General features: G+C 57.7%; 55 protein-coding genes, 1 tRNA gene, 1 rRNA gene and 1 pseudogene (1 of these 58 cut by a window edge). 35 read left to right on the forward strand and 23 right to left on the reverse strand.

The features are described from left to right. The first annotated feature begins 50 nt into the window (after positions 1–50). The 16 genes from rrf (at position 51) to CORTU0001_RS09710 (ending at position 12,996) form a co-directional block, all read left to right on the forward strand. A 5S ribosomal RNA gene (gene rrf / locus CORTU0001_RS09640) occupies positions 51–168 on the forward strand. A 212-nt stretch (positions 169–380) separates the two neighbouring features. After that, positions 381–830, forward strand: coding sequence for a hypothetical protein (locus tag CORTU0001_RS09645; protein ID WP_005329472.1), 450 nt, complete (start codon positions 381–383; stop codon positions 828–830). 2 nt (positions 831–832) lie between these two features. Next, complete coding sequence (locus CORTU0001_RS09650; protein ID WP_034668708.1) at positions 833–1,192, forward strand: hypothetical protein; 360 nt, start codon at positions 833–835, stop codon at positions 1,190–1,192. Between the two features lie 79 nt (positions 1,193–1,271). Then, positions 1,272–2,081 carry a tetratricopeptide repeat protein gene (locus tag CORTU0001_RS09655; protein WP_005329475.1) on the forward strand — a complete coding sequence of 270 codons (810 nt, stop codon included), beginning with the start codon at positions 1,272–1,274 and terminating at the stop codon, positions 2,079–2,081. Further along, positions 2,081–3,064: an HAD-IIA family hydrolase gene (locus tag CORTU0001_RS09660; RefSeq protein ID WP_005329477.1), complete on the forward strand. Its 984-nt coding sequence runs from the start codon at positions 2,081–2,083 to the stop codon at positions 3,062–3,064. Before CORTU0001_RS09655 ends, CORTU0001_RS09660 begins: the two co-directional genes overlap by 1 nt. Then, the gene (locus CORTU0001_RS11830; protein WP_005329480.1) at positions 3,055–3,216 is read left to right on the forward strand and encodes a hypothetical protein; all 162 of its coding nucleotides are present in this window, start codon (positions 3,055–3,057) and stop codon (positions 3,214–3,216) included. Before CORTU0001_RS09660 ends, CORTU0001_RS11830 begins: the two co-directional genes overlap by 10 nt. Further along, positions 3,216–4,022: a TlyA family RNA methyltransferase gene (locus CORTU0001_RS09665; protein WP_005329481.1), complete on the forward strand. Its 807-nt coding sequence runs from the start codon at positions 3,216–3,218 to the stop codon at positions 4,020–4,022. Before CORTU0001_RS11830 ends, CORTU0001_RS09665 begins: the two co-directional genes overlap by 1 nt. Continuing rightward, positions 4,019–4,903: an NAD kinase gene (locus CORTU0001_RS09670; RefSeq protein ID WP_005329485.1), complete on the forward strand. Its 885-nt coding sequence runs from the start codon at positions 4,019–4,021 to the stop codon at positions 4,901–4,903. Before CORTU0001_RS09665 ends, CORTU0001_RS09670 begins: the two co-directional genes overlap by 4 nt. Further along, positions 4,903–6,573: a DNA repair protein RecN gene (gene recN / locus CORTU0001_RS09675; RefSeq protein ID WP_005329488.1), complete on the forward strand. Its 1,671-nt coding sequence runs from the start codon at positions 4,903–4,905 to the stop codon at positions 6,571–6,573. Before CORTU0001_RS09670 ends, recN begins: the two co-directional genes overlap by 1 nt. A gap of 18 nt (positions 6,574–6,591) precedes the next feature. Beyond that, positions 6,592–7,743 (forward strand): putative cytokinetic ring protein SteA, encoded by a 1,152-nt coding sequence (gene steA / locus CORTU0001_RS09680; protein ID WP_034668711.1) that lies wholly within the window; start codon positions 6,592–6,594, stop codon positions 7,741–7,743. A gap of 3 nt (positions 7,744–7,746) precedes the next feature. Beyond that, positions 7,747–8,649: a copper transporter gene (locus tag CORTU0001_RS09685; RefSeq protein ID WP_005329493.1), complete on the forward strand. Its 903-nt coding sequence runs from the start codon at positions 7,747–7,749 to the stop codon at positions 8,647–8,649. A gap of 3 nt (positions 8,650–8,652) precedes the next feature. Next, positions 8,653–9,291: an NUDIX domain-containing protein gene (locus CORTU0001_RS09690; protein ID WP_005324666.1), complete on the forward strand. Its 639-nt coding sequence runs from the start codon at positions 8,653–8,655 to the stop codon at positions 9,289–9,291. After that, positions 9,288–10,178 (forward strand): site-specific tyrosine recombinase XerD, encoded by an 891-nt coding sequence (gene xerD, locus CORTU0001_RS09695; RefSeq protein ID WP_005329494.1) that lies wholly within the window; start codon positions 9,288–9,290, stop codon positions 10,176–10,178. The genes CORTU0001_RS09690 and xerD overlap by 4 nt, the downstream gene beginning before the upstream one ends. A gap of 12 nt (positions 10,179–10,190) precedes the next feature. Beyond that, positions 10,191–11,192 (forward strand): hypothetical protein, encoded by a 1,002-nt coding sequence (locus CORTU0001_RS09700; RefSeq protein ID WP_005329495.1) that lies wholly within the window; start codon positions 10,191–10,193, stop codon positions 11,190–11,192. A gap of 127 nt (positions 11,193–11,319) precedes the next feature. Then, positions 11,320–12,192, forward strand: a complete 873-nt coding sequence (locus CORTU0001_RS09705) for a ParA family protein (protein ID WP_034668724.1) — start codon at positions 11,320–11,322, stop codon at positions 12,190–12,192. A gap of 6 nt (positions 12,193–12,198) precedes the next feature. Next, on the forward strand, positions 12,199–12,996 hold the full coding sequence (locus tag CORTU0001_RS09710) for a segregation and condensation protein A (protein WP_005329497.1): 798 nt from the start codon (positions 12,199–12,201) through the stop codon (positions 12,994–12,996). On the opposite strand, the gene CORTU0001_RS09715 is transcribed toward CORTU0001_RS09710, so the two are convergent. After that, entirely contained in the window at positions 12,993–13,559 is a 567-nt protein-coding gene (locus CORTU0001_RS09715; protein ID WP_005329498.1) for a GNAT family N-acetyltransferase, read from the reverse strand. The genes CORTU0001_RS09710 and CORTU0001_RS09715 overlap by 4 nt on opposite strands. An 88-nt stretch (positions 13,560–13,647) precedes the next feature. Here CORTU0001_RS09715 and scpB point away from each other — a divergent pair, with 88 nt between their 5' ends. The 5 genes from scpB (at position 13,648) to CORTU0001_RS09740 (ending at position 18,979) form a co-directional block, all read left to right on the forward strand. Continuing rightward, positions 13,648–14,202 carry an SMC-Scp complex subunit ScpB gene (scpB, locus tag CORTU0001_RS09720; protein ID WP_005329501.1) on the forward strand — a complete coding sequence of 185 codons (555 nt, stop codon included), beginning with the start codon at positions 13,648–13,650 and terminating at the stop codon, positions 14,200–14,202. Positions 14,203–14,257: 55 nt separating this feature from the next. Beyond that, positions 14,258–15,169: a pseudouridine synthase gene (locus CORTU0001_RS09725; RefSeq protein ID WP_005329503.1), complete on the forward strand. Its 912-nt coding sequence runs from the start codon at positions 14,258–14,260 to the stop codon at positions 15,167–15,169. Beyond that, positions 15,169–15,864, forward strand: a complete 696-nt coding sequence (gene cmk, locus CORTU0001_RS09730; protein WP_005329505.1) for a (d)CMP kinase — start codon at positions 15,169–15,171, stop codon at positions 15,862–15,864. Before CORTU0001_RS09725 ends, cmk begins: the two co-directional genes overlap by 1 nt. Then, positions 15,857–17,437 carry a ribosome biogenesis GTPase Der gene (der, locus tag CORTU0001_RS09735; RefSeq protein ID WP_005329509.1) on the forward strand — a complete coding sequence of 527 codons (1,581 nt, stop codon included), beginning with the start codon at positions 15,857–15,859 and terminating at the stop codon, positions 17,435–17,437. Before cmk ends, der begins: the two co-directional genes overlap by 8 nt. Positions 17,438–17,593: 156 nt before the next feature. Beyond that, positions 17,594–18,979 (forward strand): anaerobic C4-dicarboxylate transporter, encoded by a 1,386-nt coding sequence (locus tag CORTU0001_RS09740; RefSeq protein ID WP_005329510.1) that lies wholly within the window; start codon positions 17,594–17,596, stop codon positions 18,977–18,979. On the opposite strand, the gene CORTU0001_RS09745 is transcribed toward CORTU0001_RS09740, so the two are convergent. Further along, a complete protein-coding gene (locus tag CORTU0001_RS09745) occupies positions 18,976–19,782 on the reverse strand; it encodes a class I SAM-dependent methyltransferase (RefSeq protein ID WP_005329511.1) in 807 nt (268 codons plus the stop codon). The two genes, CORTU0001_RS09740 and CORTU0001_RS09745, sit on opposite strands and share 4 nt — an antisense overlap. A 37-nt stretch (positions 19,783–19,819) precedes the next feature. Here CORTU0001_RS09745 and CORTU0001_RS09750 point away from each other — a divergent pair, with 37 nt between their 5' ends. From CORTU0001_RS09750 to CORTU0001_RS09760, 3 genes and pseudogenes are all read left to right on the forward strand, one after another. Further along, on the forward strand, positions 19,820–21,250 hold the full coding sequence (locus CORTU0001_RS09750; protein WP_005329514.1) for an ABC transporter transmembrane domain-containing protein: 1,431 nt from the start codon (positions 19,820–19,822) through the stop codon (positions 21,248–21,250). Continuing rightward, positions 21,250–22,991, forward strand: a pseudogene (locus CORTU0001_RS09755) (ABC transporter ATP-binding protein). The gene CORTU0001_RS09750 and the pseudogene CORTU0001_RS09755 overlap by 1 nt, the downstream one beginning before the upstream one ends. After that, entirely contained in the window at positions 22,988–23,947 is a 960-nt protein-coding gene (locus CORTU0001_RS09760) for a CE1 family esterase (RefSeq protein ID WP_084771685.1), read from the forward strand. Before CORTU0001_RS09755 ends, CORTU0001_RS09760 begins: the two are co-directional and overlap by 4 nt. Here CORTU0001_RS09760 and CORTU0001_RS09765 read toward each other — a convergent pair. Next, on the reverse strand, positions 23,944–25,203 hold the full coding sequence (locus CORTU0001_RS09765) for a site-specific DNA-methyltransferase (protein ID WP_005329523.1): 1,260 nt from the start codon (positions 25,201–25,203) through the stop codon (positions 23,944–23,946). The two genes, CORTU0001_RS09760 and CORTU0001_RS09765, sit on opposite strands and share 4 nt — an antisense overlap. 358 nt (positions 25,204–25,561) lie before the next feature. On the opposite strand from CORTU0001_RS09765, the gene CORTU0001_RS11560 reads away from it, so the two are divergent. After that, positions 25,562–25,735 carry an antitoxin gene (locus CORTU0001_RS11560; RefSeq protein ID WP_005329525.1) on the forward strand — a complete coding sequence of 58 codons (174 nt, stop codon included), beginning with the start codon at positions 25,562–25,564 and terminating at the stop codon, positions 25,733–25,735. Positions 25,736–25,940: 205 nt separating this feature from the next. Next, a complete protein-coding gene (locus tag CORTU0001_RS09770) occupies positions 25,941–27,323 on the forward strand; it encodes a hypothetical protein (protein WP_005329528.1) in 1,383 nt (460 codons plus the stop codon). Between the two features lie 46 nt (positions 27,324–27,369). Here CORTU0001_RS09770 and CORTU0001_RS09775 read toward each other — a convergent pair whose 3' ends face one another. Genes CORTU0001_RS09775 through CORTU0001_RS09790 form a run of 4 tightly spaced genes read right to left on the reverse strand, consistent with a single transcriptional unit; the run spans position 27,370 to position 30,870 of the window. Further along, positions 27,370–27,978, reverse strand: a complete 609-nt coding sequence (locus CORTU0001_RS09775) for a response regulator transcription factor (protein ID WP_005329531.1) — start codon at positions 27,976–27,978, stop codon at positions 27,370–27,372. Continuing rightward, entirely contained in the window at positions 27,971–29,179 is a 1,209-nt protein-coding gene (locus CORTU0001_RS09780; protein WP_244262113.1) for a sensor histidine kinase, read from the reverse strand. The genes CORTU0001_RS09775 and CORTU0001_RS09780 overlap by 8 nt, the downstream gene beginning before the upstream one ends. Further along, positions 29,116–29,907: a hypothetical protein gene (locus CORTU0001_RS09785; RefSeq protein ID WP_005329537.1), complete on the reverse strand. Its 792-nt coding sequence runs from the start codon at positions 29,905–29,907 to the stop codon at positions 29,116–29,118. Before CORTU0001_RS09785 ends, CORTU0001_RS09780 begins: the two co-directional genes overlap by 64 nt. A gap of 39 nt (positions 29,908–29,946) precedes the next feature. Then, positions 29,947–30,870 (reverse strand): ABC transporter ATP-binding protein, encoded by a 924-nt coding sequence (locus CORTU0001_RS09790; protein WP_005329540.1) that lies wholly within the window; start codon positions 30,868–30,870, stop codon positions 29,947–29,949. Between the two features lie 91 nt (positions 30,871–30,961). Between CORTU0001_RS09790 and CORTU0001_RS09795 the strand changes: the two genes are divergently transcribed. Continuing rightward, positions 30,962–31,534 (forward strand): cadmium resistance transporter, encoded by a 573-nt coding sequence (locus CORTU0001_RS09795; RefSeq protein WP_005329542.1) that lies wholly within the window; start codon positions 30,962–30,964, stop codon positions 31,532–31,534. A 37-nt stretch (positions 31,535–31,571) separates the two neighbouring features. Here CORTU0001_RS09795 and CORTU0001_RS09800 read toward each other — a convergent pair. The 3 genes from CORTU0001_RS09800 to CORTU0001_RS09810 all read right to left on the reverse strand — a co-directional run bounded on the left by CORTU0001_RS09800 (position 31,572) and on the right by CORTU0001_RS09810 (position 33,257). Then, positions 31,572–31,645, reverse strand: a tRNA-Pro gene (locus CORTU0001_RS09800). 71 nt (positions 31,646–31,716) lie between these two features. Continuing rightward, on the reverse strand, positions 31,717–32,106 hold the full coding sequence (locus CORTU0001_RS09805) for a YchJ family protein (protein ID WP_005329544.1): 390 nt from the start codon (positions 32,104–32,106) through the stop codon (positions 31,717–31,719). After that, on the reverse strand, positions 32,106–33,257 hold the full coding sequence (locus CORTU0001_RS09810; RefSeq protein ID WP_034668714.1) for a bifunctional alpha/beta hydrolase/OsmC family protein: 1,152 nt from the start codon (positions 33,255–33,257) through the stop codon (positions 32,106–32,108). The genes CORTU0001_RS09805 and CORTU0001_RS09810 overlap by 1 nt, the downstream gene beginning before the upstream one ends. Positions 33,258–33,344: 87 nt before the next feature. Here CORTU0001_RS09810 and secA2 point away from each other — a divergent pair, with 87 nt between their 5' ends. The 5 genes from secA2 to CORTU0001_RS09835 all read left to right on the forward strand — a co-directional run bounded on the left by secA2 (position 33,345) and on the right by CORTU0001_RS09835 (position 38,343). Further along, positions 33,345–35,636 (forward strand): accessory Sec system translocase SecA2, encoded by a 2,292-nt coding sequence (secA2, locus tag CORTU0001_RS09815; RefSeq protein ID WP_005329548.1) that lies wholly within the window; start codon positions 33,345–33,347, stop codon positions 35,634–35,636. A gap of 85 nt (positions 35,637–35,721) precedes the next feature. Continuing rightward, positions 35,722–36,156: an oxoglutarate dehydrogenase inhibitor Odhl gene (gene odhI / locus CORTU0001_RS09820; protein WP_005324732.1), complete on the forward strand. Its 435-nt coding sequence runs from the start codon at positions 35,722–35,724 to the stop codon at positions 36,154–36,156. Positions 36,157–36,254: 98 nt separating this feature from the next. Beyond that, positions 36,255–37,001, forward strand: coding sequence for a transcriptional regulator FtsR (ftsR, locus tag CORTU0001_RS09825; RefSeq protein ID WP_005329550.1), 747 nt, complete (start codon positions 36,255–36,257; stop codon positions 36,999–37,001). Between the two features lie 38 nt (positions 37,002–37,039). Beyond that, positions 37,040–37,633 carry a bifunctional nuclease family protein gene (locus tag CORTU0001_RS09830; protein WP_005329551.1) on the forward strand — a complete coding sequence of 198 codons (594 nt, stop codon included), beginning with the start codon at positions 37,040–37,042 and terminating at the stop codon, positions 37,631–37,633. 146 nt (positions 37,634–37,779) lie between these two features. After that, positions 37,780–38,343, forward strand: coding sequence for a MerR family transcriptional regulator (locus CORTU0001_RS09835; RefSeq protein ID WP_005329565.1), 564 nt, complete (start codon positions 37,780–37,782; stop codon positions 38,341–38,343). A 283-nt stretch (positions 38,344–38,626) separates the two neighbouring features. Here the strand turns inward: CORTU0001_RS09835 and CORTU0001_RS09840 are convergent, their stop codons facing one another. The 4 genes from CORTU0001_RS09840 to gndA form a co-directional block, all read right to left on the reverse strand. After that, entirely contained in the window at positions 38,627–39,472 is an 846-nt protein-coding gene (locus tag CORTU0001_RS09840) for a hypothetical protein (protein WP_005329568.1), read from the reverse strand. 40 nt (positions 39,473–39,512) lie between these two features. Next, on the reverse strand, positions 39,513–40,361 hold the full coding sequence (locus CORTU0001_RS09845; protein ID WP_005329571.1) for a hypothetical protein: 849 nt from the start codon (positions 40,359–40,361) through the stop codon (positions 39,513–39,515). A gap of 19 nt (positions 40,362–40,380) precedes the next feature. Next, positions 40,381–41,679 carry a DEAD/DEAH box helicase gene (locus tag CORTU0001_RS09850; protein WP_005329572.1) on the reverse strand — a complete coding sequence of 433 codons (1,299 nt, stop codon included), beginning with the start codon at positions 41,677–41,679 and terminating at the stop codon, positions 40,381–40,383. Between the two features lie 108 nt (positions 41,680–41,787). Then, positions 41,788–43,239: an NADP-dependent phosphogluconate dehydrogenase gene (gene gndA / locus CORTU0001_RS09855; protein WP_005329574.1), complete on the reverse strand. Its 1,452-nt coding sequence runs from the start codon at positions 43,237–43,239 to the stop codon at positions 41,788–41,790. A 59-nt stretch (positions 43,240–43,298) separates the two neighbouring features. Between gndA and CORTU0001_RS09860 the strand changes: the two genes are divergently transcribed. Next, positions 43,299–43,745, forward strand: a complete 447-nt coding sequence (locus CORTU0001_RS09860; RefSeq protein WP_005329576.1) for a PaaI family thioesterase — start codon at positions 43,299–43,301, stop codon at positions 43,743–43,745. On the opposite strand, the gene CORTU0001_RS09865 is transcribed toward CORTU0001_RS09860, so the two are convergent. Continuing rightward, positions 43,742–44,908, reverse strand: a complete 1,167-nt coding sequence (locus CORTU0001_RS09865) for a saccharopine dehydrogenase family protein (protein ID WP_005329586.1) — start codon at positions 44,906–44,908, stop codon at positions 43,742–43,744. The genes CORTU0001_RS09860 and CORTU0001_RS09865 overlap by 4 nt on opposite strands. Positions 44,909–44,931: 23 nt before the next feature. Further along, positions 44,932–46,005, reverse strand: a complete 1,074-nt coding sequence (locus CORTU0001_RS09870) for a magnesium and cobalt transport protein CorA (protein ID WP_005329588.1) — start codon at positions 46,003–46,005, stop codon at positions 44,932–44,934. Between the two features lie 108 nt (positions 46,006–46,113). Here CORTU0001_RS09870 and CORTU0001_RS09875 point away from each other — a divergent pair, with 108 nt between their 5' ends. Next, entirely contained in the window at positions 46,114–46,716 is a 603-nt protein-coding gene (locus CORTU0001_RS09875; RefSeq protein WP_005329591.1) for a class I SAM-dependent methyltransferase, read from the forward strand. Here CORTU0001_RS09875 and CORTU0001_RS09880 read toward each other — a convergent pair. From CORTU0001_RS09880 to CORTU0001_RS09895, 4 genes are all read right to left on the reverse strand, one after another. Beyond that, positions 46,713–48,248, reverse strand: a complete 1,536-nt coding sequence (locus tag CORTU0001_RS09880; protein ID WP_005329592.1) for a bifunctional hydroxymethylpyrimidine kinase/phosphomethylpyrimidine kinase — start codon at positions 48,246–48,248, stop codon at positions 46,713–46,715. The genes CORTU0001_RS09875 and CORTU0001_RS09880 overlap by 4 nt on opposite strands. Further along, positions 48,241–48,870 carry a thiamine phosphate synthase gene (thiE, locus tag CORTU0001_RS09885; RefSeq protein WP_005329593.1) on the reverse strand — a complete coding sequence of 210 codons (630 nt, stop codon included), beginning with the start codon at positions 48,868–48,870 and terminating at the stop codon, positions 48,241–48,243. Before thiE ends, CORTU0001_RS09880 begins: the two co-directional genes overlap by 8 nt. Continuing rightward, complete coding sequence (gene thiM, locus CORTU0001_RS09890) at positions 48,871–49,683, reverse strand: hydroxyethylthiazole kinase (protein ID WP_005329601.1); 813 nt, start codon at positions 49,681–49,683, stop codon at positions 48,871–48,873. Positions 49,684–49,929: 246 nt separating this feature from the next. Beyond that, entirely contained in the window at positions 49,930–51,273 is a 1,344-nt protein-coding gene (locus CORTU0001_RS09895) for an NAD(P)/FAD-dependent oxidoreductase (protein ID WP_005329603.1), read from the reverse strand. A gap of 233 nt (positions 51,274–51,506) precedes the next feature. Here CORTU0001_RS09895 and CORTU0001_RS09900 point away from each other — a divergent pair, with 233 nt between their 5' ends. Next, positions 51,507–52,820, forward strand: a complete 1,314-nt coding sequence (locus tag CORTU0001_RS09900; RefSeq protein ID WP_005324757.1) for a class I SAM-dependent methyltransferase — start codon at positions 51,507–51,509, stop codon at positions 52,818–52,820. Between the two features lie 41 nt (positions 52,821–52,861). Here CORTU0001_RS09900 and CORTU0001_RS09905 read toward each other — a convergent pair whose 3' ends face one another. The 3 genes from CORTU0001_RS09905 to CORTU0001_RS09915 form a co-directional block, all read right to left on the reverse strand. Further along, complete coding sequence (locus tag CORTU0001_RS09905; protein WP_005329604.1) at positions 52,862–53,770, reverse strand: Dyp-type peroxidase; 909 nt, start codon at positions 53,768–53,770, stop codon at positions 52,862–52,864. Between the two features lie 1,083 nt (positions 53,771–54,853). Continuing rightward, positions 54,854–55,030 carry a hypothetical protein gene (locus CORTU0001_RS11835; protein WP_005329606.1) on the reverse strand — a complete coding sequence of 59 codons (177 nt, stop codon included), beginning with the start codon at positions 55,028–55,030 and terminating at the stop codon, positions 54,854–54,856. A gap of 2 nt (positions 55,031–55,032) precedes the next feature. Beyond that, positions 55,033–55,543 carry the 3' portion of a YceI family protein gene (locus CORTU0001_RS09915; RefSeq protein ID WP_005324760.1) on the reverse strand. 191 nt of this gene lie beyond the right edge of the window, so 511 of the gene's 702 nt are visible here — the last part of the coding sequence; its start codon lies off the right edge, out of view — the gene reads right to left on this strand; it ends in the stop codon at positions 55,033–55,035.

A 55,543-nucleotide genomic window follows, 5' to 3' on the forward strand; every position in this document is an offset into this window, starting at 1 on the left:
ACCCCTTAGGTGGGCACCCAAAAAAGTAAGGGTATGTGCTTCGCATGTTTGTCGGTGGTCAATAGCTGCAGGGAAACGCCCGGTCCCATTCCGAACCCGGAAGCTAAGCCTGCACACGCTGATGGTACTGCAACCGGGAGGTTGTGGGAGAGTAAGTCACCGCCGACACCAAACAACAAAAACAATTGAATACCGTAATGATGAAGCCGTAGAAGACAGCGGACCGCTAAGTGGCAAAGTCTCTTCGGCTTCATTTGTCGTTTTACCGCGATTGTCTGTGATGCCATCTTGAGGGCTATTCCGAATAATGTCCTGAAGAGCAAACTTTTCATTGCATCTTCGCTACACTTATCCACTCAATAGTTTGGGGGGGGAAACTCATGTGGTTCGACGGCTATCATCGGCAGTTTGGAAAACGCCTAGAAGAGTTTCACGCGGTTGCGATTCCTTCAATGCTCGCGGAGCTATCGCCGGAGCAGGAAGAACAAGTCACCCAGGGCTCTAAAGAGTTTCCGTTCGGCGCGGTGCTAGACGTCTTAAACTCCAAGCACAGCTACGAAGACAAGGGCTCCCGAATACTGGCTATCAGCGGTACATGGATGAATGCTGCGTCCGGTAGCCAGTGGGCTCTAGGCCCATTGAGCAGCACACCATACTCTGAACGGGTAGGCATAGGCGTTAGATGGGGAGAGATTGCATTCTCACCACTATTGAATGTCGCAGAGAACCTCATCGATGCGTATCCGACTTGGCCGGGCGTGCTCAGGGAATTCGCTGAGAATCAAGAATTTAACCGTGAATATTTTTCGCAGCGGCTTAAGGAGATTTAGGGGTGTCTGATTTCTCTTCTAAAAGACCGCTAGATGTTTCTGGGACTAGGGTCTTATTCGGTATCGGCACTGCGCTGCTGGGATCTTTGCTCTTGTCTATTTCGTGTGAAGGTGGCAGTGAGGGCTGGTGGGACGCTGCGACTGGCGCGGTCTTGATTCTGATCGCAGTGATTCTTCTCGGTTGGGCTGCATTGAGGAAGGCGGTGCGTCGTCAAGCGCTGTGGGGCCTGCTATTTGTTGTCTACGGGGCGCTAGGCGCGCTACTTGTTCTTGGTGGTAGCATCCGTTTCGTCACGGTGTGCCTCTGGGTTGGTTTGATGAGTAATGTTTGGGTAGCGCTGCGGCAGCCCGTCAGGATCTAAATTCCGGCTTTTTGTTTGCGGGTTGTAGAATAGGGCCGGTATTTCTGTGCTAGTTCCAACCAAGAAAGGGTAGGGCTGAATGTCGGAGCGCAATCCCAATGGGCGCGGCGGACGTGACCGCAAGCCACGCAATAACAAGGGCCGTGATTTTAAGGGCGATTCTCGGAAGAAGAAGTCTTTTTCGCCGCAGCGCTCCGGATACCGTGAGGAACGCATTAACCGTCGCATGAGTGACCCAGACATCCCGGCAGAGGTAGATGTCAACGACCTGGACCCGATGGTGCTGCAGGACCTGAAGTCGCTATCGAAGGAGAACTCCGAGGCCGTCGCTAAGCATATGATCATGGCCGCGACGTGGATGGAAGATGATCCTAAGCTCGCATTGCGGCATGCGCGTGCCGCCAAGGACCGCGCTGGCCGCGTCGCAATTGCTCGTGAGGTCAATGGCATTGCTGCGTATCGTGCGGGCGAGTGGAAGGAAGCCCTTGCTGAGCTGCGTGCCGCGCGACGCATTTCCGGTGGCCCCGGAATGCTTGCAGTAATGGCGGATTGCGAGCGCGGTTTGGGCCGCCCGGAGAAGGCGCTGGAGCTAGGTCGTGCGGAGGAAGCATCGGAACTTGATGAAGAGTCCAAGATTGAGCTGGCGATTGTTCTGGCCGGCGCCCGCCTAGACATGGGGCAAGCCGAGTCCGCGGTTGTCACCATTCAGCGCGCACATCCTGATCGCGATGCCCGCGGGGTAAGCGCGTGCCGTCTTGCTTATGCCTACGGTAATGCTCTGCTTGAAGCAGGCCGAAAGGACGAGGCTCGGGACTGGTTTGAGCACGCAGTTTCTATTGATGAAGGCGACTGGACTGATGCTGCCGAGCGCCTTGAGGAGTGCAAGTAGTGACGGTTCTCAGCAAGCACGACGCTCTTCTTCTTGATCTCGATGGCACTGTGTGGGAAGGCGGTCGCCCGCTTTCTAACGTGGTGGACGTCATCAACACCTGCGGAGTGCCGGCAGTGTATGTGACCAACAATGCTTCGCGCAGCCCACAGGCAGTGGCGAAGATGCTAGCGGACATCGGTCTCACCGCGGGTACGGAACAGATCGTTACCTCTGCGCAAGCGGTTCTACAACTAGCAGCCGAAGAGGTCCCAGCTGGGGCAAAGCTGCTTATCATCGGTGCCGATTCCCTCCGTGACTTGGCCCGGGAGATGGGCTTCAAGGTAGTCTCCAGCGCCGATGACAAGCCTGCTGCCGTTGTGCAAGGCTTTGACCGCTCGGTTGGCTGGGAACACTTGACTGAAGGTGCCTTGGCCATCCGCCAGGGAGCCAAGTTCTTTGCCTCTAACCTTGATACCTCTCTGCCAATTGAGAGAGGTCTTGCTGTGGGAAATGGTTCTCTGGTTGCTGCCATCCAGTCAGCCACTGGTGTAGAGCCGGTATCTGCTGGCAAGCCTGAGCCGGCCATGTTTACTTTTGCCGCAAAGCAAATCGGCGCGAAGAAGCCACTTGCTGTGGGCGACCGTCTGGATACTGATATTGCAGGTGGCAACTCTGCAGCAATGGATACCTTCCATGTGCTCACCGGCGTTTCTGGTGAGTTGGAGCTGATTGAGGCACCCGTGGAGGCACGCCCTAACTTTATCGGCGCAGGAATGCACGAGCTGGCCCTTCCTGTCTCTGTCGCTCGTCCTGGAGCACAGGGTGGATTTACGGCGCGGTGCGATGGCCATGACCTTCTGCTCGAGGGCGGCGACGAAAAGTCTACCTCCGTTCAGGCATTGCGCACCGTGTTGGAAGTTGCATGGGCCATGCCGTCGCCGCCGCGCTATATTCAGCCGCGTAGCGAGCGTGCGGAAAAGGTTGTTGCGCAATGGCGGTAAAGCCGCACGACTTTCGAGCCGTCAAGGAGCCGGCAGAGATCGATGCGGAAGTAGCGGAGATCCTTGGAGAAGATGCAGCGGATTTGGCCGCTGAAGTAGAACAGCTTGATCGCGCTCACAATGTGCTGCGCGATGCATTGCAGGAGAATTAATGCCCCCACAACGTCGTAGGTTAGATGCGGAGCTGGTGCGCCGAAAGATTGCGCGGTCACGTGAGCAGGCTCGGGAGATGATTAAATCTGGCCGTGTCACGGTTGGTGGCTTCAAGGCGCAAAAGCCGGCGTCGATTGTAGAGCCCGAGGTTTCCATCAAGGTAGAGGAAGCCGAAGAAGACAAGTGGGCTTCACGTGGCGCCCACAAGCTTTTGGGCGCCTTGGCGGCGTTCGACGTTGACATGAACGGTCGCATCCTCGATGCCGGCGCTTCTACCGGTGGCTTTACGGACGTGTGCTTGGAATATGGTGCGCAGGAAGTGCTGTCTGTCGACGTGGGCTATGGGCAGCTGCTCTGGCGCCTGCAAAACGATGACCGCGTAACCGTTTTAGACCGCACCAATATCCGGAATTTAACGCTGGAGCTTACCGACGGCCCCTGCGACGGCATGGTAGGTGACTTGTCCTTCATTTCCCTCCGCTTGGTATTGCCGGCCATTGTGGATTGCCTGAAGGACGGCGCTTGGTTGTTGCCTATGGTGAAGCCTCAGTTTGAAGTGGGCAAAGAGCGCCTTGGAAGCGGTGGCGTGGTTCGTTCACCGGAGCTGCGCAAAGAAGTAACCAAGGAAGTCGCTGAATTTGCGTTGTCGCTGGGGCTTAGTATGCATGGGGCTGTGGCATCACCGCTGCCTGGGCCAAGCGGCAATGTGGAGTACTTCCTGTGGCTGAAAAAGGACGGCCAGTCCACAGATCCGGCTAAAGTGGAAGAAATGATTGACCGCGCAGTCGAGGAAGGCCCGCAATGACACGTGAGATCCTGTTGGTGCCTCATGCCAACCGCCAGCAGAACCTGGAAGCGACCTCGCGTGCGGCAGAGCTTTTGCAAGATGCGGGAATTACCGTACGAGTGTGCGCGGACGAAAAGGTACTGCCGGGATTGAAGCATGTACCTCACACCGAAGATGCGGCCGCGGGCTGCGAATTGGTACTGGTTTTAGGCGGCGATGGAACCTTCCTCCGCGCCGCCGACATGGCGCGTGCCGTAGATATTCCGGTGCTTGGCATCAACCTAGGACACGTGGGATTCCTCGCCGAGTGGGAGGTCGAGTCCCTCGACCAGGCCTTGGTGCGCGTGATTGAAAAACGCTACCGCATTGAAGATCGCCTCACCATTGATGTGTCCATCTTTGATGAGGAGGGAACCCTTCTTAATCGCAGCTGGGCTTTGAATGAGGCTTCGGTAGAAAACCAAAACCGCTCCGGCGTGCTAGATGCAATCTTGGAAGTCGACCGCCGGCCAGTGTCGTCCTTTGGCTGCGATGGGGTGCTGATTTCCACGCCCACTGGATCGACCGCCTATGCGTTTTCCGCAGGTGGTCCGGTGTTGTGGCCCTCTCTGGATGCAATCTTGGTAGTGCCGAATAATGCGCATGCGCTGTTTACCAAGCCATTGGTTGTATCGCCCAATTCTTTAGTAGCCGTCGAATCGACGATGCGCACGACTCCCGCCACCGTGATATTAGATGGCTTCCGCGAATTTGCGATGCCAGCAGGGGCACGTGTGGAAGTAGTGCGAGGCGAGCGTCCGGTGCGGTGGGTACGCTTGGATGACCAACCTTTTACTGACCGTTTAGTCTCGAAGCTGCGCCTGCCCGTAGAAGGGTGGCGCGGGCCGAAGGAGAAGTAGTGCTCGTCGATATTTCCATCAATGATCTTGGCGTCATTAGCCAGAGCTCTGCGGAACTATCCGCGGGCCTTACCGTGCTTACCGGTGAAACCGGTGCGGGTAAGACCATGGTGGTTACTGGTTTAAGGCTCTTAGCCGGTGGTCGCGCGGACGCCTCTCGAGTGCGCGATGGCGCGAAGAAGGCTGCAGTGGAGGGGCACTTTTCTTCGTCGAAAGAATCCATCCGTGAGTTGGTGGAGTCGGTCGGCGGCGATGCTGACGAAAATGGCGAGTATATCGTTTCACGCACGGTCTCTGCCGCCGGAAGATCGCGGGCCTATTTAGGCGGCCGTGCGGTGCCGGCTGCAACTCTGGGCGATTTCGCGCGCGAGCTTATAACGGTCCACGGGCAAAATGATCAGCTGCGTTTGCTCGCGCCCGAGGAACAACTGGGTGCGGTAGACCGTGCGGATCCGAAATTGGCGCGTGTGCGAGAGCGCTATACCGAGGCCTTCAAAGAGTGGCGGAGCCTCGCCAAGGATTATAAGCGGCGTACGGAGCAGCGCCGCGAGCTGGCGCAAGAGGTTGACCGCCTGCAATTCGCCGTCGATGAGATCGATGGTATTGCCCCAGAACCCGGCGAGGACGAGGAACTGGTGCAGCTGGTTCGCAAGCTGCAAGACGTCGATGGGCTGCGCGAGTCCGCGGAAATTGCCTTGGCTTCCATCGACGGCACCGAGGAACTGGAAGAGGCCGCCTCGGCACTGCTAGGCCGGGCGGTTTCTGCCTTGGCGGGGTCCACCGATAAGGAACTGGCGGCCTTGGGCGAACGGCTCAGCGAGATCTCGACGCAGTTGGGCGATATCTCCGGCGAGCTCGGTGGGTATCTAGCCGGGCTGCCGGCGGATCCGCACCTGTTGGAAAGGTCCCTCCAGCGGCAGCAGGAATTGCGCACGTTGACCAGAAAATACGCGGGGGATATTGATGGAGTTGTAGCTTGGCGCAATGAGGCAGCGGCAAAACTGGAGTCTATGGATACCTCCACAGAAGCCCTGGAGGAGCTGAAACAGCAGGTCAAAGACGCTGAAGCGGTAATGATTGAGCGGGCAGGGGAGCTGACAAAGGGGCGTCGGAAAGCGGCGAAGGCCCTGGGCGAGCAGGTAACGCAGGAGCTCCACGGCCTAGCCATGCCAAATTCGACCTTGACGGTCGAGCTCACGCAGGCGAAATATTCTAAGTCCGGCGCAGACGCGGCCGAGCTGCAGTTGAATGGCAAGCCGATTGCCTCTGCTGCCTCGGGCGGCGAACTCTCCCGTGTCATGCTGGCCTTGGAGGTCGTGCTGGCGGACGAGGACGGCGCCACCTTGGTCTTCGATGAGGTTGATGCAGGCGTGGGTGGCCGCGCAGCGGTAGAGATCGGCCGGCGCTTGGCGCGCTTGGCGGTACACAACCAAGTGATTGTGGTGACCCACTTGCCGCAGGTGGCCGCGTATGCTGATGCTCACCTGCATGTATCGAAGGAGAAATTTACCTCTGGCGTGGCCGAGCTGTCACAGGAGGAGCGCGTGGAGGAACTGGCTCGCATGCTGGCGGGGTTGGACGATACCGAGACCGGCCGCGCGCACGCGCAGGAGCTTTTTGACCGCGCACAGGAAGAAGCTTCCGCGCGCCTCGCCCACTCGAAACCATAATCACGCCACAATAGGGCCATGGCTCTGTTTTCCCGTAACCCCGAGCAGCCTGGTGCACTGCGCGATTGCACTCCAGGCGCTAAGGGGATGAAAAAGTTTAGTGAAGGCGATGTCGCCGTAATTGATGCGGCCAATATCTCTCGCCACGAGGCTCAAACTCTCGTAGACCTTAAGCCCTCCGCCGTCATTAATGTGGCGGAGTTTTCTACCGGCACGGTCCCTAATTATGGCCCGCACATGTTGCTTGACGCCGACATTACCCTCCTTGAAGGCGTTGGCCAATCCTTTGTTTCCGAGTTCAAAGAAGGCAAGAAGGCGCGTATCGGGGAGGACGGCACCGTCTTTAGCGGCGATAAGGCGCTCGGCACCGGCCGCGTGGTAACCCGTGAGCGAGCAGAAAAGAACTTCACCGCGGCGCAGGGCGCGCTGATTGACCACATGGAATCCTTCTTTGGCAATTCCATTGACTTTATTAACTCGGAAGGCCCGCTGCTTATCGACGGCCTCGGCGTCCCCGCCTCCGGCTCCGAAATCGCCGGCCGCAAGGTTGTGCTCTTTTCACCTACCGATCGGCACCGCGAACAGCTCAAGCAGCTGCGCAACTTTATCCGTGAGTATGAGCCGCTGCTGATTGCAGTGGGAGCAGCGGCAGATTCCTTGCTGGCCCAAGGATATAAGCCGGATTTCATTATTGGGGATCCGAATAGCGTGAGCGATGAAGCTCTGCGTTGCGGCGCCCGCGTAATCGTTCCTGCGGACCCGGAGGGCGAGGTAGAAGGCCTCGACCGCATCCAGGACCTGGGCATTGGTGCGATGACCTTCCCCGCAGCAACGCATTCCGGTACCGACTTGGGCCTGCTCTTTGCTGATTACCACGGCGCCGATCTCATTGTGCAGGCCGGCGGCGGGGTGGACCTCGATGATATCTTTGCTGACCGCACCAACCCCTCTGCCGTGCTTTCCCGCCTCAAGGCCGGTACCAAGGTGGTCGACGCCGATGCGGTGATTAATCTCTACAGTGCGCCTTCCTCCAACCTTGGCTGGCTGTGGGCAGTACTGGGAATCCTGGTTGCCATTGCGGCTGTCATCCTCATCGTCGGTTTCGGCGGCAGCCAGGACTTTGCTAGCAACCTCAGCGAAACCTGGTCCAGCCTCTTTGGGGGCGCATAGGCCATGGCCAAGACTGAACTTGTAGCAGGCTTGGGCTTCGGCGCGGCCGTGGGCGTAGCCTTAGGCGCCCTGGTGATTGCGCCAAACCTGACCACCAGCATGGCAGACGACGATCCCATCCGCGAAGAGCACCGCAAGGTGGTCCAGGACAATAAGATTCTGCAGACCCAAAATGACGCCAGCGACAAGATCGTGGCCGATTCTGGGGCGGAAATGGTTGATGGAGTCTTGTCGCAGCGCCCAGTACTCATCGTCGCCACCGATGACGCCAATGGCGGCGATGTAGACGCGATCCGGAAGCTCTTGGAGTCTTCCGATGCCACGGAGGCCGGTGAGATTAAGCTGACCAAGGACTTCTTGCGCCCCGAAACTAAGGACAAGCTGCTTCCCATATTGAAAGATACTGCGCCCAAGAAGGCAGATATCAAGGACTTGGATTCGGCCGGAGCCATCAGCGGTGAGGTCCTGGGTACTGCGCTGTCTATGGATCCTGAGAGCACGAAGCCCATGGCATCGGTACAAGAGCGTGCGGATGTGCTCCATAAGCTGCGCGACGAGGGCTTTATTGATTACGAAGATGGCACCATCGTGCCTGCCCAGGCCATCATCGTGGTCTCTGGAAATGGCCTGCGAGGCTACCCGTCCACCGCGCTGGCAGAATTTGCCACCGGGTTGGATGATGTCAATGGGTCCGTGGTGTTGAGCGGGCGCACCAAGCAGACCCAGGATGATAAGGCGCTAGCTCAGGTGCGTGATCAGGACGCGGCGCTGTCTACGGTCGATGGCACCGAACGGGCAGTGGAGCGCATTGCGGTCATTCTGGCCACCCAGGAACAACTTGATGGTGGCCAGGGCGACTATGGCGCCACCGAAACTGCTGACTCCGCCTTGCCGGGAAAGGAATAGCCCATGGCGCATGATTTCAAGGTGCTTGATTCGCAGCTGCTTGTCGAAGCCCCCATTCTCGCCCTCCGCCGCGACGAGGTAGTCATGCCCGGCGGCGTTTCTGCCTCCCGGGAAGTAGTCGAGCACCTAGGTGCTGTGGCCGTCGTGGCAGTGGACTCAGACGAGCGTATTGCGATGGTGTATCAGTACCGCCACAGCGTGGGAAAGCGCCTGTGGGAACTGCCGGCGGGATTGCTCGACGTACGCGGTGAGGATGAGCTAACCGGCGCCCAGCGTGAACTGCAGGAAGAGGCCGGCCTGAGCGCACAGACGTGGTCCGTGCTGACGGACCTTGTGACCTCGCCGGGTTTCTGCGAAGAAGCGGTTCGCGTATTCCTTGCCTCGGAGCTTTCCGACGTCCCCCGGATGGAGGCTACCGGTGACGAAGAAGCCGATATGGAAGTCGCCTGGGTGGGCCTCGACGAGGCCGTCGACAAGGTGCTGCGCGGTGACATCGTCAATTCCATTGCCTGCAGCGGTATCTTGGCCGCCTACGCTGTGCTGCGCGGCGGCAAGCAGACCCGCAGCGTGGAGGAGCCGTTCGACCTTCGACCGACCTCGATGAGCTCCCGCCGCACGGGCGCGGACCTAAAGCAGCTGTGAGTGCGCTAGAAAACATAGCGCAGACGTGGCTTAATCATCTAGCAGTCGAGCGCGGCGTTTCCGCCAACACCTTGAGCAACTATCGCCGCGATGTCCGCCGCTACCTTGCATGGCTGGGGGATAACGGGGTAGAGGATCTGCGGTCGGTGACGCGACCGATGGTGGAGGCTTATCTTAAAGACCTGCGCTCACACATGGCTGTGTCCTCAGCCAACCGAGCGCTCATCGTTGCTCGCGGACTGCATAAATTTGCCGTGTCAGAAGGCGTAGTGGACGTTGATGTTGCGGTTGAGGTAACCCCTCCGTCAACCGGGCAGCATTTGCCGGAGACATTATCGGTAGATGAGGTCACCGCCCTCATTGAAGCGACTCCTACTGAGACCCCGGTAGATGTGCGCGACCGCGCCCTGCTGGAGATGCTCTATGGCACCGGCGCGCGAATCTCGGAAATTGTCTCCCTCAACGTTGATGACGTGTCCTCCGCGCAGGAAGTAATACGCTTGCGGGGCAAGGGAGACAAAGAACGGATTGTGCCAGTGGGCTCGCATGCCCGCCAGGCTCTCGATGCCTACCTGGTGCGGGCGCGACCGGCGCTGAGCAAAGGTAAGACGCCGGCGTTGTTTCTCAATACCCGTGGCGGCGCTTTATCCCGTCAAAGTGCGTGGACTGTGTTGAAGACTGCAGCGCAGCGGGCGCAATTGGGAAAATCCATTTCTCCGCACACCTTGCGGCATTCTTTTGCGACGCACCTGCTTGAAGGCGGCGCAGATGTGCGCACCGTGCAAGAATTACTGGGACATTCCTCGGTGACAACAACGCAAATATATACTCACGTCACTGCCGACTCCTTGCGCGAGGTCTGGCGCACTGCGCACCCCCGTGCCTAAGAAAGGACCTATATGTTTTCAACTCGTGTAGTTGGTGCGGCGATTTCTGCCGCATTGTTTTTCCCAGCGGTGGCACACGCCCAGCTGCCGCCGGAAGTAGAGGCTGCTATTGCCGCTCCCATTTCGGTTCCTGCCGGCCAGACCACGACTGTAAGCTTGCCCGTGCCGGCCGAAGCCAACTACTCCGGCGATGGGTGGAACGTCTCCGCCTCAGGTACCTCCGCTACCATCACCGCCCCGGCAGATGGCGGCCAAATCTCTGTTCCCGTCTCCGCCCAAGGTATGAATGCGACTCTCACGCTCGTGGCCGATGGTTCGGTGGCGCAGGAGGACGTTCAGGAAGAAATCGACGGTGCAGAGGGCGCTCCAGCTCCAGCGCCTGGCCCGGCGCCGAATAAGTCGGATGAAGGCGGCAATGCCCCGGCAGGCAAGGGAGACGAAGGTGGGGCGGACAAGCCCGCGCCGGCGAAGGGGAAGGAAAATCTCCCGGTAGTGCCAGGTAAAAAACCGGAACGTAAGCCTGCAGGGGAGGCCAATCTAGAAGGCGCGGAATACGTCAACCTTGAATCCCATATTGAAGGCAATACTATTACCGCGAAGATGGGGCTCAAGCAGGCCTATGACCTCTACCAGCAGTTTAAGGACACGGAAGAAAACGACGTTAAGCTGCGCTACCTTGATGGTGAAGGAAATATTATCCAAGGCGTAAAGCGCGACGTGGATGCTTCATCACGCACCCTCACTCTGACGTATCCAGAGGGAGAAGCGCCTGATAATCCCTTCATTATGCAGTTGCTGCGCAATGATGGCTCTGGTGCCGCCCTCATCGTCACTTTGCAGGACCCTAATTATCAATCTGAGTCGGAGAACCTCGATAAGCGGCAACAGGAAGAACCCAAAGATGAAAATGAGAGCTCGCATATGGGCTGGATTATCGGAGGGGCAGCTGCGGCGATCCTTATCGTTCTGATCGCTCTCGTGGCCGCGCTCAAACGACGTTCTAGTCAACGCTAAAAGCTTGATATAAACTAAGTCTCGGTACTTTCTTGCTGTAGCGGGTACGCTTTAATGACAACGTTGTAATCAACCCTAAGCCAAGTGTCATGGTCCGGAACTTGGCGTCAAGGAAGCAGGTGTGACTGTGAGCGAAGAGGGTCTCTTTTCTGCCTCTGATGTAGAGGTGGGGCTGACCGGTCGTCCTATCCGCGAGTTGCCAGAACCCGCACCCTTGGAAAAGCATGGGCCGGCCACCATTATCTCGATGTGTAACCAAAAGGGTGGCGTGGGTAAGACCACCTCCACCATTAATATGGGAGCCTGCCTCGCTGAGTATGGGCGTAAAGTCCTCTTGGTTGACCTTGACCCGCAGGGTGCGCTTTCGGCAGGTTTGGGGCTCACACATGACGATATCGAGGACACTATCTATGACGTCATGCTCGATAGCCATACTTCTATTCACTCCGCTATCCAGCACACTGGGGTAGCAGGCCTGGATTTGGTACCGGCTAATATTGACCTTTCTGCTGCGGAAATTCAGATGGTCAATGAAGTAGGCCGCGAACACACGCTAGCTCGGGCCCTGCGCCCAGTGCGGCGCGATTATGACTTCATCATCATCGACTGCCAGCCCTCCTTGGGGCTGCTTACCGTCAACGCGCTTGCCTGCTCCCAGGGCGTGATCATCCCAATGGAGTGCGAGTTCTTCTCCCTGCGTGGTTTAGCGCTATTGACTGACACGGTGGAAAAGGTCTCTGACCGTATCAACTTTGATCTTGAGGTCATGGGCATCTTGGTGACCATGTTTGATCGCCGCACGAAGCATGCTCGGGAAGTTATGTCCCGAGTGGTGGACTATTTTGGCGATAAAGTCTTTGACACCGTAATTACTCGGACCGTTCGTTTCCCGGAAACGTCAGTGGCCGGAGAGCCGATTACTACGTGGGCGCCAAACTCTCCTGCTACGCAGCAGTATCGCAACCTGGCCAAAGAGGTCATTGAGCGCTCGACCGTTTAAGGTATCGTGACCCAGCCGGAGATTACGGGCTTTCGCATTGCACTGCGAAATTTTGAGGGCCCATTTGACCTGCTTTTGCAGCTTATCCAGTCCAAAAAGATGGACGTGACTGATGTTGCGCTTTCAGAGGTAACGGACGAGTTTGTCGCCTATACGCGGCAGCTGGGCGAGTCTGCGGATTTGGATGAAACCACTGATTTTTTGCTGGTGGCAGCGACGCTTTTGGACTTAAAGGCGGCGCGGCTCCTTCCTCGCGGTGATGTCGACGAGATTGAAGACTTGGAGCTGCTGGAGTCGCGGGACCTTCTTTTTGCTCGTCTTTTGCAATATAAGGCCTATAAACTAGTAGCGGACCAATTTGCGCAGTGGCAGCGCGAGGCCCAGCGGAGCTATCCGCGGGCGGTAGCTATCGAGGAGAAGTTTGCGGAACTACTGCCTCCTGTCTCCCTCGGCCATACGCCAGCCAGTTTCGCAGAGCTCGCCGCGGGAGTCTTCCGCCCAAAGCCGCCGGAAGAAGTGGCCACCGGCCACGTGCACTCTGTGGCGGTATCGGTTCCAGAGCAAGCCGGCAAGATCCTGGAAACCCTAAAGCTACTGGGCGCCGGTCAATGGATGAGTTTTGGTTCCCTGACCCGCGATTGCACGGTTTCTATGCAAGTTGTGGGCCGTTTCTTGGCTCTTTTGGAGTTGTACAAGGCCAAGGCGGTTGACGCACAACAGGAAGAAGCGCTGGGCCAGTTGGACCTTTCGTGGACGGGTTTGGACGTTGACCCAGCGGTAGTTGCCGCCGCGAACTGGGACTAAGGACGCTGCTGGATAAACTTCAGGGTCTCAGGGGCCAGCTCGCGATCAGAATAGACGCGTACGTCAGGCTCATCTGGGTTGTCCTCGGTGCCCACGCGGCGGCCTTCCCACACTTGTTGGAGTCCTTGCTTTTCAATGACCCGGATCGCTGCTGGGTGGTTGGTCGTCACTCGGGCGGTGATGGGGGATTCAGGATCAACCTGGCGGATGCTCTTTAGCGTCGCCGAAGTGATCTCTGTAGCAAATCCTGAGCCCCAGTGAGCAGGGCGGAGGCGGTATTTGATGTCCCAGAAATTTCCGTCTTCGACAAAAATGGCCCCACCAACTCCGACGAACTCAGAAGGATTATGGCGCATGTAGGCGGCCCATGGTCCAAAATGGTGGGCGTCCCACGACTGGGAGGAGGATTGCGCGAGTGCACGGGTGGTGCGGATATCAGCAAAGCGCCCGTTGGGTCGGTGGCTCCAAATTCGTCCGTCGCTGTAGACCTTGTGGGTCTCTTCGATATTGGCGGCGGACAGTGGGATGAGAATGAGTCTGTCAGTGCGGGTAATAGTTTCCATGGCAATATGTTACCCGACTCACATTTAGAAGCGAAAGTGATTTAGGAAATTTCAGGCGTCGTTTTCCGCTGCAGTAAGCTTGGCGTCTATGGACCTTCCCCTCATCTCGCAGCTCCGTTCCCGCCTTGAGTCAATCTTGCTCGTGCTCGATTCCCCAGCTTCGGTGGAGTCCTTGGCGCGTGCTTTGGGGGCGGAAAGGGACGTCGTCAGTGATTGCCTGCGCGCTGTCCAGCGCGAGCTGAATAATCGTGGTTCTGGTATCGAGTTGCGCGAGACCCAAGAGGGGTGGCGCTTTTATACGCGTTCCGAAAACGCAGGCGCGGTAGAAGAATTCCTCTTGGACGGCGCCCAGACAAAGCTCTCGCGTGCGGCCCTGGAGACGTTGGCGGTGGTAGCCTACCGCCAGCCCATAACCCGCCAGCAGGTTGCCGCTGTTCGCGGCGTCAATGTCGATGGTGTTATGCGGACCCTAAGCCTGCGCGGATTGGTGCGGGAGCTGCCGCAGGATGATTTTGAAGGTGCCGCGCACCGCTATGAGACGACGGAATTGTTCCTCGAGTTATTAGGGATTGATTCTTTGGAGCGCTTGCCGGACTTGGCGCCGCTATTGCCTGACGTGGAGGCGATCGACGAGGAGTACTAGCGTGGGGTAAGATTGCCCAGGTAATTTCATATCTTCGAGAGAAAAGGACACGTACGTGACTCCTCCCGCTCGCCGTGACGGCACACCGGATAAGAAGCAGCGAGACAGTGACATCATTGTCTCTAATGCTAAGCCGGCCCGTCACCAGCATGTGTCAAAGAAAAAGCAGAAGGCTACTGCAGAATCCGTAGCCCGAGAACTGGGCGCCGATTGGCTGGTCGATGAAGACAAGCCTAAGGGGGAACGTCTCCAAAAGGTGCTCGCTAAGGCAGGCGTTGCTTCACGTCGCCACGCTGAAATCCTCATCGATGCCGGCCGTGTTGAGGTCAACGGCAAGATCATTTCCAAGCAGGGCGTTAAGGTAAACCCCTCTGTTGACGTCATCCGAGTAGATGGTGTGCGCGTCAATGTCAACGAGGAGCACGAATATTTTGTGCTCAACAAGCCGCGCGGCATGCAGTCCACTATGTCTGATGACTTGGGCCGCCCGTGCGTAGGCGACGTGGTTTCGGAAAAGGTAGCTGCTGGCCAGCGTCTCTTTCACGTAGGCCGCCTCGACGCCGATACCGAAGGTCTGCTTATTCTCACCAATGACGGCGAGTTGGCTAACCGTTTGATGCACCCCAAGTATGAGGTGACGAAGACCTACCTCGCCACTGTTTTGGGTGAGGCCGATCGGAAGCTTGTGCGACAGCTCAAGGAAGGAATCGAGTTGGAGGATGGTCTGGCAAAGGCAGATTTTGCGCAGGTTGTAGATACCAACCAGGGATATTCTTTGGTTCGTCTTGAGCTGCATGAGGGGCGCAAGCACATTGTGCGCCGCATGTTGAAAGAGGCGGGCTTCCCCGTGCAGCGTTTGGTGCGTACCAAGCTTCATACGGTGCAGTTGGGCGATATGAAGCCCGGTGGTCTGCGAGCTCTCAATTCCAGCGAATTGACTAGTTTGTATAAGGCGGTGGAGATGTAATGATTTCTAATATGCCGAATCAGGGCCTCATCCTGGCTGTGGATGGCCCTTCTGGGACTGGTAAGTCGACCACGTGCCGCGCCCTAGCCAAACAACTCGATGCAAAGTACATCGACACTGGTGCCATGTACCGTGTAGCAACTCTTGCCGTGTTGCGTAAGGAAGTGGACCCTGCGGATACGTCCGCGGTGATTGCTGCTACAGCCGATCTGCCATTGGAAGTTTCCGATGATCCAGATTCCACCGAGGTTCTTCTCGGCGGCGAGGATGTCGCGCGCGTTATTCGGGAAGACGAAGTCACTCGCAATGTCTCCACCGTATCTGCTATTCCGGAAGTTCGGGAAAACCTGGTAGCCCTGCAGCGCAAACTAGCCCGCGAGGCGCATCGCGCTATTGTAGAAGGGCGCGATATTGGCACCGTTGTGCTTGCTGATGCCCCTGCTAAAGCATTCATGACCGCCTCTGCTGAAGTCCGGGCCCGCCGACGTCAGGCGCAGAACGAAAGGGCAGGAATCGCTTCAGACTACGAGACGGTACTCGCAGACGTGCAGCGCCGCGATGCGGCAGATTCTTCACGCAAAACCTCGCCGTTGCGCCCAGCAGACGATGCAACCTTAGTCGATACCTCGGATATGAGCCCTGAGGATGTCATACAGGCCCTGATTAACGTGGTAAAGGAGTCGGTCAATGACTAAGCATGATCCCCAGGAAGAGTCGGAGACTCAGTTCCATTACCCGGCCGGAAAGTTTGATGATGAGGTGGTAGAAGCCTCTCCTGGTTGGGCCGCTGATGACTTCAATGCCGAGGAGTTTGACTATGAGTTCGTTGACTCGGAATTCGGCGAGGCCGATTTTGGTGAAGAACCAGAAGGAGAAGAGCCGCTAAGCGAAGAGGAATGGGAGGAACTCTCCCGTGCTTTCGGTGTTGAGTCCGATGATCACACCGAAGAAGCTCTGTGCACGGTAGCCATCGTGGGTCGCCCTAATGTGGGCAAGTCTTCTTTGGTCAATCGTTTCCTTGGCCGTCGCGAAGCAGTGGTAGAAGATCACCCGGGCGTTACCCGTGACCGAATCTCCTATGTAGCGGACTGGAATGGGCAGCGCTTTTTGGTACAAGATACCGGCGGTTGGGATCCGAATGTCAAGGGCATCCATGGTGCAATCGCTCGCCAGGCAGAGGTGGCGATGGAAACTGCTGACGTCATCGTCATGGTGGTAGACACTAAGGTGGGAATTACTGCGACGGATGAGGTCATGGCCCGCCGCCTGCAAAAATCCCCCGTGCCGGTGATTCTGGTATCGAATAAGTTTGATTCCGATAATCAGTATGCGGATATGGCCGAGTTTTATGCGCTGGGCCTGGGCGATCCGTGGCCGGTATCTGCTCAGCACGGCCGCGGCGGTGCGGATGTGCTCGATGAGATTTTGCGGGTATTTCCGGAAGAGCCGCGGCAGACCGCGATTACTTCTGGTCCGCGCCGCGTCGCTTTGGTGGGCAAGCCTAATGTGGGTAAATCCTCCCTGCTCAATAAGCTGACCAGTGAAGAGCGATCCGTGGTGGATAATGTCGCGGGCACCACCGTGGATCCGGTGGACTCTTTGGTACAGCTGGATGAGCAGCTGTGGAAGTTCATTGATACTGCCGGACTGCGCAAGAAGGTCAAAAACGCGCAGGGACATGAGTACTATGCCTCCTTGCGTACGCGCGGCGTTATCGATGCTGCCGAGGTCTGCATTATGCTTATCGACGCCTCTGAGGAGATTTCTGAGCAGGATCAGCGCGTGCTTAATATGGTGCTAGAGGCAGGCAAAGCCCTCGTTATCGCATTCAATAAGTGGGACCTCATGGATGAGGACCGCCGCTACTACCTAGACCGCGAGATCGATCAGCAGCTGAGCCACCTACCGTGGGTTACGCGTGTGAATATTTCCGCCGAAACGGGCCGCGCCCTGCAGAAGCTGGAACCTGCCATGATCGAGGCGCTGGAAAGCTGGGACCAGCGCGTGTCTACGGGTCAGTTGAATAACTGGTTGCGTGAGGCCATCGCAGCTAATCCTCCGCCGATGAAAAATAACCGCCTGCCGCGCGTTTTGTTCGCCACGCAGGCATCCACGCAGCCGCCGACGATTGTCTTGTTCACGACAGGGTTTTTGGATGCGGCCTATCGCCGCTACCTCGAGCGCAAGTTCCGTGAGCGTTTTGGCTTTCATGGAACGCCCATCCGCATCGCAGTGCGAGTGCGGGAGAGGCGCGGCAAGAAGCGCTAGCAGTATGCCCGTTACGCTGGGATTATAGCATTTAGGCGAGCGATTTTTGCACTGGAAACGGTGTGAGAATTAGCTCGCCTGTCCGTTTATGTCCGTTCATGTGGGGATCGATAGGATATAACCAGTTATAGATCCTCTCGTGATGGAAGGCTTAGTATGCTAGCCAGCGTAATCGCGCCAGATTCAATTCTGGCCATCGTGCTCCAGATCATCATCATCCTTAGCGCCCTGCTCTTGGGCACTCGCTATGGTGGCATCGGGCTGGGACTAATTTCCGGCATCGGTCTGATGCTCATGGTCTTTGTTTTCGGCCTCGCCCCGGGCGAGCCTCCGGTGTCAGTGATGCTGACCATCATCGCAGTCATTGGTTGTGCGGCTACCTTGCAACAGGCCCGCGGGTTGGAAGTGATGATGCAATTTGCCGAAAAGTTCCTTCGCGCCCACCCAGAGCGCATCACCATCCTCGCGCCGCTTACTACCTGGTTCTTGACGGTCCTATGCGGTACGGGCCACGTGGTGTACACGATGTTTCCGATCATTGAGGATATTGCCCTGAAGAAGGGCATCCGCCCAGAGCGCCCAATGGCTGTCGCCTCGACGTCGGCGCAGATGGGTATTACGGCCTCTCCAGTGTCTGTGGCCACCGTGTCCTTGGCGTCTATCATCGCGGAAAATGCCGGCGCTATCGACCACGCCTATTCCATCCCGCAGATCCTGATGGTGGCTCTTCCAGCGTCACTTTCTGGCGTCATTCTTGCCGCACTGTGGTCGCTGCGCCGCGGCAAGGACTTGGACGAGGATCCGGCATTCCAGGAGCGAATGAAGGATCCTGAGTTTGCCCAAAGCATCAACCAATCCACTGGGTCGCTTATGGATGAGGAATTTTCACCGGAGGCAAAGCGTGCGGTAGTTATCTTCCTCGTCGCTATCGCCAGCGTGGTCGCCCTCGGTGCCTTTGAATTCCTTCGCCCGCTTGTTCCGGGCGATGATGGCGAGCTGAGCCCGCTGTCTATGAACCTGGTTATCCAAATGGTCATGCTGGTTGCTGGCGCAATTATCTTGCTCAGCTGCAAGGCTGACCCGAAAAAGATCGCTTCCACCCCGGTTTTTAAAGCCGGCATGACCGCAGTATTCTCCGTGTTCGGTGTGGCCTGGATGGCGGATACCTTCTTCGAAGCCCATATCGACGCTTTGGAATCCAACCTGGGCTCCGTAGTGGAGGCCGCCCCATGGGCCTACGCCGTGGTGCTGGTCATCGTGTCTAAGCTGGTGAACTCGCAGGCCGCGGCCTTGGTTGCGATTGCTCCGATTGGACTGCAGCTGGGCATCGACCCTGCCATCATCGTCGGTTTCTACGGCGCGGCCTACGGCTACTTCATCTTGCCCACTTACCCCTCGGACCTTGCCTGCATCGGCTTTGACCGCACGGGAACGACGCACATTGGCAAGTTCGTCATCAACCACTCCTTCCTGATTCCCGGCGCCATCTCGGTATTTACTTCCTGCGTCGTGGGCTCGCTCCTAGCGCAGATCCTGCTTTAATCCGACTCCCGTACCAGCACGAAGGCATCCGTGCGGTACGGGATGTGCAGTTTTTGTCCGGGCGTATATCCCAAGTGCTCGTAGAGGTACCAGTCCAGGTTGTGGGTCATGCGCTCATGGATGGCTTCGCCGTTGCGTAGCCAGTAAGACCGGGTATGCATTAGCTGGTGAAGTTGTTCCAGGGTAAGTTCGTGCTCCCAGGTCAGGCGGAGTTCTCGCTCTAAAGACCACGGCGCCGTATAGTCCGGGTAGAAACCCGGTTTATGTACATCACCAGAGTGCATAATGCGAGAAAGCCGCAAAACCCATGGGTCGGCATTGACATCGAGCGTATTCCAGACCAAGAGGATTTTTCCGCCCGGCGCTAGGACGCGGTCAAGCTCTGCGCAGGCGGCTGCCACATCAACCCAGTGCCAGGTTTGGGCGAGGCAGGCTGCGTCTAAGGAGGCGTCGGCAAGCGCGGTGTTTTCGGCCGTAGCACGCAGGACCGGCAGGTGTAGACGGGAAGCGAGAACTCCCGCCATATCGGCGGAAGGCTCCAAGGCTATAACCCGCTCATTGGGAAGGGAGTCAGTGAGCTTTCCAGTACCTGCACCTATATCAGCTACGGTGTGGGCAGGGGCGATAAGGGCAGTGACTTCGTCCGGATAGCCAGGGCGTACATCGTGGTACGTGCTAGCGCCGCGGCGGAAGGCTTGGGCGGAGGCGGTGCGTTGCGCGGCAGTGCGGAAACCGGGGCCTTGCTTCGTGGAGGCCTTGCGGTAGCTAGGAAAGTGACAGGGATCTGGGCGGCGAGTCGACATAGCTCATCTAACCTACCGCGAATTAGAATGGCTGCCTATGAGGACACTTCCCGCAGCATCAGATCCCAGGTGGCTGCTGAAGACCGTCTTTTCTCGTCCCGCTCTCACCGTGCCGGCAGCATTCTGCATGGCTGTATCCTTTCTGCTTAACGCCACCAGCCCAGTGATAGTGGGCCATGCCATCGATGAAGCTGTGGCGCAGGGATCCATCCACCGGCTGGGGCTATGGCTAGCGGTATTAGTAGCCGCATTCGGTCTTAATGCCCTAGCCGCCTGGTACGGGCGCGGGCTTAATGCCCGAGCCATGTTGGTAGTTGGCCACGATGTCCGCATGGCCATCACGGATAGGATTCAAGACCCGCGTGGAATGGCGGGCAAGCCCCGCAGCGCCGGCGAGTTGCTGGCTATCGCCTCCACGGACGCTAGGCGGGTGCAGAATGCGGTGATGATGACGGTATTCCCCGTCGCAGAGATTAGCGCCATTGTGTATGTGGCTATTATGACCAGCCGCATCAATCTACCCTTGGGCATTGCCATTTTGTGTGGTGGCCCGCTCGTGGTGTGGGGCTCGGTGCGCGCGGCACAGCCACTGCGCGCCCGCTCAGGAATCCGCCAGGCGGCGTTGGCCAAGGCCAGTGCGATGGCCACCGATGTGGTGCACGGCCTGCGGATACTAAAAGGCTTGGGTGCGGTATCCACCGTCAGTATGCGCTATGCCCAGGCCTCTGACACTGCCTATGAGCGAACGGTAGACGCCAATGCCTCCCAAGCGCGCCTCAATGCTGCTACGGAGATTTTGGGCTCGGTGTATGTCATTGCGGTGGGCATTGGGGCAGGTACGCTGGCAATGCATTCCACGATCAGTGTGGGTGAGCTTATTACGGTTATTGGTCTGACGCAGTTCGTCATCACGCCGATGACGATGTTGGGGCGAAATATTGCCTCGCGCTGGGCGGCCGCGCAGGCAAGCGCTACGCGCATTACAGCGGTCCTTGCCGCTCCCAGCGTGGAAGGCCGGAAACCGCAGCTTCCGGCCCTCGCCCCCGGAGTGAGCGTGGTGGCCGAGCCTGCCCCAGATGATCTGGTTTTCTTGCCGCGGGAGCGTTTCCTTGTTGCTCCGCACGATACCCTGCTTTTTGAGGGAACCGTGCAGGACAATATTTCTTCCGATAGCGCGGTTGCCAAACGGGCGCTTTACACGGCCGCGGGGGAAGATATCCCGGGTGGTTTAGATCGCGAGGTGGGGGAGGGCGGCCGGAATCTTTCCGGTGGACAACAGCAGCGCGTGGCGCTAGCACGAGCAATTGCGGCGGACCCTGCGGTCCTTGTTTTAGCCGATCCCACTACCGCCGTGGACTCGGTGACTGAGCAAGTCATTGCGCAGCGGGTAGCACACCACCGCAGTATAAAGCCAACGCTCGTTTATACCGCTTCGCCGGCATGGACTGCTGTGGGATCGAGCCTATGATGCGGTTTCCTACGGCTTCGTGGCGCCAGGTGCGCGAAGAAATTGGCCGGCAGCTTTCCGACGTCCCCGGTGCGCGGCCGCAGGCTGCCGTGGCCCTTGCTTTACTCACCGCGGGCGCAAGCGCCAATGTAGCGATCCCGATCCTGCTGGGAAAGATTGTTGATGCCGTCATCACCAAAAGTGCAATTTCTACCATTGGCCTTTCGTTGATAGTGGTAGCCGTGGTCTCCGCAGCGCTCTCCGCAGCGGGGTTCTTTCTTCTCTCCCGCCTTATAGAGCGGGTGATTTCGGCTTTGCGTGAAGACATGGTGTCTACCGCTTTGCGCTTGCCCACTCATCGTGTGGAGGAAGCGGGCACCGGGGATTTGGTCTCTCGCTCCACCGATGATGTAGCAGAGCTCTCGGCAGCGGTCACCGAGACCGCACCAGTGTTGGCCAAATCTGCTTTTGCCATCGCCACCACCGGGGTGGCGCTACTTAGCCTCAATTGGCAATACATACTGGTAATAGTTGCAGTTACGCCGCTATATGTAGTCGCCGCTCGCAGGTACCTGCACCGAGCCCCTGGCCGCTATGCCGACGAGCGTGCGGCCATGGCTGAGCGGGCGCGCAGGCTTCTTGAGGCAATACGAGGGCGAAAGACCGTGCGCGCCTTTGGACTGGAAGGACAGATGCATGCCGGCATCGAACGTGCCTCCGCGCAAGTGGTAAAGGATGGCTACGCAGCGCGTAAAACCATGATGGTTCTACAGCTGTGGATGACTGGCATCGAGCTCACCATGCTGTGCTGTGGTCTTGGGGTGAGTTTTGGGCGGTGCAAACGGGAGCACTCACGGTTGGCGCCGTAACCTCAGCCATGCTTCTGCTTATCCGTTTGCGAGGCCCGCTCATGGGATTGATGCGGGTAATCGACACCGTACAATCCGGCTACGCCTCGCTGTCTCGCATAGTCGGGGTCGTCGTTGACCCGCCGCGGGCGGTGCCGGATTACGGCGCTCCAGCCCCATACGGAGAAGCCGAAATGCGAAATGTGAGTTTTAGCTACGACAACGGCGGCTGGGCTGTACGAGACATCAGCCTCAATATTCCTGCCGGGCATACGGTGGCTTTAGTTGGGGCCTCCGGTGCGGGTAAGACTACCGTTGCCGCACTTTTGGCTGGCTTGCGGGTTCCTGAAGAAGGAAAGGTCTTGGTCGACGGGGTAGAGGTAGCACTTCTTTCGGACGCTGAGCGCGTGGCGCGATTAGCCATGATCTCCCAAGAGGTACACGTTTTCTCAGGCACCCTCCGCGAGGATCTTTCTTTGGCTGCCCCTCAGGCAAGCGACGCACAGATGCTTCAAGCACTCGAGCGGGTGGGCGCACGCTGGTTCGCGCACCTAGACGAGGGCCTGGATACGGTTATCGGCTCACAGGGAGTCCAATTAGATCCTGTGGCGTCCCAACAACTCGCGCTGGCACGAATATTGCTTTTGGACCCGAAAATCGTCATTATGGATGAGGCCACTGCGGAGGCGGGTTCGGTGGGAGCCGAAGCCCTCGAAAAGGGCGCCATCGAAGTCACCCGTGGGCGTTCGGCGTTGGTCGTGGCGCATCGGCTCGACCAAGCAGCACGGGCGGATAGAATCATCGTGATGGATAATGGCCGCGTGGTTGAACAGGGAAGTCACCACGACCTGCTAGATTATGGTGGCCGTTATAAGCACTTATGGGACGCATGGCAGAAGGGACGACAAGGATGAACGCGAGGTCACTTCGGGCCGTGCTCGGTGCGGTAACTGTGTGTTTCCTTGCCGCTGCTGGCACTTCGTGTTCTAGCGAATCAACAGAGTCCCCGCACGCGGCAGAGACCACCAACACCGTTAACCTAGGAATCCCTACCTCCGCACCCTTGAACGGCCCTGAGCCCGGCTCTTATAGGACGATCAACCTGCCCTCCGGGCGTTCCTTTATCCTCAGTGTGCCCAAAGACTATACTGGGGATAAAAAATGGCCTATCGTCCTCGCCTTTCACGGGTGGGGTCAGTCTGCCGAAAATCTCCGTGGTTATTCTCGCCTGGATGCCGCAGATGCCATCATGATTTTCCCAGAAGGCAAGAAAAAGGCGTGGAGCCCCGCTCCATATGCCAAGACCTCGACAACGGAAGATAAGAAGTTTGTGCGGGAAATAATTGATGCGGTCCGCGCTACTTACCATGTCGATGATGGTCGAATTTTTGCCACCGGCATGTCTAATGGCGGCGGATTCGCTGCCTATCTGGCCTGCCAGATGCCCGATACCTTCAAATCCGTTGCCACCGTTTCCGCTGCCTATTATGAAGACATTCTGAAAAACTGTGCGCACTCTCCCGTCGGGCGGTTGGATATGCACGGCACCGTAGACCCTGTGGTGGGCTATTACGGAGGCACTCGCCACAAGACCAAGTACTACTCCGTGGAGTCCGTGCTGGAACAGGACCGCAAACGCAATGGTTGTTCGACCAAGGTCGATACCACCCGCTTGGTCAATAATGCGCTCGATATGAGGTGGAGTGGTTGTACCGCACCGCTCGAGCATATCCGTATCGCCGGGGGTTCGCACGTGTGGCCTGGAGGCACGGCGGACGCGCATAACGAGGTAGGTAGGTTCTTCGCTACCGATCGCGTCTTAGATTTCTTCGGAATACCTGGACGTCCGTCCGGTACCGCACAAACCTAGCTCTGCTTAAAGACCTGAAAGGTAGCACCTGGAACCTTGCGCACCCTTTCTATGCAAATGTCTGCAACGGTAGAAAAGCCGGCGCGGTGAGCCGTGCTACGCGGGGAGGTAGGCTCCGGAATTTGCGCTAGATGGAAAGTCCTGGACCCCCCATCTTCGGCGTTGAGCTCTATAACCGCCTGCGCTGTGGTGCCGGACCCAGCAAAGAAGTCTAAGACGCGAGCATCCTTGCCACCACCAATGGACAGAAGGTGTTTAATCAGGCGTACCGGCTTTGGAAAATCGAAGATGCCCTCTATACCCATTGCTTCCTCCGCATCGCGTCGGCCGGTGCGGGTCACTCCAAAGCGCTCGCCGTCCAGGATCGAACGTGGGCGTGCTCCTACCTTCTGGTAGTTCTTGGTGTAGACAAACCCGCGACGGAAAACCAGCTCATCGTAGAACTGTTCCACCTTGTCGAGGCTCCATCGCCAGCGAGCGACCTTTTTCTTTCCCACCGGTTGGTCTGGCCAATACTCCTTTCCATCGGGCCCTGAAATAGGAAAATCTAGAGAAGGAAGGTACCCAAGGGTTTTAGAATCTAGGCGTACCAAGGAGTATTTTCCCTTGTCATCCTCATGGTTATATTTGGTGGAGGTATGACCTTGGATATCGATATTGAAACCGGGGTTGTCTGAAGTTCGGGCGTAACACAGGATGTATTCGTGCTCTACCACGGCGTATTTTGCATCATTTTTGCCGGTGCCGGCCTTCTTCCAAATCAATTGGCCGGCAAAGCATCCCTCGCCAAACACCTCATCGAGTACCTTGCGGGTATTGGCTACCTCGTCTTCGCCAATGGAGACGAAGATGAACCCCTCAGAAGACAGCACTTCTCGAGCCAAAATCAACCGGGGGAGCATCATCGATAGCCATTCCGAGTGCCATTCCGCATAACTTCCTGAACGCAGCTGGCGACGTAAACGGTAGTTATCGCGGTAGACAAAGTCTTTGCCCGTGTTATAAGGGGGATCGATATATATGACGTCAAAGACCTCTCGGCGGGCGGCTAGCTCTTGCAAAACTGGAAGATTATCTGCGGCAAAGATCCTATTGAGGGAGTCACCCGGTGTACTGAGAGCATAATCGGGTGGGAAATTCCGTGTTAAGGGTTGATTTGCAGCTTCTCGGGCTGCGTCTTTGCCTGGCCAAACTAAGCCAAAAAATTCCCTGCCCGTATCCGGGTGTGATGGGTGCGGTGGGTTAGCAGTAGCCATGGTGCAAAGCCTTTGTCAGGAGGGGGAAACGTCAATATCGTCTAACGCTAGCATTCGCAAGAATTAGGACAGTTGGCCTTAGCTAAAATGCCGCCGCTGCCTAGTAGTTTGGGGCTTTGGAGTGCGGCTAAGCCGGTGGCCTTACATGGTCGTCAGGCTGTGGGGGCCTCCATTTATGCTTCTGAGAAGAACTCCGCTACAGAGCGGAATTGCTTTTGATTTAGCGGAGGCAATGTTTGGTCTAGTGACTCAATCGCTCGATTTGGTGGCATGGAGCTAGAAGTATCGGTACGTTGGGATGTGTTGCCGGACACGGCAATAATTAGACAAAGCTAGAACTAGAAGAAAGGATAACCACATGGGTATCTTCGATAAGGCCAAGGATGCACTGAACTCCGACAAGGGCGAAGAGATCACCGATAAGGGCTTGGACAAGGCAGCTGACGCAGCTAAGGGCAAGCTGGGCGAGGACAAGGCAGACCAGATCGACAAGGCTCGTGAAGCTGCTGATGGTAAGCTCGGCAACGAGTAAATAGCTTTCACCCGCTAGACGGGTGAACAGTTAGTTTTTATTTTGGCCCCCAACCCGTCAGGGTGGGGGCCAAAATGGTATCCCAGTTCAACCCAATGGGCTGCTAAAGGTCTATACCAGTGATATCACCTATTTGTGGGTGAAATGCGCTATAGAATGGGCGGATCCGCCTGAACTTTTGCAGGAAATCGCTAGGATTATTTGCGTGAACAATCTTGAAGGCACCGTCTCCCACGCGGGCTCCGCTAAGCAACGCTTGCTGGAGCAGAGTGCTCGTATCCTGGCCAAGGGTGGGCGCGACGCTTTACAGGTTTGTGCTGTCGCGGAACAAATCGATGTGCCAGTCGATGAAGCTAAGTCCTTTTTTGAAGACGACCACGACCTTTATATTCAAACCAGCCGGTTCTTGGACGAGCGTCTCCGAGTAGCTGCCTACGAGGCACTCGATAAATTGCCGGATGGTGTGACCGCGATTCAGAAACTTCGCGAGTCTGCCAAGGCTTACTTCAACTTAGCTGTTGATAATCCCACCTACTTCGCCGCTTATAACAACTGCGAGACGGCAACGAGTTTTCCCAACTTTGAGGAAGGCATCGAAGAGGCGAAAAGCTTTGATGCCTTTCCGCCCACTTTCCGCTGGATGCTTGAACAGATGCGGGAAGCAGCCATTGCAGCACGCGGCGATTTTGATCACCGTTTGGTAGTGACCCAAGCTCTTACTTTTTTGTCTGAGTTGCAAGGTATCACCCACTTAGCCACGTTCGGCATTATGCGGCATCTTTCGCCGACGGCGAAGAAGCAGACCTTTAATGCTTGCATTGAGACTTTGTTCTCTGGTTTGGAAGTTAGCTTGCGTGACGGGGAGATTGCGCCCTTTGAACCGCGAGCACTCGTTGGCGATCCAGCGGAACCGTTTACTACAGCAGCGAAGGACATGCCAAAGTCTACGATTGAGGAAAAGCGCGCAGCCGTCTTCCGTGGTGCGGCCGAAGAGATTGTCTATAACGGTCTTCCTAGCTTGCATCTCGGCTCTGCTGCCGCACGAGCAGGCGTAGATTTGGCAGATGCGGAGCATCTTTTCGACGGTAATTCTCACCTGCTGCGTTCTTTGGAAGAATCTTTGGATGAAGCCAATACGCTAGCAATCATGCGCCAGAACCAGGCCGTGCCAGAAGGTTCTCACGGACTGGATTATATTAAGGCAACCGGCTTTGGTTATTTGGAGTATGCGCTGGAAGATCCCGTCGGCTTTGTTGCCCTCATTGAGGTCTCTAGCCGCTCGATCGTCCCCGTTTCTTTCGACGAGACCGGCGATACTGAGCAACCATTTGATATGGGCAAGGCATTTACCTTCATCATGAATTTGGTGCGCGATGCCATTGCTGAGTCGAATGGACCACGTTCGCCGTGGATTCTTTTTACCCAGATTGCAGCTTTGTGGGCTTCTATCCACGGCCTTTCGCAGCTAAGTACCGTAGGTGCGTTGCGCTATCACTCGGCCAATTTTTACTTTGGCCTAGCTTCTAAGGTGATGGACATACTCCTTCAGGGCATGGTTAATGTACTTGAGCTTAAAAAGCCCGATTAAGCATCCACAAGCAGCAAGGGGATTTCGGCACTGGGCGTCGCGTTTTCTAAATCCATCCTTGCGTCTGCGCTATGGTTGCTGCCTCAAAGCGATTTCCAGCCGCAGTTTTGGCGATGAGCGAAGATATAATATTGCGCACCGTTCCATTGCTCAGGTGGATCTTGCGGGCGATCTGGTGAGTGCTACTACCTTTCAAGGCGAGAAGTGCGACTTCTTGTTCGCGTGCGTTCAGTGGATTTTCCCGAATGAAAATGGTCTCTTGGGCGAGTGCTGGGTCAATGACCTTAAGCCCGGAGTGCACCCGCCGAATGTCTTCGGCTAGTTTTTCTGGCGGGGTATCTTTGACTACGAACCCGGAAACCCCGGTCTCCAGCGCCCGTTTCACGTAGCCACCGCGGCCGAAGGTAGTGACTATGAGGCTGCGGCAGCCCGTGCCTTGCAGCTCAACGGCGGCATCTAGCCCGTTCTTGCCGGGCATTTCAATATCCAGCAGAGCAACATCGACGCTATGCTTGGCGACGAGCCCCGCAACCTCCACACCCGTTGCGCACTGTGCTACAACGCTAATGTCTGGCTCTGTTTCCAAGAGAGCAACTAGCGCCCCTCGCACCAATGATTGATCCTCAGCAATGAGAACTCGAATGGTTTCAGGCATCGCCTACACCTCCGTCGGTGTTAAGAGGAAGAAAGTCGTTGTCTCCGTCCATAGTAACCAAGGCGAGCGTGCAGTCATTGCGGCGCGCAAAAAGCAGCTGCCCGCCAGCTTTTGTCACGCGGTTGCGCAGACCACTAAGCCCTCCTTGGGGACGGAACAGGCTTTCTTCTGCACCGAATCCGCAGCCATCGTCTGCTACCTGCAGTTGGTGGTCTGTCACTTGGACCCAGCAATGGGTGGCACCGGAGTGCCGGACCACGTTGGTGGTCAATTCGCGCAGAGCCCAGGAAAATTCGGCGTCATAAAGACCAGCGGCCTTGGTAGCCGAAGGCAAATAGGGCGCAATACCCGCGGTTTCGAGCGCCCTCCGGGCGGCGTGGATTTCGCCTTCAAAAGTGGGCATGCGCATCCGAGTCACTGTGGAGCGGACTTCCGCCAGACCTCGGCGAGAAAGCTCACTTACCTCTTGCAGTTCCTGCCTTGCCCGCTGTGGATCCGTATCTATTAGCCGGCGCGCCAGCTCGGACTTAAGATTAATCACGGTAAGAGAGTGCCCCAAGAGATCGTGAACATCGGTAGCAATATCCTCGCGCTGGCGTGCCAGCTCCAATCGGCGTTCTAGCTTTGCGCGACTATCTTGACGCTGGGAAAAGGTGCCGAGCAGCACTAAAAATATTGGCCAAGCGAAAAGGACGATGAGGACCCAGCCGATATTTTTGGGCGTAAGGTACCAAGTGGCAGCAGCCACCACCGCCCCTGTAAGAAGGGTGAACGCTAAGCTGTGGCGCAAAGGAAGGTTAAAGCCGAGCAATGCCGCCAAGTACGGCGCAAAAATGACGGCAATGCTCCCGAAGAAGACAGTCGACAATACCGCGATGGCTGCAAGTGCAAACCAATACAGCCCGATTCGCTGCTCTACCCGCCATCCGCGGGGGTAGTAGCCTCCAGCGCCGAAAGCGAAGAAATAGACAAGACCGAACACTAGAGCGCACGAAAGGGCCCCGATTTGATTAGTAAGGGTCATCCCCGGCGCGGCAAAAGTGGTCCCCAGTCCAGGAATGAGAAAGACTAACCACACACTGGCAAAAAGCGCACTTTTGAGGCTGAACCCGCGGAATGGCTCTCGGAGAGATGACATCAGCGCCGAGCTTTGTCGCGGGAGCGTAGCAGGAGGCACGCGGTCAGGAAGATTGTCGTCCATACCGCGAAGTTTAGCCACGCCATCCACAACGGGTGCGTAATCGTGCCTTCATCCCCGTTGAGGAACTGGCTTCCTTCTGCCAGAGGCCACTGGGCTAGTACAACTGGACCGAAAAGGGGAGTGAAGCGGCCCCACTCCATTAGCGGCTTGGTCAGCGGTGTGAACACATTCGCCGCGAAAAGAAAAAGAACAACAGACGTCGAGGCGATTGCGACGGAGTTGTCGGTGGGCAACGCCATTGCCCACACCAAGCCATAAAAGCCCAAGGGAATGGAAACTAGGAGGCAGGAAATGAAGCTTAAGATCCACTGGTGTGGCTGCATTTCCGCATGTGTAGCGGCGCCAGTCAAATATACTGCCGTAATGGGTAGCAGGGCTTGAAAGCCGATGGATATGAGGTTTGCCCACAGCAGCTGGCGTGAGCGTAATGGAGTAAGCGCTAGTTGGCGTGCCCACCCAGTCTTGGCATCGGTGACGGCGGAGCCGGCGGCTGCAACGGAACCGGCGACGCCACCGTAGAGAGCCATACTGATCATTTCTAAGGCAGCAAAATTTCCTTCTTTAAAGGGGGTATCGCCAAAGTCCATCATGGCGCCGAAGAGGAGATAGAAAAGCACCGGCAAAATGGTGCTGAAAAATATCGGAGTGAAGTTTCGACGCAGGCGCAGCAGGTTATGGGCAGCAAACCGCAGGGTTCGTGCAGTGGTGGTTGCAGATTTTATCGTCATGGGAGATTCCTTGTGCAAAGGTTTACTGGAAGTGGCTGGTTAAGGTTGGGGCGCAGTCATCGTTAAAAATGCGTCCTCTAAGGAGCGATTCCGAATTGTGATGTTGCGCGCCGAGGTGTGGTTAAGGAGGTATCTTGCAAGCGCATCAGAGTCACTGGTTACCATGCGGGCGTAGTCGCCAGACTGGGAAATCTCGGTAGAAATCGGTAGCTCGTCTGTAGAGGGGACTGGCCCTGCGAACTTCGCCTCGACAATGCGCTGGGCCGACTGCTCGCGAAAATCCTGGGCGCTCGCATCCGCACATAGTTTGCCTTCATGAAGGAGAATAATCCTTTGCGCAAAATTGTCCGCCTCCTCCAGATAGTGGGTGGCAAAGACAATAGTTCGTCCCAACTCTGCCTGGCGGCGCATGGTGGTCCAGAACTCGTGGCGAGCATTAGCATCCATTCCTACAGTGGGCTCATCGAGCAAGAGAACGTGGGGATTGCCTAAAAGCGCGAGCGCGAATCGCACACGCTGTTGCTCGCCGCCAGAACATTTGCCCACCTTTCGGTGAAGGATCCGTGTGAGGTCGGCTTGTGCGGCTATATCCCCGACTGGCAGGGGATGTGGAAAGGTGGCGGACATCATCTGCAGGGTGTCCAGGACTGTGAGCTCGGATAGGAGGCCGCCGGTTTGCAATACGGCGCCGATCTCCGAGCCTTGTACGGCAGCTCGCGGCGTGCGGTTAAGGACTGAAATGCTGCCTGTGGTGGGGGTGGTGAGGCCAAGGATGAGGTCAAAGAGGGTGGTTTTGCCGGCACCATTGGTGCCTAAAAGTCCTACGATTTCGCCCTGGGAGATACTAAATGAAACCTCGCTCAGCGCACGGACCGGCTCTGAGCCTCTCGTGGTGAAAGTTTTACTGACTCCGGAAACTTTTATGGCTGGCGTGTGTTTCGCCCTAAGGTCTGTCGTGCTCATACCTAAAAGGTATTCGGGGCCAGCCAGAATGGTGAATAGGATCTGTCATGAAATTTTCATGACAAGTGTCATGGCGCGATAGGCTGGGTGAGTGCTTACTACTCTCGCAGCGGCCGCTGGGCTATTTGTGGCCACCAATATCGATGACATTATAGTTCTATCCCTCTTTTTCGCCCGCGGTGCTGGGCGCAAGGGCACAACTGCCGCGATACTGATGGGCCAGTATCTCGGTTTCCTTGGCATACTGGTGGCCTCTTCCGTTGTCGGATTGGGCTTCAACGCCGTTATACCGACCGATCTCATTCGCTACTTTGGCCTCATCCCGTTGTTGCTGGGCCTGTGGGCGGCGTGGCAAACATTCCGAGGTGAGGATGACGATGAGGATATTTCCGGCAAAAAGCTGAGCACGCTGGCGGTCGCCGGAGTCACTTTTGCCAATGGAGGGGACAATATCGGCGTATACGTGCCCGTTTTTACTACCTCTACGCCGGCCGAAGTAGCAGTTTATTGTGCCGTCTTTCTTGCGCTTGTAGCCCCACTTGTTTTGGCGGCGCGGTTTGTGGCAACTCGGCCAGGAATCGCCGAAGCGCTGGAGAAGTGGGAGAGTGTGCTCTTTCCCGTGGTGCTCATTGCGCTGGGAATCGCGATTTTGTTTGCAGTATAAGAAAAGCCAGCACCGTGTAGGTGCTGGCTGCTTTTTGTCGGGCTAACAGGATTTGAACCTGCGACCCCTACACCCCCAGTGTAGTGCGCTACCAAACTGCGCCATAGCCCGCCGTCGCACTGTGCGACTCATCTAGATTACATCAGTAGGATTCTACTGTGAAATTTGGTGTGTAACCTGCGTTAAAGCTCGTCGGTGGAATACACCCACGTACCGTCGAAGCGGCGGAACGAGGAACGTTCGCGCTGCGAACCGACAGCTGCTCCCTTATAAAACGCCTCAAATTCCACCACGCCGGAACTATCCATAAGGCCGCCGCCTTGGGTATCTAGGATATCGAGGCGGTAGAACCTAATGGGGGAATCTGCCAAGTCGAGGGCCTCAGGTCGAGTGACAGGATCCCACGTGCGCAGCAAGTACTCCTCGTCGCCGGTAACAAAAGCGCTAAACCGGGAGCGCATGAGCGCTTCTGCGGTGGGCGCATTGCTACCGGCATGGTACTTGCCGCAGCACTCGCCGTAGGAAAGGCCGGTGCCACAAGGACAGCGGCGCGAGGAATCATAAGCAGGCATTAGTGTGCGTCCACGATGGTGACGTTGCCTAACATGCGCTCGACATCAGTATCCTTCGCGGCAGAGTGCAAAATTGATACCTCTTCCGCTGAGAGATTACCGGCGAGTTCGATACGGCGCTCGAAGCTGGCAGGGCCGGTTTGGGTGATGCTCACATGGACGTCGTCAAGCGCGAGCTTTTTGCCAGCCTCCTTGATAGCTTGGGTCGACGCCGTGGCGAGGGCGGACATAAGAAGACCCTCGGCGGTAAACCCCTTGCCCTTGCCGCCGTTCTTTTTAGTGCGGTCAGCGCTAAGGCTATGGTCATTGTGGCGCACGACCACGCCGAATTTGGTGCCGGTGGCCGGCTGCGCAACGGCGGCGTCGGTACCTACTTCTTCCGGCGTGTAATCGGCAACGATAAACTGCTCGGCCCACGCCCCAATGAGATCCGCTGCACGCGCGGCCGTACCTTGCTTGGTGAGCAGGTGGTCGGCCTTGTCGAGGGAGACCAAGGACTTGGGGTAGCGCGTGAGGAGGAAGATATTCTGCGCATTATCGATACCCACGGTTTGGTCGATGGGAGAGTGCAACACCATCAAGGGCTTGCGTAGCTTAGGCAGATATTCCTCGGGATTGGTATCTGCCAAGTCCTCCAAGAACTTGCGGGAGATGATGAGCCCGCGGCCGCCGAGGACGACTTCTACTTCACCATTGGCGTCGACCTCGCCAATCTTATCCGCGTAGTGAAGCACGGAGTGGGCTGGATCAAACGGGGCGCCGAGGGTAGCTACCGCTTTGAGGGACTTCATGGTCGTAGCTGCCTTCAAAGCGGCGGCTCCGCCCAGCGAGTGGCCCATGAGCAATTGTGGGGCAGAGTAGTTCTCCGTCAGCCAGGCGGCAGCGGCATGAATATCTTCAACGTTCTGGCTAAAAGTAGTATCGCCAAATTCACCGGCGGACTGGCCAAGGCCGGGAAAATCGAAACGCAAAGTGGCGATGCCGAACTCGGTGAGCTGCTTCGCGGTGCGGGCAGCACCGGGAGTATGGCGGGAGCCGGCGAAGCAATGGGCAAAGATGGCATAGGCGATCGGAGGAGAATCCGGGAAGTCGATGGTTCCAGCCATCTCAGTACCCCGGCTCGAAGGCAGCTTTACATTGACGGATTGCATGAGAACTAGAATAACGGGCCTCTTTCCCGCAATCCATACGAGGTTGACTACAGTCGATAGGAGCAATCCATTTAAGGAGGATGAGTCATGGGCGCGTTTGATTGGTTCTGGAAGGCAATGGGCTCGCAAAGCGAGCGTAATGATAAGAAATCCAAGGCCATCGTGGGTTCAGCAGACGAAGCTGCCCGGACATTGAGCCAGCACGATGACGCAGCTGTGGCCCAGGCCGCGCGCGATGCCGTTCAGTCCGGTGAGATAGTGGACAAGGCGCAGTTCCTCGCGGCCCTGGCAGTGGCCTGCGAACGCACCCTGGGTATGAACCCCTTTAACGTGCAATCACAAGCGGTGCTGCGCCTACTCACCGGAGACGTCATCCAGATGGCCACCGGTGAAGGCAAGACCCTGGTGGGTGCCATGGCTGCCACCGGCTTTGCGCTGACCGGAAAGCGCGTCCATGTAGTTACCGTCAATAACTATCTTGCCGCCCGAGACGCCGAATGGATGCGGCCTGTCGTGGAGTTCTTTGGCTTAAGCGTCGCCTCGGTGACGGAGGGCATGTCACCGAACGAGCGCCGCGTTGCCTACGCGCAGGATATTATCTACGCACCGGTCAACGAGCTGGGCTTTGATTTGTTGCGCGATAATCAAATTACCGACCGCTCCCACACGGTGCAGGCTGCCGGCGACGTTGCCCTCGTGGATGAAGCCGATTCCGTCTTGGTGGATGAGGCGCTTGTGCCCCTAGTGCTGGCCGGTAATCGGCCGGGTGAGGCCCCCACCGGGCACATCACCAATGTGGTTTCCCGCCTGCGCGAGAAGCTGGACTACTCCATCTCTGAGGACGGCCGCACCGTTCAGCTGACCGAGACTGGTGCACGCCGCGTGGAGCAGGAATTGGGCATTGATTCGCTCTATTCGGAGGAGAATATCGGCACCATCTTGGTGAAGGTCAACCTCGCCCTGCATGCCAAGGCCCTGCTTATCCGGGACATCCACTACATCGTGGTCGATGGCAAGCTGCAGCTTATCGACGCCTCCCGGGGCCGCGTTGCCGACCTCCAACGCTGGCCCGACGGACTCCAAGCTGCAGTAGAAGCCAAGGAAGGCCTAGAAGTTTCCGAAGGCGGGCGTATCCTCGACACCATCACGCTACAAGAACTAATGCGGCGTTACCCACTTGTGTGCGGCATGACTGGTACCGCGGTGGAGGCGACCGATCAGCTGCGGCAGTTCTATGATCTTCATGTATCCGTGATCGACCGCAATAAGCCGCTGCAGCGCTTTGACGAGCAAGACCGCATTTTCGCGACAGTCGATGATAAATCCGCCGCCATCGTGGAGGAAATAGCCACCATTCACGCTACGGGTCAGCCCATCCTGGTGGGCACGCAGGATGTAGCCGAGTCGGAAGATCTGGCGGATGCGTTGCGCGAGCGCGGCATCGACGTCAATGTGCTCAACGCTAAAAACGATGAGCAGGAGGCAGAGATCGTGGCCGAGGCCGGCGATATTGGACGCGTTACCGTCTCTACCCAGATGGCCGGACGCGGCACCGATATTAAGTTGGGCGGTGCTAACGAAGCTGACCACGATGACGTAGCGGAGCTGGGAGGCTTGGCGGTTATCGGTACCTCCCGCCACCGCACCGCCCGCTTGGATAACCAATTGCGCGGCCGTGCAGGCCGGCAGGGCGATCCGGGCCTGTCTCTATTCTTCGTCTCCCTTGAAGACGATGTGGTCCAGCAAGGCGGCGACGGCGAGACTGTGCGTGCCCAACCAGCAGAAGACGGGCGCATTGAATCCAAGCGAGTGAGCGATTTCGTGGCCCACTGCCAGCGCGTGACCGAGGGCCAACTACTCGAAATTCATGCCCAGACCTGGAAGTATAACCAGCTCCTGGCGGATCAGCGCATTATTATTGATGAGCGCCGAGCCAAACTACTGGATACTGATCAAGCCTGGCAGGAACTATCCCAGCGCGCCGCAGAGCGCGCAGCAGAGCTCACGGAGGTTCCTGAGGAAGCCCGCATCAAGGCCGCGCGCGAAATCATGCTCTATCACTTGGACTTGGCCTGGGCCGACCACCTGGAGCTTATGGACGATGTGCGCGAGTCCATCCACCTGCGCGCCATCGCACGTGAGACGCCCATCGATGAGTACCACCGCATTGCGGTGAGGGAGTTTAAGGACTTGGCCCAGCGGGCCGTCGACAAGTCTGTGGAGACTTTCCGCACAGTGCTTATCGACGCCGCCGGGGCACACCTCGATGACGCCGGCCTCGCTCGTCCGAGTGCTACATGGACCTACATGGTCTCCGATAACCCCCTTGCCGGCAAGGGAAATTCCGTGCTGAGCGGCATCGGAAACATTTTCCGGTGAAATTATTCCCCGCGAAGGGGTCATGGACTCACATGAGTCGCTAGTATTGTTATAAGTAACTCGTAACTAATCCCCGGAGGTAACAATGAGCGAGAACACCGGAACCCCGGAACCACAGGTAGAGACCACATCTGTATTCCGCGCAGACCTGCTCAAGGAGATGGAAAACGGCGCGAATGGCAATGATGCTACCGCTGCCGGCACCGACAACCTGGCGGAAGGTCAGGCCCTCCTCGTGGTAAAGCGTGGCCCGAATGCGGGTGCCCGCTTCTTGCTGGATCAGGCGACTACTACCGCCGGCCGCCACCCCGAGGCAGACATCTTCCTCGATGACGTTACGGTGTCCCGCCGCCACGCGGAGTTTCGCAAGAATGATGACGGCAAGTTCGAGGTAGTTGATGTGGGATCCCTCAACGGAACCTACGTGAACCGCGAACCCCGCAACTCCCAGGTGCTCGAGGTAGGAGACGAAATCCAGATTGGCAAGTTCCGCCTGGTTTTCATCGCTAACCAGAGCTAATTATTTTCGTAGACTAGCCGCACTTCCTTACAAGGAGGGGCGGTGTCGTCTACTTATGTCACGATAAGAACTTTCAGTACCCCTAAGAGATAGACACAGTGAGCGCAGCAGATTCCTCGGCCGCAGCAGTACGCCGCACCAGCCCTAAAGCTAAGAAGCCAAAGACCATGTCCATTGGCGTGGTTTTGGAGACGCTGAATCAGCAATTCCCTGACGTCACGGTGTCCAAGATTCGCTTCCTCGAATCTGAGGGGCTCATCAGTCCACAGCGCACGGCCTCGGGCTACCGCCGCTTCACCCAGGAGGACGTGGACCGACTGCGGTATATTCTCACCACTCAGCGCGATAACTATACGCCGCTGAAGGTTATCCGCGAGCAGCTAGAAGCCATGGATTCCGGCCAGGTGACCGCCATCGTTTCCGCAGGAAATGCGGAAACCCTGCTCTCGCCGCAGCAGTTTAAGGCCCCTGTGGTCACCCGCCTGACCGATGTAGAGGTGGCTACCCAAGCTAGTGCCAGCGAAGATGATGTAGCCTCCTTGGTTAAATATGGCCTCATCCGCCCGGATGTCGCAGGCTTTTTCAATACCGACGACGTAGCCATTGTCTCGGCCGCGGTGGCGCTTAAGGCATTTGGTTTCGGCTCCCGTGAACTCAAGTCCCTGCGCAATAACGCCCGCCGACAGGCAGACCTGATCTCCCAGGCAGCGGCTCCAGTGGCGCACTCCAACTCCGATACCGCGCATCAGAAGGCGGAGGAAATCTCCCAGCAAATGACCGCGCTCGTGGTGTCCTTGCACGCAACGCTAGTGAAGTCGGATCTGCGCGACGAATACCACTCCTAATACACACGCGCTCCCGTCTTTGTGGGAGAGTGGTAGTTATGAGTGATGTATCCCTAGAGTTCCACGGTATTCACCAGGTCGGCCCCGAAGACGATGTGTGCGCTGTGCTGCGTTGGCCGGAAGAGAACCGGTTGATCCCCGTGTGGATCTCCCCGATTGAAGGCATGCAACTAGCTGCCGCTTTAGACGGACACCAGCCAAACCGTCCCACCTCACACGATCTGATCAGCGAGGTGTTGGAAGGAACCGGCGGGGTAGAGGCGATTGAAATTGCCAATTACCACCAGGGAACCTTCATGGTAGATATCAAGGCCCCGAATGGAGAGGTTTATGATTCTCGGTTAAGCGACGCACTTGCAGTGTCCGAATATTTCAACGTTCCGATTTCAGCCGAAGCAGATCTACTTGCCCAGGTGTCCGTTTATGCCAGCGATTCGGATGTGAAAGAGTACTTCGACCTGGAAATTTCCACCCCCGGCGCCGGCGATGATGTGCAGACCAGCGAAAACAGCGAATCCTCGACCTCGGCATCGGGAAATGCGCAGGCAGATGCAGATTTTGAAGCCATGATGAGGTCTTTGGGTATGGACGAAAAGGATTTCCTTTCGGGGGATGACGACGAAAAAAGTTAATGACACGCGTGTGACTAATGGTGACAATGGGGTTTGAGAAGTCTAAAGTTGTACTTGACAGTTGAGCAAGCAGCGCTTGACGGGCGTATTCGCTTGGCTTTTAATTGATCTTTAGAACTTCCAACAAACCCCATTGGAGTAATTACGTGAGCAATAACGAGGACTCCCAGTCCGAAACCACCTACGTGCAGGAATCGCTTTTCGACGTCGGACCCGACGAAGAGGTGGGCTACCGCGTTCCCATCGCTTGCCAGGTAGCCGGCATCACCTACCGCCAGCTGGACTATTGGGCTCGCACCAACCTGGTCAACCCTTCCATCCGCACGGCGCGCGGCTCCGGCTCCCAGCGCCTGTACTCCTTCAAGGATGTGCTGGTACTCAAGATCGTGAAGCGCCTGCTGGATACCGGCATCTCCCTGCAGAATATCCGTTTGGCAGTTGAATCCCTGCGCGATCGTGGCGTAAATGACCTGGCAAAGCTGACCCTTGTCTCCGATGGCACCACCGTGTACGAGTGCCGTTCCAACGATGAGGTCATTGACTTGCTCGCTGGCGGCCAGGGCGTCTTTGGCATTGCGGTTCCGGGCATCTTGAAGGAGCTGTCCGGCACCATTTCTTCCTTCCCTTCGGAGCGCATCGATGACTTCGCCGAGGACAACGTGGTCGGCCTCGACGAGTTGGCTGCTCGTCGCAAGCGCAAGAGCTCCTAAGCTCGACCACATAGAATCCACCCTCCTTCCCAGCTCACGGGGAAGAAGGGTGGATTTTTGATCTCTATCGTCTTGAGACAACAATGCAAGACAGTCCTTTTCCGCGCTGTGTGGCTCGCGGGATCGAGGTCGAGCTCTGCCTTAGAACCCGTGCCGGCCTTGAGCTTAAATTGGGTGGAGTGCCCGTGGGTGGGCTGTGTATGAGAGCTCTAGTCTTTTTAAGGGCAAAAAATTAAAGCACCGCACGAGACTTCGTACGGTGCTGGGAAAAATCGGTTCCTCGTTAAATGCCGACGGCCTTGTTGATTGCTCCCGAAAGCTGGGTCTCATCGGTGGAATCAACGGAAGTGAAGCTATCAGCCGCGGACTTCAGTGCGGCATCGACATTGCCTTCACCGACATGAACGACGCTGAGAGAAACGTCCTTGGAGGCGGCGTCGTCAAGAGCGGACGTGAATTGAGCATCATCCATGTCTTGCTCGGTGCCAGTAGTTACGACGAGCACGCGTGCCTTATCGCCGCTGCCTGCAGCTTGGTCGGCGGCATTGGCTACTGCCGCTACCACTGCGCTGCGCGTTTGCGGAACACCGCCAGTTCCAAAGCCACTGAGCGTGCCGGATACAGCGTTGCCATCGCCAAAGCCCAGGTTTTGTCGGAACCCAACCGTGGCGGTTTCAGAGATAGGAGAGGAGTAGTTCCACAAAGAAACTGCTCCGCCGTCAGCGGCTAGGTCAGAAGCAGTGGTGCCCAAGGCTTTGGATACAGGGCCGTACATCGGCGCCATGGCCGTAGAGGTATCCAAGAGCAGGAGCGTATTTGCCGCCATCGTCACATCGGGCTTGGGAGCTGCTGCGGAACTCGTCGCTGGAGCGGAGCTCTTCGAGGAAGAAGAGCTCGTGGGCGCATCGGACGTGGAAGCACTGGAAGCAGCTGCCGTGCTGGTTTCCGGTGCAGCCTCGGTGCTGGTTTCCACTGCGGCGGGTGCGGCGGAGTCTTCGCCGTCGTCGTTGCCCGCGCCGCGTAAAAGGAAGGTAACCAGGGCGATTATGGCCAGCAGCGCGATAATAGCCACCGCAATAACCCATCCCGCTACTGCGAAGCTATTTTTCCCGTTTGAATGCCGTGCCATGTGGTGTTTTCCTCCCAAGCAAACTGCCGTTGTTAGTGGCTCATTCTAGCGGGGCAAGTGCCTGATCTATCACAGCGACAAGCCGTTCTCGCAGTGGTTCAGCTTTGTGCGCCAGCGTTCTTTGCCTCGAGACGTATTCGGCCTTGCCCTCAGGTGTTTCGATGGGCACGACGCCAAGTCCCCAATCACGGCAGTCATAAGGGGACGCCTCCATGTCAAGGATGCGCGCTTCAATCGCCAGATCCAGGCACTCAAGGAAAAGTTCGCCTGGAACCAGTGGTCCCAGCTTCCAGGCCCACTTATATAAATCCATTGTGACGTGTACGCAGCCTGCCTGGTCATTGTCGGGCTGATCCTCACGATGCAGGACAGTGAGGTTAAGAGGGCGAGCGGGAGGAGTAAAGAACCGGAAGGCATCATAATGAGAACACTTAATTGAGTGCTCATCGACAACCCGATTGGTCCCGTCCGCACCAAGCCGCAAGGGCAGCGAATGTCGCGGGGAATCCGTGTGGTAGACCATTGCCCATTCATGCAGACCGAAGCAGTCAAAGTGGGCCGGATTGGTAGCGGAACGCCGAAGCAGATTAGAAATATACCGAACCGAGTCACCACGACGCTCTAGAAAGCTGCCGATGTCGACGGTGATGCCGTCTGAGGTGGCGTGGTAATCCCGCCATTCGGCATGCGGAGGAGTGCCCGTTAGCGCAGTTCCTACACCTGGGTGCCAGCGCTTTAGGTGAGAAGGGCGTACGGGGTAGTACTCAAAGAGAAAATCGAAAACAGGGTGGTAGCTGCCAGGATGTCGGAAGCGCTCCAAGCGGTCGGTGGCTTGCTTTTCGTGTTCATGCTGTTGAGCACTCCATTCCTCAGGGCTCAAGATACGCATGAGAGTTAACCTCCTTGACTTAGCGGCGTCGGCGGCGGGCGACTTTGCCGCCTGAGCGACGGCGTTGGAAATTGGATTTCTTGACAGATTTCGCTGGTTTCTGGGGTACGGCCTGCCCGGGCGGGGGAAGGGCAGGGCCATTGGGCTTGCGAGCACCCGTAATCTCCTTAAGTACCGGCGCACCTGCAGGATTGTCACGGTGAGAAATATCGTGCTCCGTAGCTGTGACCCCGGCTTTCTTAATTAGAGCGTCTACTTCTTTGCGTTGTTCATCCATGACCAAAGTGATCACGGTACCCGCAGCACCGCCGCGTGCCGTGCGGCCGGCGCGATGGAGATAGGCTTTGTGCTCCGCGGGCGGGTCGGCGTGAACAACGAGTGAAACGTCTGCAATATCGATACCGCGGGCGGCAATATCGGTGGCGACCAAGACTGGAATGCTGCCATCGGCGAAGCCTTCGATTGCGCGGGTACGCGCGCCTTGGCCTTTATCGCCATGCAATGGATAAGCGTTGATGCCGGAGCGACGCAATTTCTTGACCTGCCTGTCCACGCCGTGCTTCGTACGCATGAACATGATGGTTTTGCCTTGGCGGGCAGCAATGCGCAGCACCACCTCGTTGCGGGCGGTCCGCTCGCCGACGAAAAAGAGGTGATGGGACATGGAATCCACTGCAGCTTGCACCGGGGCAGTGGAGTGGACCACTGGGTCATGGAGGAACTGCTCCACCAGTTTGTTGACGTCGCCGTCAAGCGTCGCCGAAAACAGCAAGCGCTGGCCTTGAACCGGAGTTAGGCGCAGAAGCTTGCGTACTTGGGGCAAAAAGCCCATATCGGCCATCTGGTCGGCTTCATCCAGCGCAGTGATCTGGACCGCATCCAAATGCAGCTTGCCCTGATCAATTAGATCCTGGGCACGGCCAGGGGTAGCGACAAGAACATCAACGGGGCGGGCGAGGGAGCGGATATGGTGATTAATATTTACCCCACCCACGACGGCAAGCACTCTTAAGCCCAGCGTTGCCGCAGGTTCGTCAAGGCGCTGGTGAATCTGAGTAGCCAACTCGCGGGTCGGGGCGAGGATAAGCGCACGGGGATGAGCAGGCTTGGAAGCACCAGTTCCGGCAAGGCGGGCGAGCATGGGCAAGCCAAAAGTATAGGTCTTACCCGACCCGGTAGGGCCGCGGCCGAGTACGTCTTTGCCTGCAAGGGCGTCGGGAATCGCGGCTTTTTGAATAGGAAACGGTTCCGTAATGCCTTCGTTGTGCAGAACGTGTACTAGGCGCTGGGGAAGGCCGAGATCGGCAAAGGTAGTCATCGCTTTCCCATCCTATCGGCAGCGCGGCGGATCGCCGCATTCCATGAGAAAGACCTGCTTGGAAAAGGCGAAAGGGCCCCGAAGGGCCCCAATCAAGTCAATGCGAATCTAGTCGGTCTGGGTCAGGCTGCGGTCACCGGACCACTCAATGTGGAAGGTGCCCGGCTTGTCGGTGCGCTTGAAAGTGTGGGCGCCGAAGAAATCTCGCTGGCCCTGGATGAGAGCGGCCGGCAGGCGCTCGGCACGCAGGCTGTCGTAGTAAGAGAGGGAGGACGCAAAGACCGGTGCCGGAAGTCCCAGCTGGGTAGCGGCGACGACCACGCGGCGCCAAGGGTCGATGAGGTCTTCCAGCTCGCCCTTGAAGTAGGGGTCGAGAATGAGGGCGGGCAGGTCCGCATTATTGTCGTAGGCTGCGCGGATGCGATCCAAGAACTTGGCGCGGATGATGCAGCCGCCGCGCCAGATGGTTGCTAGATCGCGCGGGTCAACGTCCCAACCGAATTCTTCGGACCCAGCCTTAATCTCGTCAAAGCCCTGGGAGTAGGCAATGAGCTTGGCGGCATAAAGCGCGCGGCGCACATCCTCGATGAAATCTGCCTTGTCCACGTCCAGCGCCTTGATGGTGCCGGCGGGAAGCTGGCCTTCTTGGGCGGCGCTGCGCTGCGCGGTGGAGGAGGACAGCGCGCGGGCGAAGACGGATTCGGCAATACCGGTAATCGGAACGCCGAGCTCTAGGCCGTTGATGGCGGTCCAGCGGCCGGTGCCCTTCTGGCCGGCAGCGTCCACGATGACGTCGACAAGCGGGGCGCCAGTCTCCGGATCCTTTTGGGCCAGAACCTCGGCGGTGATTTCAATGAGGTAGGAATCAAGGTCGCCGGAATTCCATTCGCGGAATACCTCTGCGATTTCGGCCGGTTCCATGCCCGCGCCATAGCGCAGCAGCTGATAAGCCTCGCCGATGACCTGCATATCGGCGTACTCGATGCCATTGTGGACCATCTTGACAAAGTGGCCGGCGCCGTCTGGACCAATGTGGGTTACACACGGGGTGCCGTCCACATTCGCAGCGATGGACTCAAGAATCGGGCCGAGGGTCTCCCACGACTCCTTGGGGCCGCCGGGCATGATGGCCGGACCGTTGAGCGCGCCCTCCTCGCCGCCGGAGATTCCGGCGCCGACGAAGTGCTTGCCGCGGGCGGCTACGTCCTTCTCGCGGCGAATGGTGTCAGTGAACAAAGCATTGCCGCCGTCGATGATGATATCGCCCTCATCCATGGCCTCGGCCAGCTGATCGATGACGGCATCGGTGGCCTTGCCAGCCTTGACCATGATGATTGCCTTGCGCGGGCGCTCCAAGGAAGCCACAAAGTCCTCGATGGTTTCCGAGGGCACGAAGTTGCCTTCCTCACCGTGGGCCTTAATGAGCGCATGAGTCTTTTCAGGGCTGCGGTTATACACCGCTACGGTATTGCCGTTGCGGGCAAAGTTACGGGCCAAATTAGAGCCCATGACCGCCAATCCCACGACGCCAATCTGAGCAAGTTCATTCTTTTCAATCATGCTGCCTATCCTACGTCACTAGGATGCGAGGCTGGCATCAATGGCTAGGCTGGTGGACTATGTCGGATACGCAGAAACTCAATGACTTGCTCCACCTCGCGCACACGCGAGTGCTCAATGCAGAAGAACTGGAGTCTCTCAACGCCTTAAACGGCGGCCTTGCGGAATTGCTAGGACTGCAGTTCACCCACGTGGGCCCGCGCGAGGCCCGTGCGAAACTGCAGGTGCGGCCGGAGCATCACCAACCCTGGGGAGTAGCCAACGGTGGGTTGTATTGCTCCATCGCAGAAACCGTGGCCTCCATTGCCAGCGTTGCGGCTGCCGACGCCCCCGCAGTCGGCGTCAATAACTCCAGCGACTTCATTTGCTCCACAGGAAAGGGCGAGTTAGAAGCCGTGGCTACGCCCGTGCAGCTAGGCGGCCGCACCCACGTGTGGAGCGTCGAGATGCGGCAAGGCCGCGAGCTTATCGCCCGCACCACCTTGCGCACTATGATTCTGCGCTAGTCCACCCGAGCGGCGGTAAAAGACATGCCGTGGGAGTTTAGCCGCTCAAGATAGGGCTTTCCAAGCCCGGTGGCCGGGGTGAGTACGCCGCCTGCACGGCCGGCATTAGAGCGCGACTCGAGCAAGCAGAGCGCAGCCTGGCTCAGCATCATTGCGGTGACTTCATATCCTGGGTCACCCTCGGCAGAAACAGTTGCCCGCCAGCGTTGGCCATCTTCGGTAATGCCGTGGTAGCTGACCTGGAAATGTGCACCGCTAGGTCCGGGGGTGGGCAGGACCTTTTCCACCAGTGGGCGCAGGCGCGACTGAGTGCCATCAAAAAGTAGCTTGGTGGCGAGCGCCAGCCCATAGGCGCGGGCGCGCCCGGGAAGACCGGTGCCAGCCCACCATGCTTCCTTGTAAAACAGGCGTGTGCCCCACGCGCGCCCCAGCAGAGCGTTAGAGCGGCGCACCACGCGGGTATTGAACATGGACATGAAAAAGGGGCCTACCCAGCCCACGCCGTCGACTTCTTTGATTTCGAAGTCATTCTGGAGGCCGTCTAAGCGTGGACCGGCCTTGGGGTCCGGGTCCAGTGAGTAAGGATTGTGCAGGTTGCGGGCTACCTCTTTATCCGCGTGCGCGGCATGCGAGACCTGCAGGGAAGACTCGATGGTGCCCGGTGAGATTCCGCCTTTGAGCTTGTCGACGACCATCTGCACCCGTGCAAACGGCTTTCCTGCCGCCTGGTAGAGATTGAGCATGCCAATATCCGAGGGAACGGAATCAAAACCGCAGGAGTGGACGATGCGCGCACCCGTGGATTGGGCGGTGGCGTGGTGAGAATCGATGCTGCGGCGAATAAAGGGAACCTCGCCGCATAGGTCAACATAGTCCACGCCATGGCGCGCGCAAGCGGCAACGACGTGGCCGCCATACAGGCTATAGGGACCGACCACAGTGATGAGCACCTTGGTACCTTTCACCATGCGCTCCACAGCGTCAGCATCATCGGCGGCGGCGATGGCGATGTCCCAGTGCGGATTGAGTTCATCGCGCAGCGCGGCGAGCACCGGTCGGTTCCGGCCGGCCAGAGTCACAGAGGGCGCGTTAATCGAGGCAAGGTAGCGCGCCACCAATTGGCCGACCAGCCCGGTAGCGCCGTAAACAGTGATATCGCTCATAGTGCACGAGCGTACCGGAGGGTTTAGAGCCAGTGGTTCTTTCGGAACCACGCCCACAGGCCCACAACGACCAAGATCATGATGATGATAGCCATGGGGTATCCCTGCGCCCAGTGCAGCTCCGGCATGATATCGAAGTTCATACCGTAGATACCCGCCACCAAAGTAGGCGCGGCCCACATGCCAACGACCGCGGAAATGGTGCGCATATCCGAGTTTTGTTGCATCGTTACCTTGGCCACGGAGGCGTCGATAAGCGAGGTAAGGCGCTCATCGAAGCTGGATATTTGGTCCTTGACCACAAGCTCATGGTCGTTGACGTCGCGCAGGTAGGAGCGCAATTGCTTGGAAATTAAATCCTTGTGGTCAGAGACCATGGATTTCAGTGCCACCGAGAGCGGGTCAATGGCATGCTTCATCTCCAGCACCTCACGCTTGAACATGTAGATGCGGTCCACATCAAACTTGAGGTTAGGGGTGAAGATTTCTTCTTCTAGCTCATCGACCTCGATGCTAATGAGGCGGGAAATCTCCGAGTAGCGGTCCACCATCATATCCAGGATCTTCCAGGCCATGGCCACTGGGCCAAGCTCTACCAAGTCCTGCTCATCTTCTACCGTATAAGCCAGGTTGGGCAGCTTTGCGCCGTGGCGGACGGTGATGATGAAGTTGGAGCCCATGATCATCTGGATCTCACCGGTGGAAATGATCTGGCGCTTATCCGTGACCTCATCATGATCGCGGTAGTTCACGGATCGTGCGACCACGAAGAGCTGATCATCGTAGCGCTCGAGCTTAGGGCGTTGATGGGCCATAACGGCGTCTTCCACGATAAGTTCGTGGATCCCAAACTGGGAGGCCACCTTGGTCATCTGGGATTCATAGGGCTCGTGCAGGCCCACCCAAATAAATCCGCGGCCGTACTCCTCAATGGCTTCCAGCGCGGAGCTGGTGGAATACTCTCCAGGAAGCGCCTCGCCATCCACAAAGACGCGGCAATGTTCGATGGCGCGCTCTGGTGGTACCGGCAGGGAAGTAGGCTTACTAGGAGGCTCGGGTTTCTTGCGGCCCCTAAAGGGTGAAGGTACGGATGGCATCTTTTCAGCCTCCTTTGCGCGGTAGTGCGGATATTTTCCCAATGGGCAGGCGGCGATTTTACGCAGCGGGTAAATCTTACACCGAAGGCGGGTAATATAATCGAATCTATGCCTACGTGGAAAGAAGTAACCGACGCTAATCCCGAGCACTCCCATAACTTTGCTCGCAAATGGAAGGTGCTGGCCGCACAGGGTAAAGACATCAACGGCGAGGCCCGGCTTATCGACGCCATGGTGGAACGCAACTCCACCATCCTCGATGCCGGCTGTGGCACCGGCCGCGTCGGCGGCGAGCTGCTTCGCCGTGGCCACAGCGTTGTGGGCGTCGACGTAGACCCCATTCTCATCGAGCACGCAGAGCACGATTTCCCAGAGGGGCAATGGTTCGTGGGAGATCTGTGCGAGGAAGAGGTGCCCGAAGGCCCCTTTGATATCGCCGTGTCCGCAGGCAATGTCATGGGCTTTCTAGCAAAGGACGGCCGCGAGCCCGCGCTGCGCAATATCTATGATTCCCTCAAGCCCGGTGGTCGCCTCGTCACCGGCTTTGGCGAGGGCCGTGGGTGGGAATTTGCTGATTTCCTCGACATGGCGCAGAAGGTGGGCTACCGAGTCGACTTCACTTTCTCCTCGTGGGACATGAAGCTCTTCTCGGAGCATTCCACCTTCCTCGTCGCCGTTCTTTCGCGCCCTGGGTCGGACTTGCTGGCCTAAAAGCGCCTATCGGCTTGGTCGAAGAAGTCAACCTCATGGTGGCTGGCGGTAATATAGGCGCGCTCGGCCCGCAGGCGGGTGCGCTCATCCGCCCCGGCGAGGGCTTGTTCGACGATGTCGAGGCTAGTGCGAACCCCGTTGAGGAAGTCCTCGCCGCCGTACATGGAGAGCCATGAGTGATAGGGGTGTTCGGGGGAATCAAATTCTGCGAGGTGGAGGCCTACCTCTGCATATAGCCAGTAGCAGGGCAGTACCGCCGCAGCGCCCACTACGTAGTCATCCGTATGCGTCGAGCGGATGAGGAAATCCGTATAGGCGCTAGTTACCCGGGAGGCTGCAGTCGTGATATCGCTCTCGAGCCAGCCGCGGTGCAGCTCGGCCTCCACTGCCAAGCAATCATGCGCTCCCTCAGCCCAATGCAGTTGCTGTGCCGCTTCTGGGGCTTGGCTGGCGAGGCGAGCCAACGCCTTGGAGTAGGCATTCAGGTACTGAGCATCTTGGTCGAGGTAGAAGCCAAAGGCATCCTTTTCCAACGCTCCCGTGCCCAAGGCCCGAATAAAGGGCAGATCCTTGATGGCCTCCCAGTGATCCCCGGCTAGGTTCCACAGGCGTTGCGTGTGCGGGCCGGCCGCGGAAACGCGCGGCTGGTCAACGTTTTCCGGTTCTTCCAAACTGCCGGATAAATACGGCCGGGGCAGGGTAGACGCCGCCTGCATAAGGCGCTGCGAGCGATGCAGGTGGTCCACGGGGCCGTGTCCCTTGCCCACGTGAAGCGCATCCGCATGGGCAATGGCCTCATGCAGCCACTGAGTGGACCAAACCAGAGCTGCCGCGGGACTATCGCCGGCTCCCAGGCGGGTGGCTAGGGCAGAGGAAAGGGAACACCCAGTTCCATGCGTGTTCTTCGTGTCCACACGGCTGGAAGCAACGCGGTGCACAGCCCCATCCGCATTAACCACCGCATTGTCGGCGATGTCAGCATCGAGGTGCCCGCCCTTGACGACGACCGCGGTACCAGCACTCTTCGCCCATTCCTTCGCCGTGGCAATGGCCTCTTCTAGGTCGCTCGCTTCGTTCGTGTGAGTAAGGACTGCCAATTCCTTCAAGTTGGGAGTGATGAGGTCCACCTGTGAGCAGAGATCGCGCACGGCCTGTTCTGCGTCGTTTTCCAGCAGACGATCTCCACTGGTAGCCACCATGACCGGATCAAGTACCACGGGAACATCGTCCGGCAGGCGGCGCAGGAAGTCTGCGACCTTGGCGGTAATGGCGGCGTCGGCAAGCATGCCAATCTTTACCGCATCAATCTCCACATCATCGATGACGGAGTCTAGCTGCTCCTGCAGAAAGTCCACCGGTGGTACGTGGACGCTGCGAACACCCTGGGTGTTTTGAGCCACCAACGCCGTCACCACGCTCATGCCGTAGCCGCCTGCGGCAGAGATGGATTTCAGATCTGCTTGAATTCCTGCTCCGCCGGTGGGATCAGTACCGGCAATGGATAGTACTCGGGGATAGATGCCTTTAGCCATGGAAAGCCTCCTTAAGGTGGGCGGCGGCTGCTGCGGGGTCCTCGGCCGCCATGATGTCGCTGACTACGCAAATTCCGGCAAAGTCGCTGCCCGCCAGCTCGTGCGCATTATGGGTCTTGATTCCGCCGATGGCGACGGATTCGATGCCACGCTCACGTGCGGCGTGAGCGAGTGCTGCGGCCGCAGCCGTACCCATGCCGGCCGGGGCGTTTTTCTTCGTTGCAGTCGAATGCACGGGCCCGATGCCAATGACATCTGGGCGCGCATCGTCCGCTATAGCAGCAAGCTCCTCGTTACTGCCGATGGATAAGCCAATAAGCTGGCCCTCACCCAGTTTCTCTCGGGCCTCGCGAAAGGCCATATCATCCTGCCCAATGTGCAGGTGGCAGCCGAGTTTTGCGGCCACCTCCACGCGGTCATTGATGAATAGTGGGACATCGCCCAGTACATCAAGCAACTCGCGTGCGGTGCGCTCGATCTGTTCATCGCTAGCTTCCTTGTCCCGGAGCTGGACAACGGTAACACCGCCGCGTACAGCCTCCTGCACGATGGGGACCACGTTGTCTCGCCCGCCAGCCAGATCAGGATCGGTGACCAGGTAGAGCGTCCAGTCAATAGACACTTAAACCTCCTCCACGTCAGTGAGCTTGACCAGGCCCTCGATATCCGCCGTCGGGACATCGTAGAGGGCATCCAGCCATGCAACGGCAAAGGAGCCGGGGGCGTGGTGCTTCTCGACAGCCACGCTACCCGCCGCGCCAACGTGCGCGTGCGCAGCGATGATCGCTTCGAAAGGATCCTCCCACGCGGCCAGATATGCGGCGCAGATAGCACCAAGCGAACAGCCAGTACCGATGACGTTTTGGAGCATCGGGTGTCCCGATTCGAGGTAGACGGCACGGGTTGTATCGCCGACGTGGACGATAAGGTCCCGCGGGCCGGAAATGGCCACGACGGCTCCGGTATCCCGGGAAAGTGCTACTGCCGAATCCAGGGCGGCTTCCACGCCATCGGTAGATTCGACGCCACGGCCGCCCTGCCCAGTACCTGCGAGGGCGATGATTTCTGAGGCGTTGCCACGAATTGCGCCCGGGCCGAGTGGCAGCACCTCGCGCATGAATTCGGTGCGGTGGCTCAGTCCGCCGGCGCCTACCGGATCGAGTACCCAGGGGGTGTGGGCGGAGTTCGCCCCAGCGATAGCCTCGCGCATGCCGCCGTATTGCTCTGAGCTGGGCGTGCCGCAATTGATGAGTACGCCGCTGGCTACTTGGGCGAATTCGCGCGATTCCTCCGGCGTATCGACCATCGCCGGGCTAGCCCCGATGGCCAGCAGGGCATTGGCGGTGACGTTGCTGACGACCTTATTGGTCAAACATTGAATAAGCGGCGTGGACTCGCGCACAGCGTCGTGTGCGCGCAGAAAAGCATAATCCACAACTATCCCTTCGCTAGTTCTAACTGAGTGCAGGTTCGATGGGTATTTCTCAGCCGCACCGCGTGCGGCACCCCATGTTGCGTGTCTCAGCCTAACAAAGGTCACGGAAACTATGTGCGAAAATCGATGTCCGGGCTCCCCAGTAGTGGAATCGCCGGCGCTAGCAGCAGGTAGCCGAGGAAAATAAAAATCGCCGCCCAGAGCCTGCTTTGCAGCAGGTGGGGCGGCGATGCGAGCGAGGAGGTACTACTTCTCGTTCTTGTTAATGATGTTGCGTGCGATGCGCTGCTGGGTGGTGATCTCCAGGTTGCCGCGATCGCGGGAAAGGATATTGGTTGCCCAGTTAACCAGCACGGCCAAGCGGCTGCGCAGACCAATGACGTAGGTCAGGTGCAGGCCGAGCCATGCAACCCAGCCTGCAAAGCCACCGAACTCGGTCTTGCCCAGCTTAACGACGGCGTTGAAGCGCTTGACGATGGCCATGGAGCCCTTGTCAAAGTAGTCGAAGGCTTCCTTCTCATTTGCGGTAGATTCCTCGTCCACCTTGGCCTGGATGAGCTTTGCGACGTGCGCGCCACCCTGGATAGCAACCTGTGCCAGACCCGGCAGGCGGTTGAGGGAGATCATGTCACCGATCATGTAGACGTTGTTGTGCTCGCCCACGGTCAGGTCCTCGTTGACGGAGACGCGACCTGCGCGGTCTGCCTCGACGCCAGCCTGCTCTGCAACCATCTTGCCCAGTGGGGAAGCGGCCACACCAGCCGACCAGATCTTGGTAGCACCTGTCAGGGTGGTCTCCTCCTCGGTCTTCATGTCCTTGTAGGTGACGGTATCTGCGGTTACATCAGTCACCATGGCGTTGAGGTGAACCTGTACGCCTTCCTTTTCCAAGGTGCGCTGCGCCTTGCGGCCCAGGCGCTTGCCAAATGGTGGCAGTACCTGTGGGGCGCCATCGAGCAGGTAGATCTTGGCGGAGGTAGTGCCGTAGTTGGAGTAGACATCGTTGAGGGTACGGTTTGCCAATTCGGCAATCTGGCCGGTGAGCTCAACGCCGGTTGGGCCGGCACCAACGATGATGAAAGTGAGCAGGCGCTCGCGTTCTGCGGGGTCGTCAGTAAGCTCAGCCTTTTCAAAGGCCGAGATGATGCGAGAACGCAGCTCCAGGGCATCGTCCAAGGTCTTCATGCCGGGGGCGAACTCGGCGAAGTGGTCGTTGCCAAAGTAGGACTGACCGGAACCCGCGGCGACAACCAGGGAGTCATAAGCATAGGTGCGGGAGAACTCGTCCTGCTCGGCGGTCACCGTCTGGTCCGCCAGATTGATATCAGTTACCTCAGCGTTGACGAAGTGGACGTTGTCCTGATCGCGCAGCAGCTGGCGGGTGGAAGGGGCAACCTCACCGGCGGAAATCATGCCGGTTGCTACCTGGTACAGCATCGGCTGGAACAGGTGGTGGTTCTTCTTATCGATGAGGGTGATTTCCACATCGGCGTTCTTCAGCTTCTGAACGGTGTTGAGACCACCGAAGCCGGCGCCAACCACGACGACGTGGTGGCGGCCACCGTTGGGGCGATAAGGGGTATCAGTCATGGATTTAATGCGACCTTCCTTAAGAAAGCTAATGTTTTGTACCTGTACAGTCTAAACACTTCAAACAGAACGCGCATACTTAATGACTGATAAACTTCCGCCCCTGCGTTGCGGATTCCGTGGGAAGAACCGGCGCGGCTGTGCGGAGCGCCTAAACCGGGGTGCGCACAAAGCTGACTAAGGTTGTTCCGGATAGTGACTTCCTCCGCCCACCAAGGAGCGCACCTGGCATTATGTCTTTTACCCGCCCTGAGTATTTGAGCTCTATCGATGCAGAATCCTGGCCCAATGTGGCTACGGTTCCCGCACCTCGTTGGCCTGGAATGAAAGCCCGCCGGGCAGAGGCTGAATTTGCCAAGGCCTGCGATGATGCCGGTCTAGAACTGGACCTCGAAGCCGAAGATGGACCAGATCTCAAGGTGGGGCATGATGCCTTGTTTGAGCGCATTGCCGCTAGCGGTTGGTTGGGATTTGCGGAAAGCTACATGGCAGGAGAGTGGACCGTCACTTCCTCCTCGCAGCTGGTAAAGGTGCTCGGCCGCCTATTGGGAGCAGGCTACCTCCCCAAGTCCAAAATGCTTGGTGCTGGTAAGTCGGAGCCAGGGGAGCTGCCACTGGAATTGGTTCGGCTCTATGCCGGCGATGGATTAAGCCATGTAGGTGGGATTTTTTCCAGTGGCGTACCGACCACCATTAGGGAAACGGTGGAAAGCTATAGCCCCAAGGCCGGCCGCAAGGAGCCGAAGAGCCACTTCGTCGATGTCACGACGCTGAGTGAGCCCACGAGTGTGGACAGGGATGACCTGGGAGATGCGCAGCGCCGCGCAGCGGATTGGCTGCTTGACGGCACCCGCACCGGCGCCGGAACCCACCTGTTGGTGTACCCGGCTGCCGGAATGCAGCCAGCGATGCGGGCGACTAAGCGACGCGCTACGGTGGACGTTTTGACCAGTGATGTGGACCAAATGAGCCACATGCGCGAGGCCCTCGTACTAGAGGGGGCAGACGATTCCATCCATGTCGAGCGCATTCCCGGTGTCGTCCCGAACCCTAAGCAATGGCACGGGCACTATGACGCAATCGTCACTGTAGAAAAGGTAGAACAACTCAGCGCCAGCGAGCGCAAAGAATATATCCGCGCAGTCGATCGGTTTTTGACGCCTAATGGGCGGGCGGGAATCCAGTCCATCGTGGCGACCGAGTCGATGACGGAGGCCGGTAAGGCCTCGCTTCAGGCCTTGCGAGCCTATGTGTGGCCGGGGTTGGACTATCCGCGCACCACGGAGATGCACCAGCTAGTGGATAAGAACTCTAACCTGCGCATCGTGTCCGAAACACACGTAGGCACCCATTACTTGGAATCCCTGCGTCAGCAGCGATCCTTTTTTGACGGGCACCTGCGAGAAGCAGCGGCCGCTGGGTTCGACCCAGTCTTCCGTCGCTTATGGACCTTCCAATTTGCCCTCCGTGAGGCCCTTATGACGCTCGGGATGATTGACTCGGTGCAATTTGGGTTGGCTCACCGCAACCGCGGGGGCCGGCGTTAGGCGGCCGGCCGTAAGGCGGGCGGCCCTTAGGCCGGCGGCCCTTAGGCCGGCGGCAGCTCGTCGAAGTTCTTCATCAGATCCGCACTGGGCACAAAGAAGTTGGTGCCAGTAAGCGCGGTGGAGAAGTCCAAGATACGGTCGTAGTTTCCCTCCGGCTTGCCAATGAACATATTGCGCAGGCGTTCCATGACGTTTTCGGGGTCCTTGGCATAGCCGATGAAGTAAGTGCCCATCTCACCCGCGGCGAAAGAGCCGAAGACCATGTTCTCACGGTAAATACCTTCCTCTAGGTCATTGAGGGCGACGTGCGAGTTAGTGGGCTTGGTATCGTCATCCAACTCGATATCGTCGGCCTTGGTGCGGCCGATGACCTTTTCTTGCTCCTCGGTGCTCAGCTCGTTCCACTTGGCCAGGTCGTGGATATATTTTTGGACGGTGACGTAGGAGCCACGAGGGTAGTCGGCGTTGTCGCCAAGCAGCACGGTATCTAAGGCCTCTTCGGCGAGGGGATTGGCGGTGCCATCCACAAAGCCTAGTAAATCGCGCTGGTCCAAGTACTTAAAGCCGTGGGTCTCATCGATAACCCTGGCGGCATCGCCCAGCTGATCCAGTACCTGGCGGGCCATCTCATGGCACAGGTCATAGGTATTCGCACGGAAGTGGAGAAGAATATCGCCCGGCGTGGCCGGGGCCTTATGCGCGGCATCGATTGCCTCAAATTCCTTCAGGCGTTCCGGCATAGGCGCGCTGGTCAAACGCGGCCACATGGAAGCACCAATGCCGACTACGGTATAAAGCTCGCCTTCGTTGTAGCGGAAGTTAACGGACTTAAACAGTCCGGCAAACCCCGTGAGCATATCGCGAGTGGCCTGCTCGCCACCGTCCTTGATTTCAAGGACGAGGAAGAGAGCTGCGCGGGAAGGCTTATCTACTACGTGCTGAATCGTCATGTTGTCGATTCTACGCACCCTGTGGAGATGAGGTACGTTCGCCGGCTTGGAATCGCTCCTGATAGAGACCTGCTTGGCCGTTATATGCGCTAGTGTGCATTTTGGTTGAAAACTAACCGATAGCCGGGTGAGAAGATGTGGACATGGATACGAAGAAGTAGAAGAAAAGGAACCGCGCGGCTCTTCGTATTGTTTGCGCGGAATGACGATTCATATGATGAGTCTTTTGCAGGAGTTGCGCTGACGCGCGCTCAAGAAAAAGCGATGGGACAATGTGTAGACCGCTCAGGGGTAACCTGTTGGACTGAAGAGGCACACCTGCGTGGGTGGAAAGGTCCACTGGATGTAGAACACCATCCGGAAGTGGTTTATATCGTATTTAGCGGTGGACACGCGCAGGGATCGGATCCGTCGAACGCTGAATTCGATCCAGAGCTTAAGGCCGCATGTGCTACGAGAGGCCTAGCCGAGAAAGAAGTCATCCGCCGTATGAGAAATGACGAGAGCCCAATTGTCGTGAAGGAATGGCACATCTGGGAAGCTTCATTCGGGCGCGTGTTGTCAGGAGCGAACGACAGAAGCGAGGTGCAGGTATCGATGTATGGAGTCAGGAGCTAAAAGGGGGAATGCCACCCCTGGTTAAAATGACATAATGTACATTATCGGACAACTACTGATATCGGGAGGTCATCGTGCGGCGCCTCCTTAAGCGCCTTAGTGCTAACTCATCTTCCCATCCTCCCAGCCCATATATTGGGCCCCGGTTACCTCCACGCGATGTTACGGCGCTTTGCTTGGCGACGCCCCGCGGTCTTTGCCGCACCATCCGCCGGCCGCCAGACTTAGGCGCAGGTATCGATTCCGGCTGTAGCTTATTGGAGCCCGGATTTGCAGCGGCCGGGCCCATCCATCTTTCGGGACTTCTTCATTCCGGGGCCAACCTTTGGCGGCGGTGTTTCGTTCGGTGACCGAAAAACCTGATATCGGGCGAAAATACGCCCTACTGGCGGGAGCAACTACACCACTATATAACGTCACACTGACGTTATTCGAGGAGGTTTCCCCAAAACCGTGAAGGTCTAATTAGCGATTCCGGTAAGCGCTCCACAGCTGCCAGATAGTCAACAGCGCCAAAAGAAATGAGATGGCCACAATGACCCACATCTGTTGAACGGCTACGAAAATGGTAAAGCCGATGACGACGACGAGGCGCAGCCACATAAACGGGATAATCTGACGGGAATTCACTGGCTTGACCATCGCTAGTTTTTCTCAAAGGAAATGCGGAGATTTACCTCGCCCTTTTCCTCGACTTTCGCGGCGAGCATCTCCGGGGTCTCCACGCCATAATCAAGGCGATCAACTGGCACGGTGCCGCCGATGACGATCTGATCGCCATCGCGAAGAACGTCGAAGTCTTGGGAAATCTCGTGCGTTTCATCCTTGATAGTCAGATCTCCGGTGAGCTTGACTGTGCCAATGGTGCCGTCATCCGGGACGTCGGCAAGCGAGGCTGGCTCGGTGAGCTCAAAGGATGCCTCTGGGAAAAGCTGGGTCTCAAAGAGCTTGGACTTCATGTTCTGATCGCGGACCTTCTTGTCCGTGGTCAGCTCGTCCATATCAACAGTGACCGCGGCGGTTTTCAGGGTGGAATCAGAAATATCCGCCTGGCCGGTGACCTCCGTGGTTGAACCCGATGTGGTGGTCTTTTCCGCAGGTAGAACCTCATTAAAGGTAAAACCAACCGAGGTATGGTTATTGGCGCGTCCCTTG

This window comes from Corynebacterium tuberculostearicum SK141 (assembly GCF_000175635.1).
Lineage (GTDB): Bacteria > Actinomycetota > Actinomycetes > Mycobacteriales > Mycobacteriaceae > Corynebacterium > Corynebacterium tuberculostearicum_C.

Coding starts and splice junctions, on each gene's coding strand:
- CORTU0001_RS09880 (WP_005329592.1), bottom strand. CDS start 48,248: ATGGCTAAAGGCATCTATCCCCGAGTACTATCCATTGCCGGTACTGAT.
- CORTU0001_RS09715 (WP_005329498.1), bottom strand. CDS start 13,559: ATGGAAACTATTACCCGCACTGACAGACTCATTCTCATCCCACTGTCC.
- CORTU0001_RS09750 (WP_005329514.1), top strand. CDS start 19,820: ATGAGGACACTTCCCGCAGCATCAGATCCCAGGTGGCTGCTGAAGACC.
- CORTU0001_RS09865 (WP_005329586.1), bottom strand. CDS start 44,908: ATGAGCGATATCACTGTTTACGGCGCTACCGGGCTGGTCGGCCAATTG.
- CORTU0001_RS09790 (WP_005329540.1), bottom strand. CDS start 30,870: ATGAGCACGACAGACCTTAGGGCGAAACACACGCCAGCCATAAAAGTT.
- CORTU0001_RS09785 (WP_005329537.1), bottom strand. CDS start 29,907: ATGACGATAAAATCTGCAACCACCACTGCACGAACCCTGCGGTTTGCT.
- CORTU0001_RS11835 (WP_005329606.1), bottom strand. CDS start 55,030: ATGGTCAAGCCAGTGAATTCCCGTCAGATTATCCCGTTTATGTGGCTG.
- CORTU0001_RS09760 (WP_084771685.1), top strand. CDS start 22,988: ATGAACGCGAGGTCACTTCGGGCCGTGCTCGGTGCGGTAACTGTGTGT.
- CORTU0001_RS09905 (WP_005329604.1), bottom strand. CDS start 53,770: ATGACGATTCAGCACGTAGTAGATAAGCCTTCCCGCGCAGCTCTCTTC.
- CORTU0001_RS09860 (WP_005329576.1), top strand. CDS start 43,299: ATGTCGGATACGCAGAAACTCAATGACTTGCTCCACCTCGCGCACACG.
- CORTU0001_RS09830 (WP_005329551.1), top strand. CDS start 37,040: ATGAGTGATGTATCCCTAGAGTTCCACGGTATTCACCAGGTCGGCCCC.
- der (WP_005329509.1), top strand. CDS start 15,857: ATGACTAAGCATGATCCCCAGGAAGAGTCGGAGACTCAGTTCCATTAC.
- CORTU0001_RS09850 (WP_005329572.1), bottom strand. CDS start 41,679: ATGACTACCTTTGCCGATCTCGGCCTTCCCCAGCGCCTAGTACACGTT.
- CORTU0001_RS09895 (WP_005329603.1), bottom strand. CDS start 51,273: ATGACTGATACCCCTTATCGCCCCAACGGTGGCCGCCACCACGTCGTC.
- CORTU0001_RS09745 (WP_005329511.1), bottom strand. CDS start 19,782: ATGTCGACTCGCCGCCCAGATCCCTGTCACTTTCCTAGCTACCGCAAG.
- CORTU0001_RS11830 (WP_005329480.1), top strand. CDS start 3,055: ATGGCGGTAAAGCCGCACGACTTTCGAGCCGTCAAGGAGCCGGCAGAG.
- scpB (WP_005329501.1), top strand. CDS start 13,648: ATGGACCTTCCCCTCATCTCGCAGCTCCGTTCCCGCCTTGAGTCAATC.
- gndA (WP_005329574.1), bottom strand. CDS start 43,239: ATGATTGAAAAGAATGAACTTGCTCAGATTGGCGTCGTGGGATTGGCG.
- cmk (WP_005329505.1), top strand. CDS start 15,169: ATGATTTCTAATATGCCGAATCAGGGCCTCATCCTGGCTGTGGATGGC.
- CORTU0001_RS09685 (WP_005329493.1), top strand. CDS start 7,747: ATGGCCAAGACTGAACTTGTAGCAGGCTTGGGCTTCGGCGCGGCCGTG.
- CORTU0001_RS09765 (WP_005329523.1), bottom strand. CDS start 25,203: ATGGCTACTGCTAACCCACCGCACCCATCACACCCGGATACGGGCAGG.
- CORTU0001_RS09740 (WP_005329510.1), top strand. CDS start 17,594: ATGCTAGCCAGCGTAATCGCGCCAGATTCAATTCTGGCCATCGTGCTC.
- CORTU0001_RS09845 (WP_005329571.1), bottom strand. CDS start 40,361: ATGCGTATCTTGAGCCCTGAGGAATGGAGTGCTCAACAGCATGAACAC.
- CORTU0001_RS09645 (WP_005329472.1), top strand. CDS start 381: ATGTGGTTCGACGGCTATCATCGGCAGTTTGGAAAACGCCTAGAAGAG.
- CORTU0001_RS09875 (WP_005329591.1), top strand. CDS start 46,114: ATGCCTACGTGGAAAGAAGTAACCGACGCTAATCCCGAGCACTCCCAT.
- steA (WP_034668711.1), top strand. CDS start 6,592: ATGGCTCTGTTTTCCCGTAACCCCGAGCAGCCTGGTGCACTGCGCGAT.
- CORTU0001_RS11560 (WP_005329525.1), top strand. CDS start 25,562: ATGGGTATCTTCGATAAGGCCAAGGATGCACTGAACTCCGACAAGGGC.
- CORTU0001_RS09805 (WP_005329544.1), bottom strand. CDS start 32,106: ATGCCTGCTTATGATTCCTCGCGCCGCTGTCCTTGTGGCACCGGCCTT.
- odhI (WP_005324732.1), top strand. CDS start 35,722: ATGAGCGAGAACACCGGAACCCCGGAACCACAGGTAGAGACCACATCT.
- CORTU0001_RS09670 (WP_005329485.1), top strand. CDS start 4,019: ATGACACGTGAGATCCTGTTGGTGCCTCATGCCAACCGCCAGCAGAAC.
- CORTU0001_RS09780 (WP_244262113.1), bottom strand. CDS start 29,179: ATGGACGACAATCTTCCTGACCGCGTGCCTCCTGCTACGCTCCCGCGA.
- CORTU0001_RS09775 (WP_005329531.1), bottom strand. CDS start 27,978: ATGCCTGAAACCATTCGAGTTCTCATTGCTGAGGATCAATCATTGGTG.
- CORTU0001_RS09840 (WP_005329568.1), bottom strand. CDS start 39,472: ATGGCACGGCATTCAAACGGGAAAAATAGCTTCGCAGTAGCGGGATGG.
- CORTU0001_RS09810 (WP_034668714.1), bottom strand. CDS start 33,257: ATGCAATCCGTCAATGTAAAGCTGCCTTCGAGCCGGGGTACTGAGATG.
- CORTU0001_RS09665 (WP_005329481.1), top strand. CDS start 3,216: ATGCCCCCACAACGTCGTAGGTTAGATGCGGAGCTGGTGCGCCGAAAG.
- CORTU0001_RS09870 (WP_005329588.1), bottom strand. CDS start 46,005: ATGCCATCCGTACCTTCACCCTTTAGGGGCCGCAAGAAACCCGAGCCT.
- CORTU0001_RS09700 (WP_005329495.1), top strand. CDS start 10,191: ATGTTTTCAACTCGTGTAGTTGGTGCGGCGATTTCTGCCGCATTGTTT.
- CORTU0001_RS09900 (WP_005324757.1), top strand. CDS start 51,507: ATGTCTTTTACCCGCCCTGAGTATTTGAGCTCTATCGATGCAGAATCC.
- secA2 (WP_005329548.1), top strand. CDS start 33,345: ATGGGCGCGTTTGATTGGTTCTGGAAGGCAATGGGCTCGCAAAGCGAG.
- CORTU0001_RS09690 (WP_005324666.1), top strand. CDS start 8,653: ATGGCGCATGATTTCAAGGTGCTTGATTCGCAGCTGCTTGTCGAAGCC.
- CORTU0001_RS09655 (WP_005329475.1), top strand. CDS start 1,272: ATGTCGGAGCGCAATCCCAATGGGCGCGGCGGACGTGACCGCAAGCCA.